Source organism: Amycolatopsis deserti (assembly GCF_014653945.1).
Lineage (GTDB): Bacteria > Actinomycetota > Actinomycetes > Mycobacteriales > Pseudonocardiaceae > Amycolatopsis_E > Amycolatopsis_E deserti.
Map to the genome: position 1 here is coordinate 56,146 of NZ_BNAU01000007.1, position 57,671 is coordinate 113,816.

The following is a 57,671-nucleotide window of genomic DNA, read 5'->3' on the forward strand; positions in this document are numbered from 1 at the left end:
TTCCTCGGGCAGCGGTTCGGCTCGGCCATGCAGGGCGTGTCGTCGGTGGCGTTCATCGTGACGCGCCTGCTCGCCGAGGGCGTGCGGTTGTTCGCCGGCGCGATCCCGATCCAGGTCATCCTCAAGCACTTCGGGCTGCACACGTCGTACTGGCAGATCGTGGTGGTGCTGACCGCGCTGACCGTCATCTACGCACTGGTCGGCGGCATCAAGGCGGTCGTGTGGGTGGACGTGATCCAGCTGTCGGTCTACATCGGCGGCGCGATCATCGCGATGATCGTCCTGGCCGGGAAGCTGCCCGACGGGTGGACCTCGCGCGCCGCGGACGCCGGGATCTTCCGGCTGTTCGACTTCAACTTCGATCCGCTGCACCTGCTGACCAGCCAGTACGCGTTCGTCGCGGCCGTGGTCGGCGGCGCGATCTTCACGATGGCCTCGCACGGCACCGACCAGCTGATCGTGCAGCGCTTCCTGGCCTGCCGCAGCGTCGCCGACGGGCGGAAGGCGCTGATCGGCAGCGGCATCGCGGTGACCATCCAGTTCGCCCTGTTCCTGCTGGTCGGCGCGATGCTGTGGGCGCACAACGGGTTCCGCACACTGCGCGAGCTGGGGGTGAAGGGCGACGACGTCTTCACCAACTTCATCACCAGCGAGCTGCCGGTGGGTGTGGCCGGGCTGCTGATCGCCGCCATCCTGGCCTCCACGATGGGCGCGCTGGCCTCGGCGCTGAACGCGTTGTCCAACTCCACGGTCGCCGACCTCTACCAGCGGTTCACCAAGCGCGCGCCGGAGGATTCGAAGCTGTTGCGGCACGGCCGGATCTGGACGCTGGTGTGGGCGGTGGTGTTCGCGGTGTTCGGGTCGCTGTTCAGCAACCGCAACAACCCGGTGATCGAGCAGGGCCTGTCCATCACCGGGTACACCTACGGCGCGATGCTGGGCGCGTTCTTCCTCGGCATGTGGGTCAAGCGGGCGCGGCAGCTGGACGCGATCATCGCGTTCGTGGTGACGGTCGCGGTGATGGCGGTCGTGGTGCTCGCGGTGAAGATCCCGCCCGCGCCCGGCGCGAAGCCGGTGGTGCTGGCGTTCCCGTGGTATACGCTGCTCGGCGTACTGATCACGCTCGTCGTGGGCGGCGCGCTGTCCCTGCGGCACCGCACTGCGGACACCACGGCCCCGAAGGAACCGGAGCCGGTTTAGATGGACGCCAACGTCCTGCTGACCACCGCGGAGACCTGCACGGAGTTCCTGTCCGGGCAGCTGGAACGCGACTGGTCGGTCCCGGTGCCGGAGATGGACCTGACGGTCGCCGGCGTGGTCGCGCACATCAGCGACTGCCTGCACTGGTACGCCTACGACCTGACCGCGGGCCCGGTCGAGCTGTCGACGATGGAGGCCCACGTGCGGGCCGGTTCGCCGCCGGCCGAGCTGCTGGTCACGCTCGGCACGACGGCGAAGGTGCTGGCCGCGGTGGTGGCGACGAGCGCGCCGGAAGCGCGCGGCTTCCACCCGTGGGGCATCGCCGACCCGGCCGGTTTCGCCGCGATGGCCTGCGACGAGCTGCTGGTGCACACCCACGACGCGGCGCGCGGGCTGGGCGTGGAGTTCACGCCCAGCCCGCGCTTGGCGGCCGCCGCGCTGTACCGGTTGTTCCCGTGGACGCCGATGGACACCGACCCGTGGCCCACCTTGTTGTGGGCCAACGGGCGGACGTCCCTGCCGGGCCACCCGAGGCTGTCGAAGTGGCGGTGGCACTGCGCACCACTGTCCGAATGGGACGGCAGCGCGCCGATCGCCTAGCTCCCGCGGATCCAGGCGTCGGTGCGGCGGATCCACCGGTTCACCCGCCGACCGCGCCAGATCGCGTGCAGCCACACCGCTCCCACCACGGCCACAGCGGCGATCAGGAGGGTCCGGCTCCACGCCGAGGTCAGCGGGAACCGCTGCACCGTGAAAACCACGCACAACAGCGGTGGCGGCAGGAGAAAGGCGAACAGCGCGACGAAGAACCCGATGCGGGAGTCCGTCGACGGGATCGGCGGCATCCGGTCCCCGCCCGTCGCGCGCAGGAACGACTCCCAGCCGAGGACCGCCTCGCCCAGGCGGGTCACCAGGCGTGGCCGCAGCTCCCGGTCGACGTAGGCGGCGATCCGGAACACCGACATGAGGTGGTCGCAGTACCGGGACCACAAGACGCACGAGAAGACACCCAGGACCACGAGCGCCGCGTCGATGCGGCTCGAGGCCGTGATCCCGATGCCGAGCCCGACCAGGTTCAGGCCGAAGATCGCGCTCGCGTTCGTCTGGTGGAACAGGCTTTCGGCGCGAAGGCTGTCGTACTCCGCCTTGTCGATGTCGGTCGCATCGCTCATGGCTTCCCCTCACTGCCGGGCCTGGCAGTGAGGCTACGCGCCTTGTACCGCGATCAAGTCACGATCGATCGACGCTCGCGCCTCAGTCCTGCGCGGGCTGCGTCGGCGCGCCCTGGGAGTAGACCGTGTACCGCGACGCCGACCAGGCCGGCGCGCCGGCGACCGGCTCCAGCCGCACCCGCACCGCGGTCTGGCCCGCCGTCGCCGAGGCCGGGATGTCGAAGCTGTCCTCCAGCCACCGCGAATGCGTGTTGCCCAGCGGCTGGTACCACTCGCCGACGAGCCGGTCGTTCACGAACACCCGCGCGTGCTGGAACGCCTGCGCCTGGTCGGACACGCGGTGCACCCGCAGTCCGCCGTTGGCCTGATCGACCCGCGCCGTGAACGTCACCGGCTGGGTCGTCGACGTCGTGGTCCCGGTGACCGGCGTGCGGTCCCGCTTGCCCTCGAACGTCGACGTCAGCGACTGGCGCGTCTCGCCGGGCGCGGAGTACCCGTGCTGCGACCGGCTCGCGTCGTCACCGACCTCGACCGCGTCGGTCTGGCTCATCGACGGCGTGGCCAGCCCGTACCAGTAGGCGGTCGAGCTGTAGTCGGCCGGCATCGACGACCGGTCACCGTGCTCGATGTCGAACTCGATGCCGTTGCCGAACGGGACGCCGTCGCCGATCATCAGCCGGTAGGCGTTGAGGCACACGTACCGGCAGCCGTCGCCCGCGTCCTCGCGGCTCACCAATCCGGCCTGCGGCATCGCGTACGGCACGCCCTCGACGAAGCCGTCGCGGCCGTCCTGGAAGTACCAGCCGGACTCGTAGAAATCCTCGGACCCGGTGCCGTGGATCGCCGGGCTGGCCGAGCCGTTCGGGTACATCCGCTCGTCGCCCTCGAGGTAGTTCAGCTGGTTCTGCCCCGGCGGGATGCCGCCGCGCATGGTGGACGTGACCCCGTAGAACACGCCGCGTCCGCGCGCCGTCAGGAAGTTCCAGTCCTGACCGGACACCGTCGCGGCGCGGCGCTGGGTGGCGTGGAAGTAGCCGATCGTGCCGTCGCGCAACCCGGCCGCCACGCCGGAGTCCGGCGCGGAGACCACCTCCAGACTGCCCCCGGTGACCGGCACGCCCGAGGTGTTGACCAGCTCGGCCACCGCGCTGCGGGCGTACGGCATCGGCCACCACGCGGTGAACGCGCCGTTCTCGGTGGTGTCGATGGAGTGCAGCAGCGTCCGCGACGCGTACTTGCCGAGGCCGGAGCCGAAGAACTCGCCGACCGGGGCGTCGACCGTGGTCTGGCCGTCGAAGGTCAGCCGCAGCCGCAGGCCCTCCAGCACGGCCTCCGAGGCGGTGGCCTGCCCGGGATCGGCCGGGTAGCGGAAGCGCCGCAGGCCGGCCCACCGCTGACCGTCCACTGTGTACCCGTGCACGGCTTCCTCGTTGGGGTGGTTGTGGCCGACGTCGAGCACGTCGGTGCGGACCCACCGGCCGCCGACCAAGCTGTGCACCTCGTAGCGGAACTCGTTGACGTCCTCGCTGGAGGAGACGAACCTGGTCGCCACCTGCACCTGCGACCGGTTGCGGGTCAGGTCCGCGGGCACCTCGACGACCTGGTCCATCCAGCCGCCGCCGGCGCGGGCCGGGCCGCTGTAGAACTGGCCGGCCGGACGGCCGCCGACCAGCAGGTCCGCGCGCTGCTCGCCGATGCCCGCGTCGATGCGGCGGGTGATCCGCACGCCGTCGTTGTCCGGGGCGACGGCCGCCGTGAACGAACTGCCGCCCGCGCCGTACGCGCGACCGTCGTCGGCCAGCCCCGGCGCCGCGATGACCTGCGGCAACCGGAGGTTGAGCTGCGTGATGCGCCGCGCGCCGGACGGGAGCGGGATCGAGGCGGCGGCCCCGGCCGGGACGTCGACCGCGGCCGCCTGGGCGCGTGCCCCGGGTGCGGCCGGTTTCGGGTCGCGCACCCCGAAGCCGCGCAGGCGCTGGATGACGTCGGTGGCCCGGTCGCCCGGGTTGAAGGTGCGCACGCCCGCCGCGTCGGCGAACTGGCGGTAGGTGACGTGGTAGAAGTGCGGGTTGTTCTCGGTGGTGATCCGCATCGAGGACGTGTACGGCATGGGCACCTTGATCACCGCACCGCCCATGGTGTCGGCCGAGTTGCCGACCAGCGGCCACACGAACGGCGCACCCTTCGAGCCGTCGACGATGTCCTGCAACGACCCCTGCAGCACCACTCGCCCGTCCAGCTCGATCGTGATCCGCCCGATCGCCGCGACCGAGGTCGACTGGTAGGTGAACCAGATCGAGGAGATCTCGCCCGGCCCGCGCGCGTCGGCGAGCAGGCAGTCGCCGTTCGGTTCCTGACGCAGGCACGAGTAAGTGCCGACGAAGCCGTCGTCGTTGTTGCCGGTGCGGTCGAAGCTGGAGAACTGTTTGACCTGCTCGCCGGGCCGCATGCGGGCGAGGCCGTCGATCGATCGGTAGACGTCCCAGCCGACCGGTCCCTTGTCGCTCGCGCCGGGGGCGGGCGCGGCACCGGCGGGCACACCCACGACGAGCGCGAGAACCATCCCGAGCACGACGATCACGGAGCGGTTTTTGGGCGCGACAAAGGAACTTTCGGGCACAGTGGGGACCCCCAGCCTGGACGGACCGCCCCGCGCTGACGCGCGAGTAATCGATTTCTGAACTTAGCGCTAGGTGGCGCCGGTGTGTCTAGCGCCACATGGGTGGTTACTGATCGAACACTGAGGGTTATTACCCGGCGGCGGTGTCTGAAACGGACACTTTCGAGGGAAGTCGCCCAGCGCGGTCCCTGAACCAAAGCGGAGCTGGGTGGCCATCCCGGAGCCTGCCCGTCCGGCGAGGACATCTTTTGATCTTTTTCCCTGGCCTTCGGCCAGGGGGCGCCTCACGGCGCCTAAAGGTCACCTTGGGCGACCTCCCCCGCCCCCGCTCCTTGATTGTGTTTCGGTCGCCGAGCAGGGTTGTCAAGGCGGGAAAGAGTACCTTGACAACCCTGATCGGCGACCAAAGATCGGCTGTGGATCGGGGGCGGGGGAGGTCTGGGGCGTAGTCGGTTTCGTTACGTTGCCGGGCGGCGGTTTGCTGGTGTGCCTTGCCTACGCCTCCTGGCGCAGGCGCTGGCTGATCACCTTCGTGATGCCGTCGCCCTGCATGCTGACTCCGTAGAGCGCGTCGGCGATCTCCATGGTCGGCTTCTGGTGCGTGATGATGATCAGCTGGCTGGACTCGCGCAGCTGCTCCAGCAGGCCGATCAGCCTCCGCATGTTGGTGTCATCGAGCGCCGCCTCGACCTCGTCCATCACGTAGAACGGCGACGGGCGCGCGCGGAAGATCGCCACCAGCATCGCCACCGCGACCAGCGACTTCTCCCCACCGGACAGCAGCGACAGGCGCTTCACCTTCTTGCCCGGCGGGCGCGCCTCGACGTCCACACCGGTCGCGAGCATGTCGTCCGGCTCGGTCAGCACCATCCGGCCCTCGCCGCCGGGGAAGAGCACCGAGAACACCGTCTCGAACTCACGGGCGACATCGTAGTACGCCGAGGTGAAGACCTCGAGGATCTTGTCGTCCACTTCCTTGATGACCGTCAGCAGATCCTTGCGCGTCGCCTTCAGGTCTTCCAGCTGGGTGGACAGGAACTTGTACCGTTCCTCCAGCGCGGCGAACTCCTCCAGCGCCAGCGGGTTGACTTTGCCCAGCGTCGCGAGGTCGCGCTCGGCCCGCTTGGCCCGCCGCTCCTGGGTGCTCCGGTCGTACGGGATGGCCGGCGGGGCGCTGACCTGCTCGCCGTTCGCCTTGGCCTCCTCGTACTCGGCCATCTCCTGCGCGCTCGGCGGCACCGGCACGTCCGGCCCGTACTCGGCGACCAGGTCCTCCAGGCCGATGCCGAAGTCCTCGGCGATCTTCGTCTCCAGCTGCTCCAGCCGCAGCCGCTGTTCGGCGCGCAACACCTCGTCCCGGTGCACCGCGTCGGTCAGCTTCTCCAGCTCGTGGGTCAGCTCGCGGACCCGGTTGCGCACCTGGGCCAGCGCCGCCTCGCGCTGCTGTCGCACCGCCTGCGCCTCGTCGCGCTCGGCGGCCGCCCGCTGCACCGACAGCTCGATCCGCTCCAGTGCCAGCTCACCGGCGTCGACCACGGCAGCCGCGATCGCCGCGCCACGAGCCCGCGCCGCCCGCGCCTTCTCAGCCCGCTCCCGCGCCGCGCGCTCCGCGTGCGCGGCCCGGCGCAGCGAATCGGCGCGGCCGGCGATGCTGCGGGCCCGCTCCTCGGAGGTGCGCAGCGCCAGCCGCGACTCGACCTCCTCCTGGCGCACCGCCGCCAGCCGTTCCGCGGCCTCGTCGCGGGCGCTGGTGTCCGGGTCCTCGTCCACCGGCTGCTCGGCGACCGCCGCCAGCCGCTCCTCCAGCTCCGCCAGGCTGGCCAGCGCCTGCTCGCGGCTGGCCTCGACCTTCGCGCGCTGGTCCCGCAGCCGCGTCACCTCGGCCTCGGCCGACCGCGCGGCCTGCTGCAGCCGGTTCAGCCGCTCCGACGACCGGGCCTTGCGGACCTTCGCCTCGGAAAGCGCTTCCTTCGCCTGGGCCACCTCGTCGCGCCGGGCCTGCTGCTCCGCGCGGGCGCCCTCCAGCTCAGCGGCCGTCTGCTCCAGGCGACGCTCCGCCGCCATCAGCCGGTCCCGCGCCTCGTCGACCGCGGCCTGCACCTCGATGACGCTTTCGCTGCGACCCGAGCCACCGACCGCCCAGTGCGAGCCGAAGACGTCGCCCTCGGCCGTCACCGCGCTGACCTCTGGGTGCGCCGCGACCAGCTGCCGCGCCGCCTCCAGGGTGTCCACCACCGCGATCCGGTCCAGCGCGCGCTCCACCGCGGGCCGCAGCGGCTCCGGCGCGGTGACCACGTCCCGGGCCCAGCGCGCGCCGTCCGGCAGCGACGGCCAGCCCGAGGTGTCCACTGTGTACGGAGCGCCGCCGAGCAGCACCCCGGCTCGGCCGGAGTCGTTGTCCTTCAGGAACTTCAGCGCGGCGATCGCCTCGTCGCCGCCCTGCACCGCCACCGCGTCGGCGACCGGGCCAAGCGCCGCGGCGAGCGCGACCTCGTAGCCGGTCTCCACCGACAGCAACGCGGCGACCGATCCGAGCAGCCCGGGCAGCCGGTCGCCCGCGCCGAGCAGCTCGCCGGCGCCGTCCTTGCGCCGCAGGCCCATCGACAGCGCGTCCACCCGCGCCTTCTCCGACGCGATCTCGCGCTCGGCCTGCCGCTCGGCCTTGACCAGCTCCTCGACGCGCGCCTTCGCGGCCTGGTTGGCCTGGACCGCGCGGTCGTGCCGGTCCTGCAGGTCGGCGTCGTCGGACTCCTCGACGCCGCCCTCGGCCCGCGCCTCCTCCAGCTCCTCCACGGCCAGCTCGGCCCGCGCGGCGGACTCGTCGATGGCCGCGGTGAGGCGGTCGATCTCGTCGGAGGTCGCGCTGTTCTTGCTGCGCAGCGCCTCGACCTGGCCGGTGAGCTTCGCCAGGCCCTCGCGCCGGTCGGCGATCGCCCGCACGGCGGCCATGTGCGCCTTCTCCGCGGCCTGGACCTCGTGCTCCAGCTCTTCGCGGCGCAGCACGGCCTCGGCGAGCGTCTCGCGGGCGATCATGACCGCCTCGTTCAGCTCGGCCTCGCGCTCGGCGACCTGCTCGGCCTCGGCCAGCAGCTCCTCCGGATCCCGGCCGCCGGTCGCGGTGTCGACCTCGGCGGACAGGTGCCGCTGCCGCTCCACGGCCAGCCGCACGGTCCCGCGCAGCCGCTCGCCCAGCGCGGACAGCTTGAACCAGGTGTCCTGCGCGGCGTTGAGGCGCGGCGCGTCCTCCGCGACCATCGCCTCGAGCTGGGCCTCCTCGGCGCCGGCGAGCTCGAGGGCCTGCTCCACCTCGGCGCGGCGGGCGCGGGCGGCGTTCTCGTCCGCCTCCTCGCGCGCGATCGCGGCGCGCTGCGTGACCAGGTCGTCGGCCAGCAGTCGCAGGCGCGCGTCCCGCAGCTCGGCCTGCACGGACTGCGCCTTGCGGGCGATCTCGGCCTGCTTGCCCAGCGGCTTGAGCTGGCGGCGCAGCTCCGCGGTGAGGTCGTTGAGGCGGTCCAGGTTCGCCTGCATCGCGGTGAGCTTGCGCAGCGCCTTTTCCTTGCGCTTGCGGTGCTTGAGCACACCCGCGGCCTCCTCGATGAAGGCGCGGCGCTCCTCCGGCTTCGACTCCAGGATCTGCGCGAGCTGGCCCTGGCCGACGATGACGTGCATCTCGCGGCCGATGCCGGAGTCCGACAGCAGCTCCTGGATGTCCAGCAGACGGCACGAGCTGCCGTTGATCTCGTACTCGCTGGCGCCGTCGCGGAACATCCGGCGGGTGATCGACACCTCGCTGTATTCGATCGGCAGCGCGCCGTCGGCGTTGTCGATGGTCAGGGTGACCTCGGCGCGGCCCAGCGGGGCGCGGCCGGAGGTGCCGGCGAAGATGACGTCCTCCATCTTGCCGCCGCGCAGGTCCTTCGCGCCCTGCGTGCCCATCACCCAGCGCAGCGCGTCGAGCACGTTCGACTTCCCCGACCCGTTCGGGCCGACGACGCAGGTGATGCCCGGTTCGAACCGCAGGGTGGTAGCCGAGGCGAAGGACTTGAAGCCCTTCAGCGTCAAGCTCTTGAGATGCACGTGGCGGGACCCTTCAACGCCTGAGTGATCCAGGAAGTCTATCCGGGGCGGATGCCGGTCCCGGTCATGGCCGTGGGCGTGTTGTCCCCGCCAGCCCCAGGCGCCTCCCCAGTCCCAGGTGTCACTCCTCCACGAAGCCCGTCAGCCCACCCTTCGCCGGCGACCAGTGCTCGACCACTTGATCCACACGACCGGGTGACGATGTTGAGCGGAGGAGATCGAGTAGCTGCTGACAGTGGTCTTCGCTACCCTCCGCCAACACCCGAACACGCCCGTCGTCGAGGTTGCGCGCACTGCCGACCAGGCCCAGTTCCAGCGCCCGGCATCGGGTCCACCAGCGGAAACCCACTCCCTGCACCCGTCCGCTGACCCACGCCGTGAGCCGGACGGCGTCCTTTTCACCCGTCACGTCTCTTATCCTGCCGGAAGCTTTCCGACTGCGGAGGGTGATCATCCCGGTGCTCCTGGACAGATCGGCGTTCACTCTTGGTGCTAATCTCCCCGGCAGGCGCCACCATTCGGGCTCACTCGCCCGGATGTGCTCAAGCCGGTTTCCCCGCCAGTTCAAGGAGCGACAAATGGCCCACATGGGTCGTCGGACCGAGGTGTCCCCGCCGCGCGACTCCGCCACGCGCAGCCAGCGCAGCGGCTACGTGCTGCTCGCGGTCAGCGGTGTCGTGCTCGCCACCGCGTTCGGGGGGCTCGCCTCGATCATCGCGCCGGGCGACTCGCCGAAGGTCGCGGTGCCCGGCGGCACCAACTCGACTTCCGGAGCGCAGCTCATCCCCGGTGACGCGGCTCCCGGGCAGACGCCGGTGACCGTCGACGGCGTCGCGATCCCCGCGGGCAGCCGGACGGCCGTGGTGACGACGAACCCGGACGGGACGCAGGTCGTGACGCTGCTGCCGGCCGAGGGCTCGAACGAGGCGCCGATCGTGCTGCCGCCGGGCACCCCGCTGCCGCCCGGCACGGTCATCCCGCCCGGCACCACGCTGCCCCCGGGCACCACGACCACTCCCCCGCGCAACGACATCCCCGCGACGCGGACCACGCCGAACCCAACGTCGAGCAGCACACCCACCAGCACGCCGGACACGACTTCGCCGACCACGGATCCGACCACGCCGACCAGCAACACCGCGCCGCCGAGCACTCCGACCGACGACAGCTCGACGTCAAGCGGCAGCGACAGCTCGAACCCGACCACCTGACCGGCGCCGGCTCACCAGCCGGACCACGACCGCGACCAGCGACAGCAGCGGCAACGGAAAGCCCAGCACCAGGCCGATCCCGGCGTCGGCGACCGGCGCGCACACCGCGGCCACGAACACCCACACCGGACCGGTCCGCGGCTTCCCGGCGGCGGCCCACGGCGTGCGTTTCCAGGGTTTCGCCACGGAAAGCCAGGCCTGGAAGGCGATCGCGCTCGCCATGAGCACCGTGCCGCCGACGAGTGCGCCGGGTGGGGGCTCTCCAGCGAGCGCGGCCCGTTCCGCGTCGGCCAGTGCCGGGGACAGCACGATGATGGCGACGTTGAACTGCACCACGGTGATGGTGAACTTGCCGAACACCCACCAGTGCCGGAAGAACCCCCACGGCGTCGCCGCCGCGAGCAGGAACCCGGTGAACGCCGACGCGTTCGCCAGCGGGGCGAGCAGGTGCAGGTCGATCGCGTGGGCCATGGACATCGCGCTCGCCCGGCGGCCGGGGTCCCCGCCCGAGCCGATCAGCATGAGCACGAACAACGTGAGCGCCTCGGCCATCCAGCCGACGGACGTGATGATGTGCAGCCAGACGGCCGCGTGCCGCCATCCCTTGAGCATGCCGTCGAGGCTGCCGCGCGGAGCGGGCCGGCACATCGGGCGCCGCCCGGATTCCGCCCCTGGCCGGGAGTCGCCCGATGTTGACACCCGCCGTCACGCGACGGCGACTCACGCTTCGAAGCGGTAGCCCATCCCGGGTTCGGTGATCAGGTGCCGCGGCCGCGACGGCTCGCGCTCCAGTTTGCGGCGCAGCTGGGCCAGGTAGACGCGCAGGTAGTGCGACTCGTTCTCATAACCCGGGCCCCACACCTCGCGCAGCAGCTGCTTCTGCGCCACCAGCCGGCCCCGGTTGCGCACCAGCAGCTCCAGCACGCCCCACTCGGTCTTCGTCAGGTGCACCTCGACGCCATCGCGGTGCACCTTCTTCGCCAGCAGGTCCAGCGTGAACGACTCCGTCTCGATCACCGCCTCACCCTCGGCCGACGGCACCGCCGACCGCCGCAGGGCGGCGCGCAGCCGGGCCAGCAGCTCGTCCATCCCGAACGGCTTCGTCACGTAGTCGTCCGCGCCCAGGTCCAGCGCCTTGACCTTGTCCGGCGACTCACCGCGGGCGGACAACACGATGATCGGCACCGTGGTCCACCCGCGCAGCCCGGTGATCACGTCGGTGCCGTCGATGTCCGGCAACCCCAGGTCCAGCACCACGACGTCCGGTTTCGTCTCGGCCACCGCCCGCAACGCCGCGGCCCCGTCGTGCGCCGTCACGACCTTGTACCCGCGCGCGGTCAGGTTGATCCGCAGCGCGCGCACGATCTGCGGCTCGTCGTCGACCACCAGGACCGTGCCGGTCTGCTCGGTCACGGAGCCACCTCCTTCAGCACCACCGGCACCACGTCGGGAGCCTGGCACGCCTTGAGCGCCACCACCACCGTGAGCCCGCCGCCGGGTGTGTCCTCCGCCCGGATCGCGCCGCCCATGGCCTCGGTGAATCCTTTCGCGACGGACAACCCGAGCCCCACCCCGGGCGTCGCGTCCCGGTCCCCGAGCCTCTGGAACGGCGCGAACGCGGCCTCCGCCATGCCCTTCTTCAACCCGCGCCCGTGGTCGACGATCCGCAGCTCGACCCACTCCGCGTACGCCGACCCCCGCACCGCCACCGGCGCCCCGCCGTGCCGCAACGCGTTGTCCAGCACGTTCGCGATCACCCGCTCCAGCAGCCCCGGATCGGCCATCACCGCGGGCAGCCGCTCGTCCACCTCGACCGCCACCGACTCCGAACCGTCCACATTCGACAGCGCGTGCGCCACCACCTCGTCGTAGCCGACCGGCCGCAGGTGCGTGCGCACCGCCCCGGCCGCCAGCCGCGACGAGTCGAGCAGGTTGTTCACCAGGCGCGCGAGCCGGTCGGTGGACTCCTCCGCCGCCTCCAGCAGCTCCTCGGTGTCCTCCGGCGACAGGTCGATGTCCTGCGCCCGCAGGCTGCCGATCGCGGCCTTGATCGAGGTCAGCGGCGTGCGCAGGTCGTGGCCCAGCGCGGACAGCAACGCCGTGCGCAGCTGGGTCGCCTCGGCCTGGCGCTCGGCTTCGGCCTGCGCCGCGGCCATCCGCTGCTGCCGCAAGGCGAGCAAAGCCTGGCCCGCCGCGGCCTCCAGTGCCCGCCGGTCGGCCGCCGGCAACGCCCGGCCGCGCAGGGTCAGGTGCACGTCCGCGGTGACCGGGATGTCCACATCGGCCTCGTCCGGCTTCCCGCACGGGTTGACGCCGGCGTGCTCGACCACCTGCCACTTGCCGCCGCGCTTTTCCAGCAGCACCACGCAATCCATGCCGAAGTTCTCGCGCACCTTCTCCAGCAAGCGCGGCAACGGCTCGGCGCTCGTCAGGACCGTCCGCGCGTAGGAGGCCAGCAACGCCGCCTCGGTGCGGGCCTGCGCCGCCTGGGTGGCCCGCCGCGCCGCCCGGTCCACGACCAGCGCGACCAGCACCCCGACCAGGACCATCGCCACCAGCGTGATCACGTTGCTCTGCGCGTGCACGGTCAGCGTGTAGAGCGGTTCGGTGAAGAAGAAGTTCAGCAGCCCGGCCGACAGCAGCGCCGCCACCAGCGCCGGACCCAGGCCGCCGACCAGCGCGACCACCACCGTGGCGAGGAAGTAGTCGACCACGTCGGTGGAGAAGTCCAGCTCCCGCCGCAGCAGCACCCCGGTCAGCGTCGCCAGCGCGGGCGCGAGGAACGCCAGCACCCAGCCGATCAGCAGCCGCGACGGCACCAGCGGGCTGCGCCGGCCCAGCCACGACCGCAGCCGCCCGCCCGCCTCGTCGTGGGTGACCATGTGCACGTCGATCTGTCCGGATTCCTGCACCACGGTCGCGCCGATGCCCTCGTCGAACAGCCGCGCGATCCGCGACCGCCGGGAGGTGCCGAGCACGAGCTGGGTCGCGTTGACGCCGCGGGCGAAGTCCAGCAGCGCGGTCGGCACGTCGTCGCCGACGACCGTGTGGAACGTGCCGCCGAGCTGGTCGGTGAGCTTGCGGTACCGGCCGGTCTCGACGTGCCCGAGCGGCGACAGCCCGTCGCCGCGCAGGACGTGCAGCACCAGCAGCTCCGCCCCGGCCCGGGTGGCGATCCGGCTGCCGCGCCGGATCAGCGTCTCGCTCTCCGGCCCGCCGGTGATCGCGACGACCACCCGCTCCCGCGTCTCCCACGTGTCGGTGATCCGCTGCTCGGCGCGGTAGCGCTGCAACGCGACGTCCACCTGGTCGGCCACCCACAGCAGCGCCAGCTCGCGCAGGGCGGTGAGGTTGCCGGTGCGGAAGTAGTTGCCCAGCGCCGCGTCGATCCGCTCGGCCGGGTAGACGTTGCCGTGCGCGAGCCGCCGCCGCAGCGCCTGGGGCGTGATGTCGACCAGCTCCACCTGTTCGGCCCGGCGCACGACGTCGTCGGGCACGGTCTCCTGCTGGGCGACGCCGGTGATGCGCTCGACGACGTCGCTCAGGCTCTCCAGGTGCTGCACGTTCACCGTGGACAGCACGTCGATCCCGGCGTCGAGCAGCTCCTCGATGTCCTGCCAGCGCTTCTCGTTGCGGGAGCCGGGCACGTTGGTGTGCGCCAGCTCGTCCACAATGGCCACCTCGGGGGCGCGGGCGAGCACCGCGTCCACGTCCAGCTCGGTGAAGTCCCGCCCGCGGTAGGTCATCCGCCGCCGCGGCACCGTCTCGATGCCCTCCAGCAGCGCCGCGGTCTTGGCCCGGCCGTGGGTCTCGACCAGGCCGGCGACCACGTCGGTGCCGCGGTCGAGGCGCCGCCGCGCCTCGCCCAGCATGGCGTAGGTCTTGCCCACGCCGGGCGCCGCGCCGAGGTAGATGCGCAGCTCCCCGCGGCGCGGCGGCTCCTTGTCCGGTTCCACCTGTTCAGTGTGCTCCTGCCTGGCCGACCGCGAGGTTGAGCCGCAGCACGTTCACCCCGGGTACGCCGATGCCGTGCCCGGTCGTGTTCGCCTCCACCAGTTGCCGCACCCGCTCCTCGGTCAGCCCGGTGTTGCGCGCCACCCGCGGCACCTGCAGCTCGGCGTAGGCCACGCTGATCGTGGGGTCGAGTCCCGAGCCCGAGGCCGTCACCGCGTCGGCGGGCACCGCGTCCCGCGAGACGCCCTCGCGCTGCGCGACGGCCGCCTTGCGCTCCTCGACCGCCGCGACCAGATCGGAGTCGAACCCGCCCTTGTTCGAACCGCCGGACACCGACGGGTCGCCGGTCGCCGAGGGCCGGGTGTGGAAGTACGGGTCGTGCGCCGGGTCCGCCGCGACCGGGTCGATCCCGATCAGCGACGAGCCCACGACCTGCCCGTTCACCGTCACCAGCGACCCCTCGGCGTTGTCGTGCAGCCCGGGAACACGGGACACCGCCCACACGCCGAGCGTGTAGACCACCCCCAGCAGCACCGTGAACACCAGCAGCACCCGCAGGCCCGCGCCGGTCTGCTTCACCAGAGTTCTGATCATCACTACCCGATCCCAGGGATGAAACGGACCACCAGGTCCACGAGCCAGATGCCGAGGAACGGCGTCACGATGCCGCCGACCCCGTAGATCAACAGATTTCGCCGCAGCAGCGCCGACGCGCTGGAGGGCTGGTACCGCACACCACGCAGCGCCAGCGGGATCAGCGCCACGATGATCAGCGCGTTGAAGATCACCGCGGACAGGATCGCCGACCGCGGGGTCGCCAGGTGCAGGATGTTCAGCGCGGCCAGCTGCGGGAAGATCGCCACGAACATGGCGGGCAGGATCGCGAAGTACTTCGCCAGGTCGTTGGCGATGCTGAAGGTGGTCAACGCGCCGCGGGTGATCAGCAGCTGCTTGCCGATCTCCACGATCTCGATGAGCTTCGTCGGATCGGAGTCGAGGTCGACCATGTTGCCGGCCTCCTTCGCGGCCGACGTCCCGGTGTTCATCGCGACCCCGACGTCCGATGCGGCCAGCGCCGGGGCGTCGTTGGTGCCGTCGCCGGTCATCGCGACCAGCCGTCCGCCCTCCTGCTCCTTCTGGATCAGGGCCATCTTGTCCTCGGGCTTGGCCTCGGCGAGGTAGTCGTCGACCCCGGCGTCCGTGGCGATGGCCTTCGCGGTGCGCGCGTTGTCGCCGGTGATCATCACCGTCTTGATGCCCATCCGGCGCAGCTCGGCGAAGCGCTCCCGCATGCCCGGCTTGACCACGTCGGACAGCCGGATCACACCGCGCACGACCGCCCGTCCCCCGGTCAGCTCGGCGACCACCAGCGGGGTGCCGCCCTGTTCGCTGATCTCGTCCACGACCCGCTCGGTCTCGTCCGGGAAGTGGCCGCCGTGCTCGCGCACCCAGTCGCGGACCGCGGCGGCCGCGCCCTTGCGCACCTGGCGGCCGGGCAGGTCTACGCCGCTCATCCGGGTCTGCGCGGTGAACGGGACGAACTCGCCGCCCCCGGGAACCGCTGTGCCCTCGGTCAGCTCGACGACGCTGCGGCCCTCCGGCGTGCCGTCGGCGAGGCTGGACAGCCGCGCGGCCTCGGCCAGCTGTTCCGGAGCCGTCCCGCCGACCGGGATGAGCTCGGTCGCCCGCCGGTTGCCGAAGGTGATGGTGCCGGTCTTGTCCAGCAGCAGCGTCGACACGTCCCCGGCGGCCTCGACCGCGCGGCCGGACGTGGCGAGCACGTTGCGCTGCACCAGCCGGTCCATCCCGGCGATGCCGATCGCCGACAGCAGCGCCCCGATCGTCGTCGGGATCAGGCACACCAGCAGCGCGGTCAGCACGATCACCGACTGCTCGCTGCCGGAGTAGGCGGCCATCGGCTGCAGCGCGACGACGGCGAGCAGGAAGATGATCGTCAGCGTGGACAGCAGGATCGTCAGGGCGACCTCGTTCGGCGTCTTCTGCCGGGAGGCGCCCTCGACCAGCGAGATCATGCGGTCCACGAAGGACTCGCCGGGCTTGGTGGTGATGCGCACGACGATCCGGTCGCTGAGCACGGTCGTGCCTCCGGTGACGGCCGAGCGGTCGCCACCGGACTCGCGGATCACCGGCGCCGACTCGCCGGTGATGGCCGATTCGTCGACCGTCGCGATGCCCTCGACCACGTCCCCGTCGCCCGGAATGGTCTCCCCCGCCTCGACGACCACCAGATCGCCGACCCGCAGCTCGGCGCCCGGCACGTGCTCCTCGCCGTCCGGGGTGATCCGCCGGGCGACGGTCTCCTTCTTGGTGCGGCGCAACGACTCCGCCTGCGCCTTGCCCCGCCCTTCGGCGACGGCCTCGGCCAGGTTCGCGAACACGACCGTGAACCACAGCCACACCGCGATCAGGATCGTGAACACGCTCGGGTCGGTGATCGCGAAGACCGTGGTGAGGACCGAGCCTGCCCACCCCACGAACATGACCGGGTTGCGGACCTGGTGCCGCGGGTCGAGCTTGCGCAGCGCGTCGGGCAGCGAGGTCAGCAGCTGCCGTCCGTTGAACACGCCCGCGCCGACGCGAGCCGGTGTTTCGACGGGCCGTTCCTGGGTGATGGTCATGCCATGGCCTCCGCGATGGGACCGAGCGCGAGCGCCGGGACGAACGTCAGCGCCGCGACGAGAAGGATGGTTCCGGCGAGCACGGAGCCGAACAGCGGCCCGGTCGTCGGCAGGGTGCCCGCGGTCTCCGGCACCTTCCGCTGCGTGGCCAGCGAACCGGCCAGGCACAGGACCGCGATGATCGGCACGTACCGCCCGATCAGCATCGCCACCGACAGCGACGACTGGAACCAGTCGTTCGTCACCGTGATGCCGGCGAACGCGCTGCCGTTGTTGTTGCCGGTCGAGGTGTAGGCGTAGAGCACCTCGGACAGGCCGTGCGCGCCGCTGTTGCCCAGCGCGCCCGCGGTGCCCGGCATGAGCAGGGCCGCACCGGTGCCCAGCAGCACGACCGTGGGCATCGCCAGCATCGCGATCGCGGCCGCGGTCACCTCGCGCCGGCCGAGCTTCTTGCCCAGGTACTCCGGCGTGCGCCCGACCATCAGGCCGGCCAGGAACATCGCGATGATCGCCATCACCAGGATGCCGTACAGACCGGTGCCGACCCCGCCGGGCGAGACCTCGCTGAACAGCATGTGCAGCAACGTCATCCCGCCGCCGAGACCGCTGTAGCTGTCGTGCATCGAGTTCACCGCGCCGGTCGAGGTGCCGGTGGTGCTGGTGGCGAACAGCGACGACGCGCCGATGCCGAACCGCTGCTCCTTGCCCTCCAGGTTCGCCCCGGCCAGCAGCGCGGCGGGCCCGTTCGGGTGCGCCTCGGCCCACCACGTCACGGCGAGCACGAACGTCCACAGCAGACCCATCACCGACAGCAGGACGTAGCCCTGCCGGGGGTTGCCGACCAGCCTGCCGAACGTCCGCGTCAGCGACACCGGGATGACCAGCAGCAGGAAGATCTCGATCAGGTTGGTCCAGGCGTTCGGGTTCTCGAACGGGTGCGCGGAGTTGGCGTTGAAGATGCCGCCGCCGTTGGTGCCCAGTTCCTTGACGACCTCCTGGCTCGCCGTGGGCGCCAGCGAGATCGTGCTCGGCGTGCCGTCCAGGCCGGTGACCGTGACCCCCGACCGCAGGCTCTGCGTGACGCCGAGCGCGACCAGCACGATCGCGAACAGGACCGCCATCGGCAGCAGGATCCGCACGGTGCCGCGGGTCAGGTCGACCCAGAAGTTGCCGAGCCGGTCGGTCTTCGCCCGGGTGAACCCGCGGACCAGCGCCATCGCGACGGACAACCCGACGGCGGCGGAGAGGAAGTTCTGCACCGTCAGGCCGGCCATCTGGACGAGGTGGCCCATGGTCGTCTCGGGCACGTAGGACTGCCAGTTCGTGTTGGTCACGAAGCTGACCGCCGTGTTGAACGCGACGCCCGGGTCCACCGCGCCGCGGCCGAGGCTCAGCGGCAGCAGCGACTGCAGGCGCTGCAACAGGTACAGGAAGACGATGGACACCAGCGAGAACCCGAGCACGCCCAGCGCGTAGGTGGGCCAGCGCTGCTCGGAGGACGGGTCCACCCGGAACACGCGGTACAGGCCGCGTTCCAGCTTGAGGTGCCGCTCGCTGGTGAACACGCGCGCCATGTAGTCACCCAGCGGCTTGTAGACCAGGGCCAGGGCGGCGACGAGGATCGCGACCGTGAGCAGACCGGAGACGAGGTCGGACATGCGTCAGAACCTCTCCGGCTTGATGAGCGCGATGAACAGGTAGACGATCAGGCCCAGCGCCAGCACCCCGCCGACGACGTTGGCCACCACCCCGGCGCCGCTCACAGCTTCTCCAGTCCGCGCAACGTCAGCGCCAGCACCGCGAACACCGCGATCAGCAGCACGGCGTACAGCAGATCCGCCACTTCACACCTTCCAGCACGGGTCACCCGATCGGTGACCGCTCCGGTGACAGCGTGCGCTCGGGATGTCCCGTCGCCGGGCGGGTCTGACGGCGCCTTGACGCGGCAGCCAGGCGCGTTTACGCGTTTTTGAGAGGCGTGTGCGACTGACCACAGTGCGTGAAACCCATCCGGTCACAGCGGTCAGATCGGGCAGACAGTTACCGGTGAGTTGTGTTACCACGGTGTTACGCATAGTTGTACTTGCTAAGCATCGGGAGGGTAGTACGCATGTGCGGAATCACCGGCTGGGTCTCGTTCGAGACCGACCTCACCCAGCGGCGCGAGGTGCTCGACGCCATGACCGGGACCATGGCCTGCCGTGGCCCGGACGACTCCGGGACCTGGATCGCCCGGCACGCCGCACTCGGCCACCGGCGGCTGGCGATCATCGACCTGCCCGGCGGACGGCAGCCGATGTCGGTGAGCACCCCGTCCGGCGAGGTCGCCATGGTCTACAGCGGCGAGACCTACAACTTCACCGAGCTGCGGCGTGAGCTGGAGGGCAAGGGTCACGCGTTCCGCACCGACAGCGACACCGAGGTCGTGCTGCGCGGCTACCTGGAGTGGGGGGAGTCGGTCGCCGACCGCCTCAACGGCATGTACGCCTTCGCGATCTGGGACGCGCGCGACGAGAAGCTCGTCATGATCCGCGACCGGATGGGCATCAAGCCGTTCTACTACTACCCGAGCCGCGACGGCGTGCTGTTCGGCTCCGAGCCGAAGGCGATCCTGGCGAACCCGCTGGCGAAGCGGATCGTGGACGCCGACGGGCTGCGCGAGCTGTTCTCCTTCACCAAGCAGCCGGGCTGGTCGCTGTGGCACGGGATGTCCGAAGTGGAGCCGGGCACGATCGTCCGCGTCGATCGCGATGGCGTGCACACCCGTACGTACTGGAAGCTGGAGGCGCGCGAGCACACCGACGACCAGGAGACGACCGTCGCCCGCGTGCGCGAGCTGATGACCGACATCGTGCACCGGCAGCTGGTCGCCGACGTGCCGCGCTGCGTGCTGCTGTCGGGCGGCCTGGACTCCAGCGCGATCACCGGGCTGGCGGCCGCGCGGCTGCGCGAGGAGGGCGAGCAGCTGCGCACGTTCTCGGTGGACTTCGTGGGTCAGGAGGAGAACTTCAAGCCCGACGAGATGCGCGACACGCCGGACTCGCCGTTCATCCGGGACGTGGCGAAGCTGGTCGGGTCGGCGCACCAGGACGTCGTGCTGGACCCGGCGGCGCTGACCGACCCGGCGGTGCGGCGGGCGGTGCTGACCGCGCGGGACATCCCGGCCGGCATGGGCGACATGGACACCTCGCTGTACCTGCTGTTCAAGGCGATCCGGGCGGAGTCGACGGTGGCGCTGTCCGGCGAGTCGGCCGACGAGGTGTTCGGCGGGTACCGGTGGTTCCACGACGAGACCGCGCGCAACGCCGACACCTTCCCGTGGCTGGCGTTCAACACCGGCGCGCTCGAACGCGGCGGGCTGCTGCGGGCGGAGGTGCGGTCCACGCTGGATCTCGAGGGCTACACCGCGGACCAGTACCGCAGCGCGCTGGCGCGGGTCGAGCACCTGGACGGGGTTTCCGCGGAGGAGCGCCGGATGCGGGAGGTGTGCCACCTGCACCTGACCCGGATGGTGCGGGCGTTGCTGGACCGCAAGGACCGCGCGTCGATGGCGGTCGGGCTCGAGGTGCGGGTGCCGTTCTGCGACCACCGGCTCGTCGAGTACGTCTACAACACGCCGTGGTCGCTGAAGACGTTCGACGGCCGGGAGAAGAGCCTGCTGCGGCACGCGACCAAGCACGTGCTGCCGCAGTCCGTTGTGGACCGGGTGAAGAGCCCGTACCCGTCCACGCAGGACCCGGGGTACGCGGAGGCGTTGCAGCAGCAGGCGAAGGAGGTGCTCGCCTCGCCCGGCGACCCCGTGTTCGAGCTGGCCTCGCGCGAGTGGGTCACCGAGGCGGTGGGCCAGGACCCGGCCACGATGGACTCGCTGACGCGCCACGGCCTGGACCGGCTGCTGGACCTGCACCACTGGTTCGACATCTACCGGCCGGAGCTGCGAGTCTGAAAATTCGCTGTGAAGTTCAGACATAGGGCACAAGTGGGTATGCGGGAGCGTTGGACAGGTCAGGAGAGGTGAGACAGATGACCCAAGCATTCACGCAGACCGCTTTCACCAACGCCCGGACGAACCCGCAGCTCCCGACCCTGCCCACCGGCTGGCCGATCGGGTCCTACGAGTCCTACGAAGAGGCCCAGCGGGCGGTCGACCACCTCGCCGACAACGACTTCCCCGTGGCGGACGTCACGATCGTCGGAGTCGAGCCGATGCTGGTCGAGCGCGTGGCCGGCAAGCTCAGCTGGGGGCGCGTCCTCGGTGGCGCGGCCATGTCGGGCGCGTGGTTCGGTGTTTTCGTCGGCCTGCTGCTGACGATGTTCACGCCGGGCGCCGGGCTGCTGCCGATCCTGTTCGGTCTCCTCGCCGGTGTCGCGTTCAGCATGGTGTTCGCGGCCATCAGCTACGGCGCCACTCGTGGCCGCCGTGACTTCGTGTCGCAGACGCAGCTGGTGGCGCGCCGCTACGACGTGCTGAGCCAGCCCCGCAACGCCGAGAAGGGCCGCGAACTGCTGGCGAACCTCGCCGCGCGGGCGCACGTATTCAACTGAGTCACCTGAGGAGAAGCCCCGAGCCGGTTGCGGCTCGGGGCTTTTTTCACGAGCGCGACAGGACGTCCGCGCACACCGTGTCCCTCCGCAGCCGCGCCCAGTCGGTCTCGAACCGGCGACGGCGAAGTCTTCGGCGTTCTGGCGCACCTCGAAGAAGGAGATGTCGCCGATTGTGAACGCGGGAACCCTTCCCTGGCGGGCAGCTCGACCTCGTCCATGGGCGGCACGCCAGCGCAGTTCAGGTCCCCGGGTCGTCGTCGAACAGGTACACCAGGAGCAGCACGACAACGGCGATCAACACGGCCGCCGAGCTTCCACCACCGCCACGCGCACCTCCCGAGGTCAGGGGGAGGTAACCGCATGCCGGTGGGGGCCGTCAAAGCCGATGTCCTGATGCGGTCAGTTGCCGCTGGAGGTATCCCGGCCAGGGGCGCACGGCCCTCGCGCGGGCGGCGCACGTCCGTGGTGCGCGCGGGTTGTCGTGGAGGGTGTCGCGCGGCATCGTCGGGATGCCCGCGGCCGTGGCAGCAGCGGCCGAGCACATCCACCACTGTCCGTGCGCGCGCAGGAAACCTGCCTGCTGATGGATTCCGCGAGCCGCACTACTTGCCGATGATGTAGTCCAGGTCAGCGGTGGGCCGACGTCCGCGCCCGGCGCCGCGGCAAGGCGCAGCAACGGATGCGCCCATCCGACGGCGCCGGAGCTGAACAAGCACCAGCCGCTCGCCGTTCCGGGAACTGGTAGGCGAACTACACGGCCATCCCGCCGCCGGGCAAGTGCCCAAGGCCGCCGAGTAGCCGGCGCACGGCTTGTCCGAGCCGCTGTGGCCGAGCAGGTCCGGCGCGATCACCGCGCAGTCCCTGGTCAGCGACGCGAGCACGCCCAGCCAGGTGGACGAGTCGTCACCCCTGTCGTGGACGAACAGCGGCGTCGGGCCGCTGCCCGCCATGCGCTGGGCAGCGCCGGTGCGCCCGGAGGCCGGGGATCGCGCCAGGGCGGCCGGCGGTTACCGCTGCCCTGCGCCCACTGAAAGGGTTTCCGCGAGCCGCGGCACTTGCAGCTGCGACCACGGGCTGAACACGAACGGCGTGCGGCTCATGCTCTCCACGAGGTCGGTCCAGGCCGACCACCGCCACTCGCACACCTCGTCCGGCTCCGGTCGCGGGTCGGCGGCCGCCTCGGCCACCCACACCGGGCAGAACTCGTTCTCCACCACGCCTCCGGCGTCCGTCGCCGTGTAGCGGAAGTCCGGCAGCACCTTCCGCAGGCCGGTGACCTCCAGGCCCAGCTCCTGCTTCGCGCGCCGGCCGATGGCCTCCGCCATGTCCTCGCCCGGACCGGGGTGGCCGCAGAACGAATTGGTCCACACGCCCGGCCACGTCTTCTTCCCGATCGCGCGGCGGGTCAGCAGCACGCGGCCGTCCCGGTCGAAGACGTAGCACGAAAACGCCAGGTGCAGCGGGGTGTGCGCGTCGTGCACCGTGCGCTTGGGCGCGGTGCCGATCGGGTCGAAGCGCTCGTCGAGCAGCACCACGAGTTCTTCCTGGGCCACGTGCCCTGCCTTCCGTGTCAGTGGGAGCGGCGCGGCCGGGGCTGGCAGCGCGGGCAGAAGTAGGACGACCGGTTCATGAACGGCTCGCGGCGGATCGGCGTCCCGCAGCGCCGGCAGGGGCGGTCGCCCTGGCCGTAGACGTTCAGCGAGCGCTCGAAGTAGCCGGACTGGCCGTTGATGTTGACGTACAGCGCGTCGAACGACGTGCCGCCCGCCTGGAGGGCCTCGTTCATCACCTCGGTGGCCGCTTCGAGAACGGCCGCGCCCTGCGCGCGGGTGAGCTTCTCGGTGGGGCGGGCCCAGTGCAGGCGGGCGCGCCACAGCGCCTCGTCGGCGTAGATGTTGCCGACGCCGGAGACCAGGGTCTGGTCGAGCAGGGCGCGTTTGATCTCGGTGCGGCGCGAGCGCAGTGCCTTGACCGCCTGGGCCGGGTCGAACGCCGGGTCCCTCGGATCGCGGGCGATGTGCGCGATCGGGGCGGGCAGCAGCGTGCCGTCGGAGTCGACCAGGTCGGCCAGTGCGAGACCGCCGAACGTGCGCTGGTCGACGAACCGCAGCTCGGGCCCGCCGTCGTCGAAGCGGATGCGGACGCGCAGGTGCTTCTCGTCGGGGGCGCCCTCGGGCTGGACGAGCATCTGGCCGCTCATGCCCAGGTGCGCGAGGATCGCTTCCTTGTCGGACAGCTCCAGCCACAGGTACTTGCCGCGGCGCCGCGCGGCCTCGACGCGCGCCCCCGCCAGGCGGCCGGTGAAGTCGTCCGGCCCCAGCTCGTGACGGCGGATCGCCCGCGGGTGCAGCACCTCGACGCGCGCGATCCCGCGGCCCGCCACGTGGGCCTGCAGCCCGCGGCGCACCACCTCGACTTCGGGAAGCTCCGGCATTCCACCACCCTAACCACGACCACCGACAGTTCCCGACGTCCGACCGGGTCGCCTCATGACGACACAGGGTGACGGGGAATCCTCCACGTGGAACACCGAACCGGCACCGGATATGCCGGGAACGACGAAGCCGGGCCGCCGCACCAAGGGCAGCGACCCGGCTCCGGAACGAGAACTACTCCGAGCCCTCCGGCTTGAGCTCCTCGGAAAGCGCTCGCCAGGCCGTCTCGGCGGCCTTCTGCTCGGCTTCCTTCTTCGTGGTGCCCGAGCCGTTGCCCAGATCGCGGCCGGCGACCAGCACCGTGGCGCTGAACTCCTTGCGGTGGTCCGGACCGGTGTCCTCCACCTTGTACTCCGGCACGCCCAGCCCGGCCGACGCGGTCAGCTCCTGCAGGCTCGTCTTCCAGTCCAGCCCGGCCCCGCGCAGCGGCGCCTCCGCCAGCAGCGCGTCGAACAGCCGGTGCACCAGATCGCGCGCCGCGTCGATGCCGTGCGCCAGGTACGCCGCACCGATCACGGCCTCGAGCCCGTCGGCGAGGATGCTCGCCTTGTCCCGGCCCCCGGTGAGCTCCTCGCCCTTGCCGAGCAGCAGGTGCGCGCCGAGCCCGCCGGGGCCCAGCCCACGCGCCACCCCGGCCAGGGCGTGCATGTTGACCACGCTGGCCCGCAGCTTCGCGAGCTGCCCCTCCGGCAGCTCGGGGTGCGTGCGGTACAGGTGGTCGGTGACGACCAGACCGAGCACGGCGTCACCGAGGAACTCGAGCCGCTCGTTCGGCGGCAACCCACCGTTCTCGTACGCGTACGAGCGGTGGGTGAGCGCCAACGTGAGCAGCTCGGCGTCGAGTTCGACGCCGAGCGCTTCGAGCAACGGTTTCGGGTCGGCGGCCGGCCCTCCCGATCTCGACCTGCCCCCCATCCTGGTCAGCGACCTCAGGCGGGCTCGACGACCTGACGACCGTCGTACTGGCCGCAGGTCGGGCAGGCCACGTGCTGCGGCTTCGGCTGCCGGCAGGCCCGGTTCTGGCAGGGCACCAGCTGCACGGGCGTCGCCTTCCACTGCGCACGACGGTGGCGCGTGTTGGAGCGCGACATCTTCCGCTTCGGGACGGCCACGACTGAATCTCCTCATCCACGGTTCGCTCACGCGGGCGCGAGCGTGCTTACTCAATGCTTACGAGCTGATGCCCGTCAGGCTTGCCGGCCGGGCCCGCCCGAGGACGAGTCGTCGAAACGCTCGACCAGCGCGGCCCACCGAGGGTCTATCGTCTCATGCCCGTGTCCGGGCTCGAGATCGGCCCACTTCCCGCCGCATTCGGGGCACAGCCCGGGGCAGTCCTCGCGGCACAGCGGGACCTGCGGCAGGGCCAGTACGACGGCGTCGCGGACCAGCGGTTCGAGGTCGATCCGGTCGTCGACCAGGCGCATGACCTCGTCTTCGTCGGTCGTCTCGTCCGTGGTCGAGTCCGGGTAGGCGAACAGCTCGGTCAGGTCGACCTCGACCTCGTCGGAGATCGGGTCGAGGCAGCGCGAGCAGGCGCCGGTCGTCGGCGCGACCGCGGAACCGCTGACCAGCACGCCCTCGACCACCGACTCGAGCAGCAGGTCCAGCTCGACCTCGGCGCCCTTGGGCACCACGATCACGTCGGGCACGCCCCACTCGACGCCGGTGGGCGCCGTGCGCTGGACGGTGCGGCTCAGGCCGGCGCGGCGGCCCAGCTCGCGCGTGTCGACGACCCACGGGTTGCGGGCGTCGGAAGAGTCATTGTGCTGAGACATGGGTCCGTTGAGTAGAGGGCGGAAGGCAACCCCACCACTCTACGCCGCGATCAGGGCTGGAAGTCGTACAGGGGCGTGGGGCGCTGGCCGAGGCTCGCCGGGGCTCGCAGGTGGTTGCGGCCGGAGTCGACCGTGCGCAGCGTGGTGGACAGCAGCTCGGAGAACTCGGCGAGCTTGCCGTCGACGTAGGCGTCGCAGTCGGCGCGCTGGCGGTCGGCCTCGGCGTGGGCCTCGTCCACGATCCGGGCGGACTCGGCGTGCGCGGCCTGCACGACCTCGGTCTGGGACACCAGCCGGGACTGCTCGTGGCGGCCGTCCTCGACGGCGCGCTCGTAGGCGTCGCGGCCGGCCTGCATCATGCGCTCGGCCTCGGCGCGGGCCCGCTCGGTCAGGTTGTGGTACTCGGCCTGGCCCGCGGCGATCATGCGCTCCGCCTCGGCGCGGGCGTCGGCCATGACCTGCTCGGCGCGCGCCTGCGCGTCGGCGATCATGCGCTCGGCCTCCGCGGCGGCCTCGGAGGTGACCCGCTCGGCCTCGGCGTTGGCGTCGTTGACCGTGGTCTCGGCCTGGTTGCGGGCCTTGTTGATCAGCTCGTCGCGCTGGTCGAGCACGTCCTGCGCGTCGTCGACCTCGCGGGGCAGCGCGTCACGCACGTCGTCGAGCAGTTCGAGGACGTCCCCGCGGGGGACCACGCAGCTGGATGTCATCGGCACCCCGCGTGCCTCTTCCACGATCGTGACGAGTTCGTCCAGCGCCTCGAACACCCGGTACACAGCGACTCCCTAGGTGGCCTTTCCCCATCCGGCTTGACCACCAGTCTGCCCGGTTCGCGGCGCAAAGGGCGGGAGGCGGGACACCGGGCGTGTCCGCCCGGTGCCGCTGCGCTCGTCAGGAATTCACATCGACCAGGTCGAAGCTCGCGTAGTGGTCGGCGGTGTAGAAGTACTCCCCCGCGGAGCCGGTGACGATCCGCCGCGCGCCGCGGTCGTCGCTGCCCGGCGTTTCCACCGTGTACTCGTGGTAGTAGCCGCTCGCGCAGGCCGGCAGCAGCCCCTCGCGGTTGCCGAACACCGTGCCGTCCTGCTCGTACGGGTACGGGCCGCCCTGCTGGATCAGCTCATAGGTGTCGGTGGCCTCGGCGGGCAGCGAGGACAACGCGACCACGGTGAAGCCGGAGGTGTCGCCGCACTCCGCGGCGAGCGTGGTGGCCTGGGCGGGCGCGACCAGGCCCAGACCCGTGAACAACGTGAGGACGAACGCGAGCAGCACGCCGGCCACCCGGGACTTCGCGATGTTGGTCATTTTCGGACCGTAACTCGATCGCGTTACCCGCGGGAGGCCCACAGGTGAACGCGCCCGAAGTCCCGACGAAAGTCGTCGCCCGATCAGGCGCGTTCGGCGAGCTTCGCGGTCAGCCGTTCGAACACCACGCCCGGCACCAGGTTCTTCACGTCGCCGCCGTAGGTGGCGACCTCCTTGACCAGCGAGCTGGACACGAAGCCGTAGGCCGGGTTGTTGGACATCAGCAGCGTCTCCACGCCGGAGAGTTCGCGGTTCATCTGCGCCATCTGCAGCTCGTAGTCGAAGTCGCTGACCGAGCGCAGGCCCTTGGCGATCGCCGCGATGCCGTTCTGCTTGCAGTACTCCACGAGCAGCCCGTGCCAGGAGTCCACCCGCACGTTCGGCAGGTGCGCGGTGATCTCCCGCAGCATCTCCAGCCGCTCCTCGATGGAGAACATGCCCTTCTTGGACTTGTTGATCATGACCGCGACCACGACCTCGTCGAACAGCTTCGCCGCCCGTTCGATGATGTCGAGGTGGCCGTTGGTCACCGGGTCGTAGGAGCCTGGACACACCGCACGCCGCATGTCGCGGACGCTATCAAGCTCTACCCGTCGTGGCGCGGTGAAGTGACGTACTCCGCCCAGTACAACGCCGTGTCGCCGTAGCGCGAGGTGCGCACCGGTTCGAACCCGGCCGGCCACGCCGGTTCGCCGTCCCGCAGCGCGCGTTCGACGATCACCAGCCCGTTCCCGGCGATCCAGCCCCCGGCGGCCAGCGCGGACAGCACCGCGCCGATCTTGTCCGCGGTCACCGAGTACGGCGGATCGGCCAGGACGAGGTGGAACGGCTCGTCGGCGGGCTGCGCCAGCACCGTCTCCACCGGACCGGAGCGCACCGAACCGCCCAGGCCGAGCGCGCTGACGTTGGCCTTGAGCACCTGCACGGCCCGCCGGTCGGACTCGACGAACACCGCCTCCGCCGCGCCGCGGGAGAGCGCCTCCAGGCCGAGCGCGCCGGACCCGGCGTAGAGGTCCAGGACCCGCGCGTCGGTCAGCTCGCCCGCCGCCTCCAGCGCGTTGAACAACGCCTCCCGCACGCGCTCGGAGGTCGGCCGCGTGCCCTGCGCGGGCACCTTGAGCCGCCGCCCGCTCGCCGCCCCGGCCACGATCCTCGTCACACCCCCATCATCGCGCTGTGTTCTGCGCGGTGTTTTGCCCAGGACCCGGTGAACAGCGCGCGGGGCACGCGTAGAGTCAATCTTCCTGTTGCCGGCGAGTGAGCTGTAGGAGCGCTGCGTGTCGGAACCTCGGGTCAGACGGGCCGAGATCGCCATCGAACAACACCACGTGGACCGCGTCTACACCCGGCTCGCCGAACTCCGGGCGCAGGCGGAGGCGATGCGTGCCAAGGGCTACGAGATCGGCCACGGCGCCCAGCGCGAAGCCGTTTTCGAGCAGGCCTCGATGCTGTTCGAGCGCGACATGATGGTCCACCACGCGACCCAGACGCTGCAGACCCTGGACGCCGAGTACGAGGGCCTGGTCTTCGGCCGCCTCGACCACACCAGCGGGGAGAAGATCTACGTCGGACGGCTGGGCATCCGCGACGCCGAGTTCGACAACCTGGTCACCGACTGGCGCGCCCCCGCGGCCGCCGCGTTCTACCAGGCCACCGCCGAGGAACCGATGGACGTGGTGCGCCGCCGCGTCATCCGCTGCTCCGGCCAGACCGTGCTCGACGTGGACGACGACGTGCTGATCCCGGACGCGGTCGGCGACGACATGCAGGTGGTCGGCGAAGGCGCGCTGATGGCCGCGCTGGGCCGGTCGCGCGGCGACAAGATGCGCGACATCGTCGCCACCATCCAGAAGGAACAGGACGAGGTCATCCGCGCTCCGTGGCGCGGTGTCACGGAAATCACCGGCGGCCCGGGCACCGGCAAGACCGCAGTCGCGCTGCACCGCGCGGCCTATCTGCTCTACCGCTACCGCCGCCAGCTCGGCGGGGCCGGCGTGCTGGTGGTCGGCCCGTCCGGGGTGTTCACCAACTACATCTCGCGCGTGCTGCCGTCGATGGGCGAGACGAACGTCGAGCTGCGCGCGCTGGGCGCGGTGCTCGACGGCATCGAGACCGACCGGCAGGACCCGGCGCCGCTGGCCGCGATCAAGGGGTCGCTGCGGATGCGCAAGGTGCTGCTCAAGGCGCTGCGCGACACCCCGCCGGACGTGCCCGACGAGATGCGGATCGTCTACAAGGGCGAGGTCCTCAAGCTCACCCGCAAGGAGCTGGAGAAGGTCCGCCGCAAGGTGCACGGCCACGGCGGCCCGCCGAACCGCTCACGGGTGCGCGCGGCCGAGGCGCTGCTGGAGGCGCTGGCCGACCGCGCCGAGGAGAACGCCCGGGCCGACGGCCGGACCATCGAGCGCGCCGAGCTGATCCACGACCTGGGCGAGCGGATCGACTTCCACCGCTTCCTGGTGGTGTGGTGGCCGGTGCTGTACCCGGGCGAGATCCTGCGCTGGCTGGGCGATCCCAAGCGCCTGACCAAGGCCGCGCGGGGCGTGCTGACCCCGGACGAGGTCGACCTGCTGGCGGCGTCGTTCGCCGACCGCGAGCGCGAGTGGACGGTCGCCGACGTGGCGCTGCTGGACGAGCTGCGCGTGCTGGTCGGGCCGCCGCCCAAGCGCCGCCGCCGGGTGCAGCAGCTCGAGCTGGACGCGGCGCCGCCGGAGCGCGGGTCGGTGGGCAAGCCGCACCGGCCGGAGCACTACGACGAGTACTCGCACATCGTGGTCGACGAGTCGCAGGACCTCTCGCCGATGCAGTGGCGGATGGTCGGGCGGCGGGGCAAGTACGCCAGCTGGACGGTGGTCGGCGACCCGGTGCAGAGCTCGTGGCCGGACCCGGACGAGGCGGCGCAGGCCCGGACGCAGGTGTTCGGCGCGCGCACCCCGATCCGCCGGTACACGCTGCGCACCAACTACCGGAACTCGGCGGAGATCTTCGACCTGGCCGCGCGGGTGGTCGCCGGGCACGCGGCCGAGGGTGAGCTGCCGCGCGCGGTGCGCACCACCGGGATCGAGCCGGACGTGCGGCTGGTCGAGCCCGCCAGCGTGGAGGGCGCGGTGCAGTCGGCGGCGAAGGAGCTGCTGGACGCGGTCGAGGGCACGGTCGGCGTGGTGTGCGCCATGGACCGGGTCGCCGAGGTCGGCACGTGGGTGCAGGCGGACGAGCGGCTCAAGGTCGTCGGCAGCCTGGACGCCAAGGGCCTGGAGTACGACGCCGTCGTGCTGGTCGAGCCGACCGAGCTGATCACCGAGTCGCTCACCGGCCGCCGCGTGCTCTACGTCGCGCTGACCCGCGCGACGCAGCAACTGACCGTGGTGGCCTCCGACGACGACTGGCTGCCTGCGGAATAAATCACGAAAAGAGCGACGCCCGAGTCAGCCTCCGTCAATTCCCGGGCAATTACCATGCACGGCGGGACCGATCGTCTCTTCGTGGTGTCACGGGACTTGGATGGAGCACCTCATGGCAGGTTGGGTGCGTGCTGCGCGCCGTACGGCGGCCTCGATCGGCCTCGCCGTGGCGCTGCTCACGACGGGCGTCGCCTGCACCGGCGACGACAACGCGAGCACCGGTGGTGATGTTTCGGCTGGTCACGGTGTGATCGCTGAGGCGCCGGTGGCCGGTGAGGCGGACCTGGCGGCCAGCCCGACCGCCCAGGCGATCCGGGCCCGCGGCACGCTGATCGTCGGCGGCGACGAGAACCTGCCCCTGCTGTCGCAGCGGAATCCGATCACCGGGAGCACCGACGGATTCGACGCGACACTCGGAAAAATGCTCGCGAAATACATCATCGGTCAGCCGAACGTCAACATCGTGACGACCACACCGGAAACGCGCGAAGCGATGTTGAAAACGGGCACCGTGGACGCGGTGATCCGGATCTACACGATCACGGCGGACCGGGCGCAGCGGGTCGCGTTCGCCGGGCCGTACCTGCTGTCCGGGCAGGCGATCGCGACCCTCAAGGGCACCACGGGCATCGACGACCCCGGTGACCTCAACGGCAAGAACGTCCTCGCGGTGGCGGGGACGACCAGCGTGGCGGCGATCCAGCAGCGCGCTCCCGGCGCGCGGATCACCACGTTCGGCACGGCGGAGGAGTGCGTGCAGGCGCTGGAGCAGGGCAAGGGCGACGCGTACGTGCACGACCTGACCGTGCTGGCGGGCGAGGCTCAGCTGGACTCGAAGCTGCAGATCAGCGGGCAGCCGTTCACCAGCGAGCCGTACGGCATCGGCCTCAAGCTCGACGACGACACGTTCAAGCGGTTCGTCAACGACTGGCTGCGCAAGATCGAGGCGGCGGGGCTGTGGCAGCGCGCCTGGCAGGAGACGCTGGGCACGGTGGTGACCGGCGGGGCACCGACCCCACCGGCGATCGGCTCGGTCCCGGGTTCGTAATAGTCGGCCACCGTCACGGCGTTGGGGACGCGCGCGGTCCTGCTCGTGAGGCGGAGCAGAGCGCGCCCGGACAGGGCGGGGACCTGGCGAGCGCCCTCGGCCAGCCCTCGCCGGCCGAGGCGCGATCTGGGGACCAGGGTCCGCGCGGCGCTCAACGCGGACGCACGGCTGCCGCGCACGTGCTCCGCCCTCGCGCGCTCATACGCGGGGAAAGCGCGCACGTGATCCCAGGCCCGCGGGAAGACCCGTGGCCGGGCGCGCGTTGGACGTTGCCGTGAAGCCGCTATCCGACGTCGCGCTGTCTGTGCTGGATCTGTCCCCCATCCCGAGCGGCGCGGACGCGCGCACCGCGCTCCGCAACACCGTCGAGCTGGCCCGGGGGACCGAGCGGCTCGGCTACCGGCGGTTCTGGGTCGCCGAGCACCACAACATGCCGGGCATCGCGAGTTCGGCCACGACGGTCCTGATGAGCCACGTCGCGGCGGCGACCGAGACCATCCGGGTCGGGTCCGGCGGCATCATGCTGCCCAACCACGCGCCGCTCGTGGTGGCCGAGCAGTTCGGGATGCTGGAGGCCTTCCACCCCGGCCGCATCGACCTCGGCATCGGCCGGGCTCCGGGCACCGACCAGCGCACGGCGATCGCGTTGCGCGGCTCGGCGCAGGCGCTCGGCGCGGACGACTTCCCACAGCAGCTGTCCGAGCTGATGGCCTACTTCGACGGCGAAGGCGCGGTGCGCGCGGTGCCCAGGTACAAGCCGCCGGTGTGGCTGCTCGGGTCGAGCGGGTTCAGCGCGCGCCTGGCCGGGTCACTCGGGCTGCCGTTCGCGTTCGCCCACCACTTCAGCGCCCGCAACACGATCCCGGCGGTGGAGCTGTACCGCGAGTCGTTCCGGCCGTCGGAGGCGCTGTCCGAGCCGTACGTGATGCTCGGCGCGGCGGTGATCTGCGCGGAGACCGACGAGCGGGCGCGGTGGCTGGCCGGCCCGAGCGGCCTGCAGTTCCTCCAGTTGCGGCGCGGCAACCCGATCCCGCTGCCGACGCCCGAGGAAGCCGCCGGGTACCCGTACTCGGAGATCGACTGGCACTTCGTGGACGAACGCCTGGGCACGACGATCCACGGCTCACCCTCGACGGTCCGCAAGGGCCTGGAGACGCTGGTCGGCGACACCGGCGCCGACGAGATCATGATCACCACGATGGTGCACGGCGAGGCCGACCGCCTGCGCTCCTACGAGCTGGTGGCCGGCCTCGTCCGCGACTAGGACAGCCAGGCGCTGCGCACCGGCGGCATCCCGCTGCCGCCGCGGGAGGTCGGCTTGACCGCGAGGATCTGGTTCACCCCGATGGCCCCGCTTTCGAAGCTCAGCGCCGACGCGGCCATGTACAGCCGCCACACCCGCGCCCGTCCGGCGCCGCTCAGGCGGACCGCTTCGGCCCAGTTCGCCTCCAGGTTCGCCACCCACGCGCGCAGCGTGCGCCCGTAGTGCTCGCGCAGCGCCTCCACGTCACGCACCTCGAAGCCGGCCTCCTCGATCGCCGCGGCCATCACGCTCACCGGCTCCAGCTCGCCGTCCGGGAAGACGTACCGGTCGATGAACGACGTCTTCTGGTTGCGCGGCGGCACCGACGGGTGCCGCGAGATGGCGTGGTTGAGCAGCCGGCCCTCCGGCCGCAGCAGCTCGAACAGCGAATTCGCGTACACGGGCAGCATCGACGCGCCCACGTGCTCGGCCATCCCGATGCTGGAGATCGCGTCGAACGGCCCGTCGGACACCTCGCGGTAGTCCTGCACCCGGATCTCCACCAGGTCCGACAGCCCCTCCTCGGCGACCCGCTTGCGCGCGAAGTCCGCCTGCGCCTGCGACAGCGTGACGCCGACCGCGTGCGCGCCGTACTCCTTGGCAGCGTGGATGACGAACGTGCCCCAACCGCAGCCGACGTCGAGCACCCGCATCCCCTGGCGCAGCCCGAGCTTGCGCGCCACCAGGTCGACCTTCGCGGTCTGCGCCTCCTCGAGCGTGGTCTCCGGCTTGGGCCACACCGCGCACGAGTACGTCATCGACGGCCCGAGGACCAGCGCGTAGAAGTCGTTGCCCACGTCGTAGTGGTGCGAGATCGCGGCCGCGTCGCGGCGCCGGGAGTGCCTGCGGCCGGCGAGCTTGATCTCCTCCGGCGGCGGCTTCGGCGGGAAGCCCACGGCACCCAGCTTCAGCGCCGCCTTGGCGAGATCGCGCCGCACCGCCCAGGTGAGGTCCACGTCGAAGTCGACGTCGTAGACCAGATCGTGCAGCCTCTCCAGGGCTTCCACGAACGGCCCTTCGACGTCGAGTTCGCCCGCGACGTGCGCCCGCGCCACGCCCAGCTCGTTCGGCGCCCACAGCAGGCGCCGCAGCGCGCGGCGGTGTTTGAGGTGCAGCACCGGCGCGTCCGGCGGCCCGGTTTCACTGCCGTCCCAGCAACGAATCCGGATCGGGACGTTCTGGCCGAGCGCCGTGTGCAGGAGTTCCCCTACGGCGCCGGCGACTCCACCTGCGCTACCCACGAACTTCATTCAAGCACGCGGACGGCGAAATCGCTTGTATCAGCGAAGTAATTCACCAATGGTGTGCAGCACAGGTTCTAAAATCACCAGATCATCCCGTTTGCCGGAAACGCATTCGGTGATCGCCGCGCCCACGACCTCGAACTCCGCGAGCGCACGCAGCCCGTCGACGAGCTGTGACACGCTCAGCCCATCGGGTTCCGGGTAGTCCATTCCGGCGAACGCGGAGGGGTCCAGGACATCGAGATCGACGTGGACGTACAGCCGTTCGATACCGGCATCCCGGACTTCGGCGACAATCCGCGACGGGTCCCCCGAAACCAGCCGGACCCGGCCCGCCTCGATTTCGTCCCGTTCCGCCGGATCCAGCGCCCGCGTGCCGACGAGCACCGCACGGCCCGGCTCGACCGCGGGCGCGGCCGCGAACGCCGGATCGCCGCCGCCGAGCAGCGACCGGAGCACCATGCCGTGGTAGGCGCCGGACGGTGAGCTGGCCGGGGTGTTGAGGTCGGCGTGCGCGTCGAACCACACCACGCCGAAGCGTTCGCCGTGCCGAGCCCGGGCCGCGGCGACGGGCACCAGGTCGGCGGCGCAGTCGCCGCCGATGGTGAGCACCGGGCCGTCGGCGAGGGCCTCGGTGTGCCGCTTCCTGTTGTCCAGCAACGCTTCCCGGTTCGCGACCCCGTCCACGACGGGCGTTTCGCCCGCCTCCAGACGCACCTCGCGCACCGGCGCCCCGAGAACCTCCGCCGCGAGCGCGGAAAGGGCCCGGCACCCCGCGGGCAGATCGCCCGCCCGGGGTGTCCGGGCCCCTTGCCACTGCGGCACCGCTTGGATCAGCACGCACCGACCCTAACGACGGCACAGGTGCCGCCGCACACGGTTTTCCCTATTCCAGCACGATCAGCAAGTCGCCGCCCTCGACCTGCTGCACCGAGTTGATCGCCAGGCGCGCCACCTTGCCCGATTCGGACGCGGTGATCGCCGCCTCCATCTTCATCGCCTCGATGGTCGCGACCGTGGCGCCCGCGGCGACCTCGTCGCCCTCGGCCACCGACAGCGTGACCACACCGGCGAACGGCGCGGCGACGTGCTTCGGGTTGGCCTTGTCGGCCTTCTCCGCCGCCGGCAGGTCCGAGGCCACCGACCGGTCGCGGACCTGGATCGGGCGCAGCTGGCCGTTCAGCGTCGCCATCACCGTCCGCATGCCGCGCTCGTCGGCCTCACCGACGGCTTCCAGCTCGAACAGCAGCCGCACGCCCGGCTCCAGGTCGACCGCGTACTCCTCGCCCGGGCGCAGACCGTAGAAGAAGTCCTTGCTGGACAGCACGCTGGTGTCGCCGTAGGCGCGGCGGTGCTCCTCGAACTCCTTGGTCGGCCCGGGGAACAGCAGCCGGTTGAGCGTCGCGCGGCGGTCCTTCGCCAGGCCCTCGCGGTCCTCGGCGGACAGCTCGGTCTCCCGCTTGGTCTCCGCGCGGCCCTCCAGCGCCTTGGTGCGGAACGGCTCCGGCCAGCCGCCGGGCGGGTCGCCCAGCTCGCCGCGCAGGAAGCCGATCACCGAGTCCGGGATGTCGTAGCGGTTCGGCTCGGCCTCGAACTTCTCCGGCTCGACCCCGGCGCCGACCAGGTGCAGCGCGAGGTCGCCGACCACCTTCGACGACGGCGTGACCTTGACCAGGTGGCCCAGGATCTTATCGGCCGCCGCGTACATCGCCTCGATCTCCTCGAAGCGGTCGCCCAGGCCGAGCGCCTTGGCCTGGGTGCGCAGGTTGGACAGCTGGCCGCCGGGGATCTCGTGGTCGTACACGCGGCCGGTCGGCGAGGCCAGGCCCGCCTCGAACGGCGCGTAGATCTTGCGCACGATCTCCCAGTACGGCTCCAGGTCACCGACCGCACGAAGGCTCAGCCCGGACGGCCGCGCTGAGTGGTCGGTGGCCGCGACGATCGCCGACAGCGACGGCTGCGAGGTGGTGCCGGCCATCGACGCGACCGCGCCGTCGACAGCGTCCGCACCCGCGTTGATCGCCGCCAGGTAGGTGCCCAGCTGACCACCCGCGGTGTCGTGGGTGTGGATGTGCACCGGGAGGTCGAACTCCTTGCGCAGCGCGGAAACCAGCTTCTCCGCGGCGGGCGCGCGCAGCAGGCCGGCCATGTCCTTGATCGCCAGCACGTGCGCCCCGGCGCCGACGATCTGCTCGGCCAGCTTGAGGTAGTAGTCCAGCGTGTAGAGCTTCTCGCCGGGGTCGGACAGGTCCGAGGTGTAGCAGAGCGCGACCTCGGCGACGGCCTTCCCGGTCTCCCGCACGGCCTCGATGGCCGGGCGCATCTGCTCGACGTCGTTGAGGGCGTCGAAGATGCGGAAGATGTCGATGCCGGTGTTGGTGGCCTCCTCGACGAAGGCGTTGGTCACCTCGGTCGGGTAGGGCGTGTAGCCGACCGTGTTCCGGCCGCGCAGCAGCATCTGCAGGCAGATGTTCGGCACCGCCTCACGCAGCTTCGCCAGCCGCTCCCACGGGTCCTCGGCGAGGAACCGCAGCGCCACGTCGTAGGTCGCGCCGCCCCAGCACTCCAGGGACAGCAGCTGCGGCAGCGTGTGCGCCACGACCGGCGCGACGGCCAGCAGGTCCTTGGTGCGGACGCGGGTCGCCAGCAGCGACTGGTGCGCGTCGCGGAAGGTCGTGTCCGTGACACCCAGCGTGGGCGACTCGCGCAGCCACCGCGCGAAGCCCTCCGGGCCCAGCTCGGTCAGCTTCTGCTTCGACCCCGCCTGCGGCTCGCCCGACGGCAGCGACGGCAGCTTGGTGATCGGGTCGATCAGGCGCGGCCGCTCGCCGTGCGGCTTGTTGACCGTGACGTCGGCGAGGTAGGTCAGCAGGCGCGTGCCGCGGTCGGCGGAGTGCCGCGCGGTCAGCAGGTGCGGCCGCTCCTCGATGAACGAGGTGGTGACGCGCCCGGCGGCGAAGTCCGGGTCGTCGAGCACGGCCTGCAGGAACGGGATGTTCGTGGAGACACCGCGGATGCGGAACTCGGCGAGCGCGCGGCGGGCGCGGCCCACCGCGGTCTTGAAGTCGCGGCCGCGGCAGGTGAGCTTCACCAGCATCGAGTCGAAGTGCGCGCTGATCTCGGTGCCGGCGAACGCGGTGCCGCCGTCGAGGCGGATGCCCGACCCGCCGGGCGAGCGGTAGGCGCTGATCATGCCGGTGTCCGGGCGGAAGCCGTTGGCCGGGTCCTCGGTGGTGATGCGGCACTGCATCGCGGCGCCGCGCAGGTAGACCTTCTCCTGCGACAGGCCGAGGTCGGCGAGGGTCTCGCCGGAGGCGATGCGCAGTTGCGACTGCACCAGGTCGACGTCGGTGACCTCCTCGGTCACCGTGTGCTCGACCTGGATGCGCGGGTTCATCTCGATGAAGACGTGGTTGCCGTCGCGGTCGAGCAGGAACTCGACGGTGCCGGCGTTGCGGTAGCCGATCTTGCGGGCGAACGCCACGGCGTCGTTGCAGATGCGGTCCCGCAGCTCGGGGTCGAGGTTCGGGGCGGGCGCCAGCTCGATGACCTTCTGGTGCCGCCGCTGGACCGAGCAGTCGCGCTCGAAGAGGTGGATGACGTTGCCCTCGCCGTCGGCGAGGATCTGGACCTCGATGTGCCGCGGATCGACGACGGCCTTCTCCAGGAAGACCGTCGGGTCACCGAAGGCCGACTCGGCCTCGCGCATCGCGGCCTCGATCGACTCGCGCAGGTGCGCGGGATCGTTGACGCGGCGCATACCGCGACCGCCACCACCGGCGACGGCCTTGACGAAGACCGGGAACCCGATCTCCTCGGCCGCAGCGGTCAGCTCGTCGAGGTTCGTGGACGGCTGCGACGAGCCGAGCACCGGCACCCCGGCCTCCCGGGCGGCGGCGACGGCGCGCGCCTTGTTACCGGTCAGTTCCAGGATTTCCGCGCTCGGGCCGACGAAGGTGATGCCGGCTTCCTCGCACGCGCGCGCGAGATCGGGGTTCTCGGACAGGAATCCGTAACCGGGGTACACCGCGTCGGCCCCGGCTTTCCGCGCGGCGCCGACGATTTCCTCGACGTCGAGATAGGCGCGGACCGGGTGTCCCGGCTCGCCGATCTCGTAGGCCTCGTCGGCCTTCAGACGGTGCAGCGAGTTGCGGTCCTCGTGGGGGAACACCGCCACTGTGCCCGCGCCCAGCTCGTAGCCCGCGCGGAACGCGCGGATGGCGATCTCCCCGCGGTTGGCGACCAGCACCTTGCGAAACATGCCCGGTCCTTCCCTGTTCACGGATCGGTAGTGCTGTGACGTTACCTTGCCGATCCCGCTCATCGGGAGTTCAGTCCCGGGTGATGGACATCATCCGGGACGTGCGCATGCCGCACAACGGTACGGGGTATTTCAGCTGTTCGGGGTGCGGCTTCTGTTGGCGGGGCCGGCCCCGATCTCACCGAAGCCGGCCGCCACCCCCACAAACCAATTCAGCTCTCCGCGCCCGCCTTCTCGAACAGCGTGTACAGCAGCCGGTTCGGCGTGCCTTGCGGCAGGCCGGTCAGCACGTCCGGCGTCGAGTTGTTGATCAGTGCGTCCATCACCTGCTGGGGCGTCTTGTCGGGGTACTGGGCCCGGTACAGCGCCGCCGTGCCGGCGACGAACGCCGCGGCCATCGAGGTGCCCGAGAACGGCGTGGCGGCTGTCGCGCCCGGCGCCGTCGACGGCACGTCCACGCCCGGCGCCAGCAGGTCCACCCCCAGCCCGAAGTTCGACTTCGTCGCGAACGCGTCCGCCTTGTCGACCGCCCCCACGGTCAGCAGCTCCGGGATCCGCGCCGGCGACGAGAACGACGAGTCCACTCCCGACCACCCGGCCGCCGCGACCACCGGCATCACCCCGATCAACCGCCGCACCGCGTTGTCCAGCCCGTCGGACGCCGGCCCGCCGAAACCGATCACCGCGACCGCGGGCTGCCTCGCGTTCTGGGTGACCCAGTCGATGCCCGAGATGATGTTGTTGAGCCGCCCGTTGCCCTTGTCGTCGAGCACCTTGACCGGCACGATCCGCGCGGCCTTCGCGACGCCGAACTCCGTGCCGGCCACGATCCCGGCCATCCGCGTGCCGTCGCCGTTGCCGTCGGCCGCGTTGTCGGTGCCGCCGACGAAATCCCGGCCCGGGTCGACCCGCCCGGCCAGGTCCGGCAGCGCCGCGTCGACCCCGGTGTCGATCACGTACACCGTGACGCCCTCGCCGGTGCTGTCGTAGTGGTAGGTCTGGTCGCCGGCCTTGTCGCGCTGGTCGATCCGGTCCAGGGCCCAGCTCGGCGGGTTCTGCTGCGCACCGGGCGCGGCCGAAGCCGGCGCCACGGTGGCGAGGACGAGCAGTGCCGAACCGATGACCGCGCGTAATCCACTCTTGAGCACGCCTCAGCGTCGCGCCGCCGGAGATCACGCACAACTCGGGCCATCGCCCGATCGTGCGTCAGGACTTCTCGAGGTACTCCGCGCGCTCGGAATCGACCAGGTCGGACACCATGTGCGCCAAGCCGGGATGCCGCTCCAGCGCCGGGTCGCCGCTCACGATCTCCTGCGCCCGCTCCCGCGCGGCCGCGATCACGTCCTCGTCCCGCAGCAGCGAAAGCAGCTTGAGGCTGGAGCGCTTGCCGGACTGGGTGGCGCCCAGGATGTCGCCCTCGCGCCGCAGCTCCAGGTCCAACCGGGACAGTTCGAAGCCGTCCGTTGTGGACTCCACCGCGGCCAGCCGCTCGCGCGTCGCGGTGCCGTCCAGCGTCTCGGTGACCAGCAGGCACAACCCGGGCACGCTCCCCCGGCCCACCCGGCCGCGCAGCTGGTGCAGCTGGCTGACCCCGAACCGGTCGGCGTCCATGATCACCATCATCGTCGCGTTCGGGACGTTCACGCCGACCTCGATCACCGTGGTCGCGACCAGCACGTCCAGCTTGCCCGCGGCGAACGCCCGCATCACGGCGTCCTTGTCGTCGGGCGGCATCCGGCCGTGCAGGATGCCCAGCCGCAGCTCCGACAGCGGCCCGTTCTCCAGCTCGGCGGCGACGTCGAGCACCGCCAGCGGCGGCCGCCGGTCGGTGTTGTTCGACGCCGGCTCGTCCCCGATCCGCGGGCACACCACGTACGCCTGGTGCCCCTTGCGGACCTCCTCGACCAGCCGCTGCCACGCCCGGTCCAGCCACGCCGGCTTCTCCGCGACCGGCACCACGCTCGTCTTGATCGGCGACCGCCCGACCGGCATGTGCCGCAGCGCCGAGGTCTCCAGGTCGCCGTAGACCGTCATCGCGACCGTGCGCGGGATCGGCGTGGCGGTCATGACCAGCACGTGCGGGCTGCCGCCGTTCGCCGCGCGCGAGCGCAGCGCGTCCCGCTGCTCGACACCGAACCGGTGCTGCTCGTCCACCACCACGAGGCCCAGATCGGCGAAGGACACCGTGTCCTGGATCAGCGCGTGGGTGCCGACGACGATCCCGGCCGCGCCGCTGGCGGTGTCCAGCAACGCCTGCTTGCGCTCCTTGGTCGACATCGACCCGGTCAGCAGCGTCACCTTCGTCGCGTTCTCCGCCGCACCCAGCTCACCGGCCTGTCCCAGGTCGCCGAGCATCTCGCGCAGGGACCGGGCGTGCTGCGCGGCGAGCACCTCGGTGGGCGCGAGCATCGCGGCCTGGCGGCCGGAGTCGACCACCTGCAGCATCGCCCGCAGCGCCACGACCGTCTTGCCGCTGCCGACCTCGCCCTGCAGCAGCCGGTTCATCGGGTGCTCGCCGGACAGGTCGGCGGCGATGTCCTCGCCCACCGCGCGCTGCCCCTCGGTCAGCTCGAACGGCAGCCGCTGGTCGAACGCGTCGAGCAGGCCACCCTGGATCCGGGCGCAGGCCGGCGCCGGGCGGGTCACCGCGGAGTACCGGCGCTGCGCGAAGATCAGCTGCACCGCCATGGCCTCGTCCCACTTCAGCCGGTCCCGCGCGGCCTCCAGCGCGTCGTGGTCCTTGGGGCGGTGGATGTTGTGCAGCGCGTCGAACAGGTCCATGAGCTGGCGGCTGTCGAGCAACTCGCGCGGCATCGGGTCTTCTTCGCGCTCCAGCGTGTCCAGCACCTGACGCACGCACCGCGCGATGGACCACGACGGCATCCCCGCGGCGGCGGGGTACACCGGGATGATCGCGCCGACGAAGTCGTCCATCGCGCTGTCGTCGTCGCCGTCGAGCATCTGGTACTCGGGGTTGGCGAGCTGGAGCGTGTTGCGGAACGCGGTGACCTTGCCGGCGAACAACCCGGTGCGGCCCAGCCGCAGCTGCCGCTCGTGCTGGTGCGGGCGGCCGAAGAACGCGCAGGACAGCCTGCGGTGGCCGTCGGTGATGACCAGCTCCAGGATGTGCCCGGGCTTGTTGCGCATCCGGCGCATGTTGACCTTCTCCACGCGCGCCATCACGGTCGCGTGCTCGCCGATCTCCAGCCCGGCGATGTCGGTCAGCTCGCCGCGCTCGGCGTAGCGGCGCGGGTAGTGCCGCAGCAGGTCGGCGACGGTGTGGATGTCCAGCGACTCGGCGAGCGCCTTCGCGGTCTTGGCGCCCAGCAGCGGGGGCAGCTTGTCACGCAGTCCGGTCACGCGTTCACTCCACACCGATCAGCAGCACGGCGTCGGCCTGGCCGCCGGGGTAATCCACGAACTCCACCTCCGGTCGCTGCGCCCGCAACCGCTCCCGCAGCTCGTCGGTCAGGCCGGCCGGCGCCTCGGTCCCGGTCAGCACGGTGACCAGCTCGCCGCCGACGGCCAGCATCCGGCTCAGCACGCCCATCGCGGCCTCGGCCAGCGGCGCGCCGGCCGGTTCGACGAGCACGACCTCGCCGTCGACGAAACCGATCAGGTCACCGGCGTGGGCCCGTCCCACCCAGGTTATCGACTCCTCGGCGGCGACCACGAGCTCGCCACGCCGGGTCGCCGCGGCGGCCTCGGCCATGGCGACGACGTCGTCGTTCGCGCGGCGCCCCGCGTCGTGCACGGCCAGCGCGGACAGCACCTGGACCGGGGACGCGCACGGGATGACCACCACGTCCCGGTCGCCGATCATCGGGTGGCCCGCGGCGTCGTCGGCGGCCCTGGTCAGGCTCTCCCCGCCGGCGAGGACGGTGATGTGACCGGCCGCGCGCTCGGTGATCAGGCCGAGCATCTCCTCGACGCTCGGCGTCGAGTGGTCCGGCACCGCGAGCACCGCGAAACCCTCTTCGCGCAGCAGCGTGGCCAGCTCCTCGCCGTGCACGACAGCGACCACCGCGCGGTCCGGGCCGGACGGCGGTTCGATCGGGGTCGGGGTGATGAGCGGTTCGACGCGGATGCCGCTGGGCCGGCCGGCGCGGAGACCGGCCTCGATGGCGGCGCCGATGTCCGCGCAGTGCACGTGGACGGCGTGTCCGCCGCTGCCGTCCCCGGCCACGGTGACGCTGTCCCCCAGCTCGGACAGCGCCCGGCGCAGGACCGGGACGTCCGCGTCGGCGACCTCGTCCAGCAGGTACATGACCTCCCACGCGTAGGGAGCCTGCTCGGTGTCCGGTTCGCTGGAGGTGTGCGCCTCGCAGGAGTGCGCGATCTGGGTCTCGGTGCCGGTGACCACGCCCGCCAGTGCGTCGAAGACCGCGACGAGCCCGCGCGCGCCCGCATCGACGACACCGGCGGAAGCGAGGACCGGCAGCTGGTGCGGGGTCTGCTCGAGGGCTTCGGAGGCGGCCTTCGCGGCGATCGCCACCACGTCGGCGAGGTCGCCGGGGTCCGTGACCGCCTGGGCCACGGCCTGCAGGACGCTGAGCATCGTGCCCTGGACCGGGCGGGCGACGGCGTCGGTGGCGGTGCGGTGCGCGTTCGCCAGTGCCTTGGCCAGGGTGGGTCCGTCCAGCTCGTCCGCGGCGGCGGCGGTTTCGGCGAGACCGCGGAGGACCTGGGAGAGGATCACGCCGGAGTTGCCGCGCGCGGCGAGAACGGCGCCCCGGGCGAGTACGGACAGTGCCGCCGCCGCACTGTCCGTGGTGGGTTCGGCGGCCAGCCGGGCGTGCGCGCCGGACATGGTGTGCAGCAGGTTGGAACCGGTGTCGGAGTCGGCGACCGGGTAGACGTTGATGCCGTTGATGGCCGGGCACAGCACTTCCAGGCTGTGCACGCAGGCCGCCGCCCACGCTGTGATGGCATGCTCGTCCAGAGCCCGCACCGCCGACCTCCTCCCTGGTCAGGCCAGGGTAGCGACCCGGTCGCGGGACGGCGAAGGACCGTCGTTTAGTATGGTCCGAGTGTCCGGCCCGCGCCGGGCGTGTTTTGTCTTCCCTGATCGTCAAAGGAGTTCGACGTGGCTGCCGTGTGCGACGTCTGTGGCAAGGGACCGGGCTTCGGCAAGTCCGTCTCGCACTCCCACCGGCGTACCAACCGCCGCTGGAACCCGAACATCCAGACCGTGCACGCCAAGATCGGCGTGTCCCAGCGCAAGCGGCTGAACGTCTGCACCTCGTGCCTGAAGGCCGGCAAGGTCGTTCGCGGCTGATTGCTGCAGACTTTCGAGACGGCGGGTGTCCTCGGGCATCCGCCGTTTTCGCGTGCGCGGCGCACCGCTAAAGTACGCCGCCGTGGCAGCGAAACCCTTGCACGAGATCGTCGAAGCAGGCTGGGCGAAGGCGTTGGACCCGGTCGCCGACCGGATCTCCGCGATGGGTGAGTTCCTGCGCGCGGAGATCGCCGCGGGACGCCGGTACCTCCCCGCGGGCGAGCACGTGCTGCGGGCGTTCCAGCAGCCCTTCGACGACGTGAAGGTGTTGATCGTCGGCCAGGACCCGTACCCGACGCCGGGGCACCCGATCGGGCTGAGCTTCGCGGTGGCGCCGGACGTGCGGCCGCTGCCGAAGAGCCTGATCAACATCTACCAGGAGTACTGCGACGACCTCGGCTACCCCACGCCGTCCAACGGCGACCTCACGCCGTGGACCGAGCAGGGGGTGCTGCTGCTCAACAGGTCGCTGACCGTGCGGCCCGGTTCGCCCAACTCGCACAAGGGCAAGGGCTGGGAAGAGGTCACCGAGCAGGCGATCCGCGCGCTGGCCGCCCGCGGCAAGCCGATGGTCGCGATCCTGTGGGGCAGCAACGCACGCAGCCTGAAGCCGCTGCTCGGTGGGGTGCCGTGCATCGAGTCGGTGCACCCGAGCCCGCTGTCCGCGCGCAACGGCTTCTTCGGTTCGAAGCCGTTCAGCCGCGCGAACGAGCTGCTGCAGCGGCAGGGCGCCGAGCCGGTGGACTGGAAGCTGCCCTAACCCAGCCGCAGCGCTGCCCTTGCGTGGCAGCCGCGGGCCGAAACAGCCACAGCCGCGGCTCCCGCGCCGCCCGGAAACGACGACCGCACGGACGGCGGCCCCAACGGCGCCAGCCTGGGCGAAGCGCTCGGAGCTCCCCGCCCAGCCGTCGCAGGGCGAGCCGCCGCCCTGTTCGCAGCCGCGGCTCCTGCTGCCGGGCCGCGCCGCCCTAGCCCATCCGGCGCAGCGCGGTGCGGAACCATTGCGCCCGCTCGACGTAGCCGTCCACCACGCGCTGGATCTGGTCCGGCCCGAAAGACTTGTTCTCCCGCACCTTCGCCGGCACCCCGAGCGCGATGTGCCCGGACGGCACGCGCGAGGAGTACGACAGCACCGCCCCGGCGCCGACCATCGCACCGTCCTCGATCACGCTGCCGTTCAGCACCACCGAACCCGACGCGATCAGGCACCCGGTGCCGATCCGCGCGCCCTCGACGTGCACCGCGTGCCCGATCGCCGACGACGGGCCGAGGATCGTCGGGTCCTGGGCGGTGCAGTGCAGCACGCACCCGTCCTGCACGTTGGACCGCTCGCCGATCTCGATGTAGCCGTGGTCGCCGCGCAGCACGGTCTGCGGCCACACCGACGCGTTCGGCCCGATCCGCACGTCGCCGATCACCGTGGCGTCCGGGTGCACGAACGCCGTCGGGTGGATCGACGGGGTCAGCTCACCGAGCGCGTAGATCGCCACCGAGGTCCTCCAAATCCTTGCCCAGGTACACCGACAGCGGATCCCCCTGGTAGTGGCCGAACGCCGGAACGTCGGTGTAGCCCGACGACCGGTACAGCGCGATCGCCTCCGGCTGCTTCAGCCCGGTCTCCAGCACGAGCCGTCTGCGCCCGGCGGCGCGTGCCGTGCGTTCCAGCTCCGCCAGCACCGCACGCGCGAAACCCTTGCCCCGCGCGGCCTCCACGACGTACATCCGCTTCAGCTCGACCTCGTCGTCACCCCGGACGCGCCAGCCACCGCAGGCGACCGGCTCCCCGTCCAGGTAGCCGACGACGAACAACCCCAGCGGCGGCGCGAACTCGGCCGGATCGACCGGGGTGGCGTCCGTTTCGCCGTAGCGCACGACGTACTCCTGCTGCACGGCGTCGATCAGCTTCGCCGCGTCCGGATCGTCGTACGCGACCACGCGAAGGTCCATGGCGAACTACGTTAGAGGGATCACCGCCAGTGCTCCCAGCCACTTTCGCCGTGGTACTGCTCACCGTCGACCGTGACGCCCGAATCGGCCAGCGTGACCGAGCCGATCCGCCGCCAGCCCTCGGGCAGGTCGGCGAACGACGGGAAGGTCGCCACCAGCGCGTGGTCCTCGCCGCCGGTCAGCACCCAGGTCAGCGGGTCCGCGCCCAGCGCGGTGCCCACGTCGACCAGCTTCCGGTCGATCTCCAGGTGCTCGGTCAGCACGTCGATGCCCACACCGGAGGCCTCCGCGATGTGGCCGAGGTCGGCGAGCAGGCCGTCCGAGACGTCGATCATCGCCGTCGCCCCGGCGATCGCGGCCGCGGGACCGGCCGCGTAGTCCGGCTCGGGCGCGCGCTGGGCGTTGACCACCGCGACGGGTGAGCGGAAACCGCGGCCGAGCGTGGCGAGCCCGGCCGCGGCCCAGCCCAGGCGCCCGGAGACCGCGACGATGTCGCCCGGCCGCGCGCCCGAGCGCGTCACCGGCGCGCGTCCTTGCAGGTCACCGAGCGCGGTGATGCTCACCACCAGCTGGTCGGCGCGCACCATGTCGCCGCCGACGACCCCGGCACCGGCGCGCTGGGCTTCCGCCCACAGGCCGTCGCTGAGTTCCCGGACGACCTTCGCGGGGGTGTCCGGCGGGCAGGCGAGCCCGACGAGGACGGCTGTCGGCACCGCGCCCATCGCGGCGACGTCGGCGAAGTTCTCCGCCACCGCCTTGCGTCCGACCTGGTCCGGAGTGGACCAGTCCAGCCGGAAATGCACGCCCTGGACGAGGACGTCGGTGGTGGCGACCACCCGCCCGTCGGGCGCGGCGACGACGGCGGCGTCGTCGCCGGGGCCGAGGAGGGTTCCGGCGGGTTGTCTTCGGTTCTCGGTCACGGCGCGGATGAGGCCGAACTCACCCATTCCGGCGACCGTGCCGGAGTCGGATGCCTGGTGGGTTGACATGCGTCACCTCGGTCGCTCGATAGTCGGATGACCTAGATTCGTGGTCCGTGCGGTAGGTTCTGTCCACGTTCCTACCTTGAGTTCGACGCCGGAGACGAAGGGGCGCGCCGTGGTCCACGCATACATCCTCATCCAGACCGAAGTCGGCAAGGCCGCCGCGGTCGCGGCGGAGATCGCCGGGATCCCCGGTGTCACCAGTTCCGAGGATGTGACCGGCCCCTACGACGTGATCGTGCGGGCCGAGGCCGACAACGTCGACCAGCTCGGGCAGCTCGTGGTCGCGAAGGTTCAGGGTGTCGAGGGCATCACGCGCACGCTGACCTGCCCCGTGGTGCACCTGTAAGCGATGCCGGACACCGAGACCGGGGCGCCGCCGCGGGCACTGCTGGTGGCCGCGGCCGTGCTGGTGGTCGTGCTGGCGGCCGGGGTCGCGGTCATCGGGCTGGTGATGCGCGGCTCCGGCGACGAGGCGGGTCCGCTGGCGCTGGTGCCGGTGGACGCGCCGCAGGCCGGTTCGGCCGAGTGCGCGCGGCTGATCCCGGCTATGCCTGCGCAGCTGGACTCGAAGGGCACCGCGCTGCCCCGCCGGACGATCGCGGAGCCCGCCCCCGAGGCGACGATCGCGTGGGGCTCGCCGGACTCGATCGTGCTGCGCTGCGGGCTGGGCAAGCCGCCGGAACTGACGCCGACGAGCCAGTTGCGGGTGGTCAGCGGGGTGCAGTGGCTGCCGGTGGAGGGCCCGGGCTCGTCGACGTGGTACGTGGTGGACCGGGCGGTGTACGTGGCGCTGACGGTGCCGGACTCCGCGGGGACCGGGCCGCTGCAACAGATCTCGGACACCGTGGCGGCGACGCTGCCGCCGGTACCGCTACGGTTTTGAGCCTCTCACGGTCGCACACGTTGCCGAGAACGTGCGACCGGTGGGGGTCAGCGCAGCCCGGTGCCCCGGGCGAGCGCCGTGTCGATCAGGGTCGTCAGCAGGGTCCGGTAGTCCACGCCCGTGACCTGCCACATCTTCGGGTACGCCGAAGTCGCCGTGAAGCCGGGCATCGTGTTGACCTCGTTGACCGTTAGGTCGCCGTTGGCGCCCACGAAGAAGTCCACGCGCGCCAGGCCCTGGCAGTCGAGCGCCTGGAACGCCTTCACCGCCTGCGCACGCAGCTTCTCGGTCACCGAATCGTCCAGCTTGGCCGGGATGTCCAGCTCCGCGTCCTCGCCGATGTACTTCGTCTCGAAGTCGTACCAGGCGGACTCGTCGTCGGAAAGCACGCGCACCTCGGCCGGCAGTGACGCCTCCACCCGGCCGTCCGGGAACTCCAGCACGCCGCACTCGACCTCGCGCCCCGGCACCGCCGCCTCGACCAGCACCTTCGGGTCGGTTTCGCGCGCCAGTGCGATCGCCGCGTCCAGGTCGGCCCAGTCGGTCACCTTGCTGATCCCGATCGACGACCCGGCTCGCGACGGCTTGACGAACACCGGCAGCCCCAGCCGTTCCCGGTCCGCCTCGTCCAGTGTGGACTGTCCGCGGCGCAGCTCGACGTAGCGGCCGACCGGCAGCCCCTCCGCGGCGAGCAGCTTCTTCGCGTAGGCCTTGTCCATCGCCACCGCGCTGGCCAGCACGCCCGGCCCGACGTACGGGATCCCGGCCAGTTCCAGCAGCCCCTGCAGCGTGCCGTCCTCACCGAAGGCGCCGTGCAGCACGGGGAAGACGACGTCGACACCGCCGAGCGCCTCGGCGCCGGGCTCGGTCACGACCAGCTCGCGCAGCGTCGGGTCACCGGCGAGGACCAGCGACTGGCCGCCGTCGACCGAGGGCAGCTGCCGGCCGGAGATCGTGAGGCTCTTCGGGTCGGCGGTGCCCAGCACCCAGCCGCCCTCGCGGGTGATCCCGATCGGCACGACCTCGAAGCGGTCGCGGTCCAGATGCGCCAGCACGCTGCCTGCCGACAGGCACGAGATCGTGTGCTCGGTGCTCCGGCCGCCGAACACCACGGCCACCCGCGTCTTCCTCATGAGCCGTCACCCTACCGGGCTCTTGCCCCGATCCGATCAGCGCAGTAAGCCCACCAGCGTGTCCAACGCGCCACCCAGCGCCTCCCGCGAACAACCGGCGTAGCCGATCGCCACGCCGTACGCCGTGGGCGTTCCCGCGAAGTGCCGGGCCAAACCATCAAGGCGGATCCCGCGCACCCGTCCCGCCGCCAGGCACTCCCGTTCGGCCTCGGCGGAGGCGAACGGCACCACCAGGTGCGCGCCCGCGTCGTCGCCCAGCACCGGGACCCCGGCCTCCCGCAGGGCGGACACCAGCATCACCCGCCGCTCGGACAACTCCCGCCGCAGTTTCCGAAGGTGACGGCCCAGGTCACCGTGCCGCGCCAGCTCGATCAGCACGCGTTGGCCGGCCGGCGACGGACGCGTCCCGGTGCGGTCGCGGTGCCCCAGCACCGACGACGTCACCGCGCCCGGCGCGACCATCCAGCCCGCGCCGAGCGTGGGGGTGAGGATCTTGCTGGTCGTGCCCAGGTGCACCACGACGTCCGGCGCGAGCGCGGCCAGCAGCGGCAGCGGGGCGACGTCGAACCGCAGCTCACCGTCGTAGTCGTCCTCGATGATGAGCATGTTCTCGGCGCGGGCCCGCTCGACCAGCTCGACCCGGCGGGCCGCGTTGAGCCGCGACCCCATCGGGTACTGGTGCGCCGGCGAGCAGTAGACGCCGCGCACGCCGGGCGGGATCGCGTCGGTGCGCAGGCCCTCGCCGTCCACCGGAACCCCGACGACCTTCAGGCCCGCGCTCAGGAACGCCTCCACCGCGCGCTGGTAGCCGGGCTCCTCGACGGCGACCGTGTCCCCGGCCCGGAACACGGCCCCGGCCAGCTCGAACACCGCGGCGGTGGTGCCGCCGGTCGCCAGCACGGAGTCGGTGCCGACCGCCAGCCCGCGGTGGCGCAGCAGGTGCTCGGCGATCGCCGCCCGGTACTCCGGCAGACCGGCCCGGTGCGCGCGGGTCAGCGGCGCGGTGTCGGCGGCGGCGCGCCAGGCCCGGCGCCACGCGGCGCGGTCGATCCCCGCCGCCCACGGTGTGCCCGGGGTGAGGTCGAGCAGCTCGTCCGGTTCGGCGACCTCGCCCGGGACGACCCGGTGGACGGGCCGGTCGCTCGGTGGTGAAGTGGTGACGTAGGTGCCCGAGCCGTGCCGCCCGGTGATCCACCCTTCGGCGTGCAGCTGCTCGTAGGCGGCCGAGGTCACCGTGCGGCTCACGCCCAGCCGCGCGGCCAGCGCCCGGGTGGACGGCAGCCGGTCGCCGCCGCGCAGGTGCCCGGTCGCGGCCGCCTCGCGCAGGGCGTCGGCGAGCTGCACGGCGAGCGGGGTCTCGGCCTCGCGGTCGAGGGTGACGGGCAGCGCGGTCGCGGGCTGGGACACTCGAAGTGGCCTTCCGTTTTGCTTTGAAAGTGGATCTACTGGAAGTCCACTATACGCCGCATGCTGAAGGCATGACCACACTCTCGCCGACCCCGCGCAGCACCCTGACCCGCAAGAAGAACCGCGCGGCCACCGATCGCGAACGCCTGTACGAGGTGCTCGACGAGGGCCTGATCTGCCACCTCGGTCTCGTGCTGAACGGCTCCCCCGTCGTGCTGCCCACCGGGTACGGCCGCGACGGCGACACCCTGTACTTCCACGGCTCGACCGGCTCGGGGAACCTGCGTGCGGCGGCGCAGGGCATCGATGTGTGCGTGACGGTGACGCTGGTCGACGGTCTGGTGTACGCCCGCTCGCTCAACAACCACTCGATGAACTACCGCAGCGCGGTGGTGCACGGAACCGCGCGGCTGGTGACGGGAGAGGAGAAGATGCACGGGCTGCACGTGGTGACCGAGCACCTGACCCCGGGCTCGTGGGACCACGCGCGGGCGGTGAACGCGAAGGAACTGGCGTCGGTTTCGGTGCTGGCGCTGGACCTGGCGGAGGCGTCCGTGAAGATCCGCGCGGGCGAGCCGGTCGACGAGCCGGAGGACATGGACAGCGACGAGATCTGGGCCGGGGTGGTGCCGGTCCAGACCACCTTCGGCGAGCCGGTCCCGGCCTCCTACGTGGACGCGCCGGTTCCGCCGCACGTGCGTGCTCGCCGGTAGCGTCGGGGTGCGCTGACCACGCTCGCCGGCGACGAGTTCTTCACCTCGACCCGGAGTACAAACGGGAGTGTCTGTGGCGCGGGCCGGTGCTGCGGCCTCTCGACACCCTCGCTTGTGGACAGCTCGTCAGTCGCGGACGGGGCCGGTCACCGGGTCCAGGTGGTACGAGCGCATGACCCGGCCGCCGCTGCGGTAGACGTGCACGCTGATCGCCGGGTCCGGGCCGTCGTTGCGCACCTGGTGCACGTACCCGGGCCCGAAGACCCGCGACTGCCCCGCCGACAACGGGTGCACCTCGGTCACCCCGCGCCGCGCGACGGTTTCGGTGAGACGACCGCTGACGACGGTGAACGCGCCCGTCGAATGCCCGTGGTCGTGCAGGTCGGTGTGCTGACCGGGCAGCCAGCCCATCAGCCAGATCTCCTCGTCCTCCCGCACCTCGACGAGCGCGGAGAACCGCTCGTCCGGGTCGTAGCGCAACAGGTGCCGCCAGCGGTCGCGGTCGGCGGCGAACTCGAGCGCGACCCGCACCGGGTGGCGCAGGACGGGCTTCTCGGTCAGGGCGATGGTGTTGTCCGGAACAGCGAACATGAAAACAGGTGTCCTCGTGCGAAAAAAGGGTGGTTGTCGGCAGGCTGGGCTGGGTCAGCGACAACAACAAGGACACAGCGCGGCGCCGCGGCGGAGCACCCGCCGGGTCAGAAGGCCACGCGTCGTCATGGCGCCCACCCAACCAGCGGGCCGGGCGGGCGTCAACTCCGTTCCACCTACTAGGACCACTCGTGCTTCTGACGGCGCCCGAGCAGTTCGGCGCCCACCTGCCGGGGGTCGGCGCCCTCGTGGCACACGCGGTGCATCGCGTCCGTGATCGGCATGTCCACGCCGTGCTTGCGGGCCAGCTCCCGGATCGACGTGCACGACATCACACCCTCGGCGACCTGACCACCGGCCGCCGCCTGCGCCTGCTCCAGCGTCTCGCCCCGCCCCAGCCGCTCGCCGAACGTGCGGTTGCGCGACAGCGGGGACGAACACGTCGCCACGAGGTCGCCGACCCCCGCGAGCCCGGCGAAGGTCAGCGGATCGGCGCCCAGCTTCGTGCCCAGCCGCGCCATCTCCGCCAGCCCGCGCGTGATCAGCGTGGCCGTGGTGTTGGCGCCCAGACCCATGCCGACCGCCATGCCGCAGCTGAGCGCGATGACGTTCTTCGCCGCGCCACCGACCTCGCAGCCCACCACGTCGGTGTTGGTGTAGGGCCGGAAGTAGGAGTTGAAGCTGGCCTGCTGGATCGCGACGGCCCGGTCGTGGTCGGCGCACGCGAGCACCGCCGCGGCCGGCTGGCCCTGCGCGATCTCGCGCGCCAGGTTCGGCCCGGACACCACCACGATCTCGTTCCCGGACACGCCGCTGATCTCGGCGATCACCTCGCTCATCCGCTTGAGCGTGCCGAGTTCGACGCCCTTGGCGAGGCTGACCAGGATCGCGCCGCGCGGCAGGAGTTCCCGCCAGCCGGACAAGTTCGCGCGCAGGCTCTGGCTCGGCACGGCCAGCACGACCGCCTCCGCGCCGGCCAGCGCCTCGGCCGGATCGTGCGTGGCCGTCAGGTTCGCGGGCAGCTCGATGTCCGGGAGGTAGCCGCTGTTGCCGTGCTTCTCGCGGATCTCCGCGGCCACCTCGGCCCGCCGGGCCCACATCGTCACGTCCCGTCCGGCGTCGGCGAGCACCTTGGCGAACGCGGTGCCCCACGAACCCGCGCCGAGCACGGTGATGCGCTGCACCATCGTCAGTCCGCCGCCTCGGGCTTGCGGGCGGGCGGCTGTTCGCCGCGGACCTCGGCCAGCAGCTCGGTGACGCGCTCCATGAGCAGTTCCGTCACCTCCCGCAGCAGCGGCCCGGTCTGCGGCTTGCCGCGGTAGGCGGACAGATCGACCGGTTCGCCCACCTTGTGCGTCACGGTCGTGCGCGGGATCAGCCGCACCTTCTTGTGGTAGAAGTCCAGGATCTGCTGGGTGCCCCAGCGCGCCACCGGGATCACCGGGACGTCGTTGTCCAGCGCCAGCCGCGCCACCCCGGTGTGGGACCGCTTCGGCCAGCCCTGCGGGTCCTTGGTGATGGTGCCCTCGGGGTAGATGACGACGACCTTGCCCTCCTGCAGCGCCTGGTGCGCGGCGCGGAGGCTGTCGCCGGCCTGCGCCGATCCGCGGTAGACCGGGATGCTGCCCGCGCCGACCAGGATCTTGCCGAAGATCGGCGTCCGGGCGAGGCTGTCCTTGGCCAGGAACCGCGGAACGCGCTTCTGGCGGTGGATGAACACCGCGTCGACGGCGGGGTCCATGTGCGAGACGTGGTTCATGACCACCAGCGCCGGGCCCTCCCGCGGGATCCGCTCCGCACCGGTGTAGACCCGCCTGCCGATCCAGCTCACCGGGTAGAACAGCACCGCGGCGGCTCCGACCCAGAACCCGCCCTTCTCACGACCGGCCAAGACTCCTCCTGCTGTGGTGTGTGCTGCTGCGAGCTGATCCTAGGTGCACGATTGCGGAAAGATGGGGGTGTGCCCGTACCCGTCGAAATCTCCGGCCTGATCGTCCCGCTGAAGCCGCCGCGCGCGGGCAAGTCCCGCCTGCGCGGGGCCGTGGACGAGCGCGACCACCCGGCGCTCGTGCTGGCCCTGGCCTGGGACACCCTGGCCGCGGCGACCGCGGCGGGCGTGCGGCGCGTGCTGGTGGTCGCCGCCGATCCGGCCGCGGTGGTTGGCCTGCGCCGCCCCGGCGTGGAGATCGTCGGCGAGCGCGGCGAGCCCGACCTCAACGCCGCGCTGCGGCAGGGCGAGGCGCTGCTGCGCGAGCGGGACCGGCACGGCGTGCTCGGGGCGATTCAAGCCGATCTGCCCGCTTTGCGTCCCGCGGAGCTGGCGGCCGCGCTCACCGAGGCGGCCGGACGGCGGGCGTTCACCGCGGACGCCGACGGCACCGGCACGACCCTGCTGCTGTCCGCGCCGGGCGGGCCGCTGGATCCGCGGTTCGGTCCCGGTTCGGCCGCGGCGCACGCCGAGTCCGGCGCGGTGCCGCTGGAGCTGGACGTGCCGTCGCTGCGGCGGGACGTGGACACCCCGGCGGACCTCGCGGAGGCCTGCCTGCTGGGGGTCGGCGAACGGACCCGGGCGCTGCTCTGCGCACAGGAGGTGGCGTGAACTTCACCCGGCCGCTGGGCGAACTGCTCCGGGTGGTCGTGCGGAGCACGGGTGAACTGCTGAATCTCTCACTCGGAGTATCGGCAGGCAGGCCCGAAGTAAGGAACAATGCCAGAGTGAGCAGCGACGAGACCAACCCCCCGGCAACGACCCCTCCGGCGTCCGGCGAGACCGCCGCGCCCACGAGATTCCGCGCCATCCCGTCCGCGCCCCCGGCGGTGACACCGTCGTCGGACCTGCCGCCGGCGTCCCTGCCCGACGACCGGTACTTCAACCGCGAGCTGTCGTGGCAGGACTTCAACGCCCGGGTGCTCGCGCTGGCCGAGGACGCCTCCCAGCCGCTGCTGGAGCGGGCCAAGTTCCTCGCGATCTTCGCGTCCAATCTGGACGAGTTCTACATGGTCCGGGTGGCCGGGCTGAAGCGCCGCGACGAGACCGGGCTGCCGGTGCGCAGCGCCGACGGCCTCACCCCGCGCGAGCAGCTGGCCTACATCGCCAAGCGCAACCAGGACCTGGTCGAGCGGCACACCGCCGCGTTCGAGGAGCACGTCCGCCCGGAGCTGGCCAAGCACGACATCCAGATCGTGTGCTGGGCGGATCTGGAGCCGGACGACCAGGCTCGCCTGTCGGACTACTTCACTGAGCAGATCTTCCCGGTGCTGACGCCGCTGGCGGTCGACCCGGCGCACCCGTTCCCCTACATCTCCGGGCTGTCGCTGAACCTCGCCGTCACGGTGCGGGACCCGGATCTGGGCACCGAGCGGTTCGCCCGGGTCAAGGTGCCGAACAACGTGCCGCGCCTGATCCGCGTCGAGCAGCAGCGGGAGAGCCGCGTCGCGACGTTCCTGCCGCTGGAGGAACTGATCGCCGCGCACCTCGGTGAGCTGTTCACCGGCATGGAGGTCACCGAGCACCACGTTTTCCGGGTGACCCGCAACGCCGACGTGGACGTGGACGAGGACCGCGACGAGGACCTGCTGCAGGCGCTGGAGCGGGAGCTGGCGCAGCGCCGGTTCGGCCCGCCGGTGCGGCTCGAGGTCGCCAGCGACATGAGCGAGCACGTGCTCGACCTGCTGCTGCGCGAACTGGAGGTCGATCCGCACGACGTGGTCGAGGTGCCCGGCCTGCTGGACCTGACCTGCCTGACCCAGCTTTCCAGTTTGGACCGCAAGGAACTGAAGGACCGCCCTTTCGTCCCGGCCACGCACCCGGCGTTCGGTGAGCACGAGACGCCCAAGAGCGTCTTCGCCACCCTGCGCGAGGGCGACGTGCTCGTGCACCACCCGTACGACTCGTTCTCCACGAGCGTGCAGCGGTTCATCGAGCAGGCCGCCCGGGACGACAAGGTGCTGGCCATCAAGCAGACCCTGTACCGCACGTCCGGTGACTCCCCCATCGTCAACGCGCTCATCGACGCCGCCGAGGCCGGCAAGCAGGTCGTGGCGCTGGTGGAGATCAAGGCCCGCTTCGACGAGGAGGCCAACATCACCTGGGCCCGCACGCTGGAGCGGGCCGGGGTGCACGTGGTCTACGGTCTGGTCGGGCTGAAGACCCACTGCAAGGTCGCGATGGTGGTGCGCCAGGAGGGTTCGACGATCCGCCGCTACTGCCACATCGGCACCGGCAACTACAACCCGAAGACGGCGCGGCTGTACGAGGACGTCGGCCTGCTGACCGCGGACCCGGACATCGGCGCGGACATCACCGACCTGTTCAACGTGCTGACCGGCTACTCGCGGCAGGACACCTACCGCAACATCCTCACCTCACCGGCCGGGATCCGGCGCGGAATCCTGCGGCTCGTCGACGAGGAGATCGAGCACAAGCACGCCGGCGCGGAGGCGGGTATTCGCCTCAAGTGCAACTCGCTGGTCGACGAGCAAATCATCGACGCGCTCTACCGGGCCTCGCAGGAAGGCGTTCCGGTGGAGATCGTGGTGCGGGGTATTTGCGCCCTGAAACCCGGGGTGCCCGGACTGTCCGAGAACATTTCCGTCCGGTCCATTCTCGGGCGGTTCCTGGAGCATTCCCGCATCTTCCATTTCCTCGCCGGGCGCACCTACTGGATCGGCAGCGCGGACATGATGCACCGCAACCTCGACCGCCGGATCGAGGCGATGGTGCAGGTCAAGGACACGCGGCTGACCAGGCAGCTGGACGACATCCTCGATTCGGCGCTGGACCCGGCGACGCGCTGCTGGGTGCTGACCGAGAACGGCGAGTGGCAGCCCTCGCCCGCGGACACCTCGCAGGTCCGCGACCACCAGAACGAGTTGTTGAAGAAGCACGGGGCCAACGGGTGAGTTCTGTTCGTGTCCGCGCCGCGGGTGCGGTGCTGTGGCGCACCGGTCCGGGCGGCGTCGAGGTCGCGGTGGCGCACCGGCCCCGCTACGACGACTGGTCGCTGCCGAAGGGGAAGCTCGACGACGGGGAGACCCTCCCGGCGGCGGCGGTGCGGGAGATCGCGGAGGAGACCGGGTTCCGGGCCCGTCTGGGGCGGCACCTGAAGACCGTGCGGTACCCGGTGGCGGCCGGGCCCAAGACCGTCGACTACTACAGCGCGGCGGCCGTCTCGGGGGCGTTCGAGCCCAACGAGGAGGTCGACGAGCTGCGCTGGCTGGCGCCGGCGGAGGCGGCCGGGCTGCTGACGTACGACAGCGACCGGTCGGTGCTCGAGGAATTCGAGGCACTGCCCGCCGGGTTGACGACGGTTCTCCTCGTGCGGCACGCGAAGGCCGGAAAACGGGACGAGTGGCGCGGCGACGACGACCTGCGCCCACTGTCCCCGAGTGGCCTTCGGCAGGCGGCGGCGCTGCGGGTGTTGTTGCCACTGTGGGGACCGGACCGGGTGCTGGCGGCGCCCCGCTTGCGGTGCGAGCAGACGGTGCGCGGCCTGGCGGACGACCTCGGGGTCCCGGTGGAGCACGAGGACCTGATGGCCGAGGAGGGTTACTGGGACGACCGGGCGGCGGGGCTGGCCCGGTTCCTGGCGCTGGTGTCTGCGGGTGGGACGCCCGTGGTGTGCAGCCAGGGCGGGGTGATCCCGGACCTCGTGGAGCGCTTGGCGGTCCGCGATGGAGTCCGGCTGCCGGTCGACGAGGGCGAGAACGTGCCGAGCAAGAAGGGCTCGGTGTGGGTGCTGTCGTTCCGGGCGGCGCCCGGGAACGGCGGGCCACAGCTCGTGGCGGCCGACTACCTGCCGACGGCGCTCCCCAAGCCCGTCACGAGCCGGGTGTAGCAGTCCGGCTGAGACGGTGGTTCTTCAGGGACTACGGTCGCGACAACGTTTCTCCCGCCAGTGCACAACCGCCGGCCGGCACCGGCGGTGGGCGATCACAGCCCGGGCCGCACCCGCCTCACCAACCGCCGGCCGGCGACGCAAGAAGACCGACTACGCGCCAGCCCTCCCCCGCCCCCGATCCCCAGCCTGCTTTTGGTCGCCGATCAGCGGGGTCAAGGTACTCCTTCCCGCCTTGACGCCGCTGCTCGGCGACCGATACACAATCAAGGAGCGGGGGCGGGGGAGGTCGCCCAAGGTGACCGTCAGGCGCCGTGAGGCGCTCTTTTGAACCCGCCCGTAGGGCGGGCTCTTCGCCTGCCGAAGGCGCCGGTTTAAAGATCAAGAGATGTCCTCGCCGGACGGGCAGGCTCCGGGATGACGGGGAATGCAGGCACGTCACCTTGGCAGGGTGGGAGCTGGGTGGTCATCCCGTCGCCTTCCGGTTTGTGCATATCACCTTGAGCCAGGGCCGCAAGGTTGGCATGGTCGGCCGTCGGCGGGTGCCTGGGTTGCGGCCCTGGCTCAAGGTGATCGTTCCGGTGTCAGGCGACGGGATGACCACCCAGCTCCGCTTTGGTTCAAAGACCGCGTGCGCGCGCCGGGGGCTGAACGCGGCAGGGCCCCCGCGGAAGAAACTGCGCGGGGGCCCTGCCGAGAAGCAATCGCT

Annotated in this window: 50 protein-coding genes (1 of these 50 running past the window's edge); 16 read left to right on the top strand and 34 right to left on the bottom strand. The window is 71.5% G+C overall.

Features of this window, described 5'->3' with window-relative positions:
- Both IE290_RS26960 and IE290_RS26965 read left to right on the top strand, forming a co-directional pair.
- Positions 1 to 1,200, top strand: partial view of a sodium:solute symporter gene (locus IE290_RS26960; protein WP_191247511.1) — the 3' portion only. 330 nt of this gene lie to the left of the window's left edge; 1,200 of the gene's 1,530 nt are visible here — the last part of the coding sequence; the start codon falls outside the window, past its left edge; its stop codon occupies positions 1,198 to 1,200.
- Positions 1,201 to 1,800 carry a maleylpyruvate isomerase N-terminal domain-containing protein gene (locus tag IE290_RS26965; RefSeq protein WP_191247512.1) on the top strand — a complete coding sequence of 200 codons (600 nt, stop codon included), beginning with the start codon at positions 1,201 to 1,203 and terminating at the stop codon, positions 1,798 to 1,800.
- Here IE290_RS26965 and IE290_RS26970 read toward each other — a convergent pair.
- The 4 genes from IE290_RS26970 to IE290_RS26985 all read right to left on the bottom strand — a co-directional run bounded on the left by IE290_RS26970 (position 1,797) and on the right by IE290_RS26985 (position 9,523).
- Complete coding sequence (locus IE290_RS26970; RefSeq protein ID WP_191247513.1) at positions 1,797 to 2,372, bottom strand: hypothetical protein; 576 nt, start codon at positions 2,370 to 2,372, stop codon at positions 1,797 to 1,799. The two genes, IE290_RS26965 and IE290_RS26970, sit on opposite strands and share 4 nt — an antisense overlap.
- Positions 2,373 to 2,454: 82 nt before the next feature.
- Positions 2,455 to 4,953, bottom strand: a complete 2,499-nt coding sequence (locus IE290_RS26975) for a glycoside hydrolase family 172 protein (RefSeq protein WP_191247514.1) — start codon at positions 4,951 to 4,953, stop codon at positions 2,455 to 2,457.
- A gap of 534 nt (positions 4,954 to 5,487) precedes the next feature.
- On the bottom strand, positions 5,488 to 9,069 hold the full coding sequence (gene smc, locus IE290_RS26980) for a chromosome segregation protein SMC (protein ID WP_191247515.1): 3,582 nt from the start codon (positions 9,067 to 9,069) through the stop codon (positions 5,488 to 5,490).
- A 121-nt stretch (positions 9,070 to 9,190) separates the two neighbouring features.
- Entirely contained in the window at positions 9,191 to 9,523 is a 333-nt protein-coding gene (locus IE290_RS26985) for an acylphosphatase (protein WP_191247516.1), read from the bottom strand.
- A 124-nt stretch (positions 9,524 to 9,647) separates the two neighbouring features.
- Between IE290_RS26985 and IE290_RS26990 the strand changes: the two genes are divergently transcribed.
- The gene (locus IE290_RS26990; protein ID WP_191247517.1) at positions 9,648 to 10,280 is read left to right on the top strand and encodes a hypothetical protein; all 633 of its coding nucleotides are present in this window, start codon (positions 9,648 to 9,650) and stop codon (positions 10,278 to 10,280) included.
- On the opposite strand, the gene IE290_RS26995 is transcribed toward IE290_RS26990, so the two are convergent.
- From IE290_RS26995 to kdpF, 7 genes are all read right to left on the bottom strand, one after another.
- Positions 10,245 to 10,892, bottom strand: coding sequence for a hypothetical protein (locus IE290_RS26995; RefSeq protein WP_191247518.1), 648 nt, complete (start codon positions 10,890 to 10,892; stop codon positions 10,245 to 10,247). The genes IE290_RS26990 and IE290_RS26995 overlap by 36 nt on opposite strands.
- Positions 10,893 to 11,000: 108 nt before the next feature.
- On the bottom strand, positions 11,001 to 11,693 hold the full coding sequence (locus IE290_RS27000) for a response regulator (RefSeq protein WP_191247519.1): 693 nt from the start codon (positions 11,691 to 11,693) through the stop codon (positions 11,001 to 11,003).
- The gene (locus IE290_RS27005) at positions 11,690 to 14,236 is read right to left on the bottom strand and encodes a DUF4118 domain-containing protein (RefSeq protein ID WP_191247520.1); all 2,547 of its coding nucleotides are present in this window, start codon (positions 14,234 to 14,236) and stop codon (positions 11,690 to 11,692) included. Before IE290_RS27005 ends, IE290_RS27000 begins: the two co-directional genes overlap by 4 nt.
- A 4-nt stretch (positions 14,237 to 14,240) precedes the next feature.
- A complete protein-coding gene (locus tag IE290_RS27010) occupies positions 14,241 to 14,828 on the bottom strand; it encodes a potassium-transporting ATPase subunit C (RefSeq protein ID WP_191247521.1) in 588 nt (195 codons plus the stop codon).
- Positions 14,829 to 14,830: 2 nt separating this feature from the next.
- Positions 14,831 to 16,873 (bottom strand): potassium-transporting ATPase subunit KdpB, encoded by a 2,043-nt coding sequence (kdpB, locus tag IE290_RS27015; RefSeq protein ID WP_191247522.1) that lies wholly within the window; start codon positions 16,871 to 16,873, stop codon positions 14,831 to 14,833.
- On the bottom strand, positions 16,870 to 18,531 hold the full coding sequence (kdpA, locus tag IE290_RS27020) for a potassium-transporting ATPase subunit KdpA (protein ID WP_191247523.1): 1,662 nt from the start codon (positions 18,529 to 18,531) through the stop codon (positions 16,870 to 16,872). The genes kdpB and kdpA overlap by 4 nt, the downstream gene beginning before the upstream one ends.
- A 3-nt stretch (positions 18,532 to 18,534) precedes the next feature.
- Positions 18,535 to 18,636, bottom strand: a complete 102-nt coding sequence (gene kdpF / locus IE290_RS27025) for a K(+)-transporting ATPase subunit F (RefSeq protein WP_191247524.1) — start codon at positions 18,634 to 18,636, stop codon at positions 18,535 to 18,537.
- A gap of 347 nt (positions 18,637 to 18,983) precedes the next feature.
- Between kdpF and asnB the strand changes: the two genes are divergently transcribed.
- Together asnB and IE290_RS27035 are read left to right on the top strand one after the other, a co-directional pair.
- Positions 18,984 to 20,819, top strand: a complete 1,836-nt coding sequence (gene asnB, locus IE290_RS27030) for an asparagine synthase (glutamine-hydrolyzing) (protein WP_191247525.1) — start codon at positions 18,984 to 18,986, stop codon at positions 20,817 to 20,819.
- 77 nt (positions 20,820 to 20,896) lie between these two features.
- Entirely contained in the window at positions 20,897 to 21,418 is a 522-nt protein-coding gene (locus IE290_RS27035; protein WP_191247526.1) for a YflT domain-containing protein, read from the top strand.
- A 1,007-nt stretch (positions 21,419 to 22,425) separates the two neighbouring features.
- Here IE290_RS27035 and idi read toward each other — a convergent pair.
- The 9 genes from idi to rsmD all read right to left on the bottom strand — a co-directional run bounded on the left by idi (position 22,426) and on the right by rsmD (position 28,089).
- Positions 22,426 to 22,971: an isopentenyl-diphosphate Delta-isomerase gene (idi, locus tag IE290_RS27040; RefSeq protein ID WP_191247527.1), complete on the bottom strand. Its 546-nt coding sequence runs from the start codon at positions 22,969 to 22,971 to the stop codon at positions 22,426 to 22,428.
- 17 nt (positions 22,972 to 22,988) lie between these two features.
- Entirely contained in the window at positions 22,989 to 23,852 is an 864-nt protein-coding gene (gene mutM, locus IE290_RS27045; protein ID WP_191247528.1) for a bifunctional DNA-formamidopyrimidine glycosylase/DNA-(apurinic or apyrimidinic site) lyase, read from the bottom strand.
- 175 nt (positions 23,853 to 24,027) lie between these two features.
- Positions 24,028 to 24,768, bottom strand: a complete 741-nt coding sequence (rnc, locus tag IE290_RS27050; RefSeq protein WP_094007348.1) for a ribonuclease III — start codon at positions 24,766 to 24,768, stop codon at positions 24,028 to 24,030.
- A 14-nt stretch (positions 24,769 to 24,782) separates the two neighbouring features.
- On the bottom strand, positions 24,783 to 24,965 hold the full coding sequence (rpmF, locus tag IE290_RS27055; protein WP_017987516.1) for a 50S ribosomal protein L32: 183 nt from the start codon (positions 24,963 to 24,965) through the stop codon (positions 24,783 to 24,785).
- A 75-nt stretch (positions 24,966 to 25,040) separates the two neighbouring features.
- Positions 25,041 to 25,628: a YceD family protein gene (locus IE290_RS27060; RefSeq protein WP_191247529.1), complete on the bottom strand. Its 588-nt coding sequence runs from the start codon at positions 25,626 to 25,628 to the stop codon at positions 25,041 to 25,043.
- A 50-nt stretch (positions 25,629 to 25,678) separates the two neighbouring features.
- Positions 25,679 to 26,401, bottom strand: a complete 723-nt coding sequence (locus IE290_RS27065; RefSeq protein WP_191247530.1) for an SPFH domain-containing protein — start codon at positions 26,399 to 26,401, stop codon at positions 25,679 to 25,681.
- A 115-nt stretch (positions 26,402 to 26,516) separates the two neighbouring features.
- Complete coding sequence (locus IE290_RS27070) at positions 26,517 to 26,930, bottom strand: guanyl-specific ribonuclease (protein ID WP_191247531.1); 414 nt, start codon at positions 26,928 to 26,930, stop codon at positions 26,517 to 26,519.
- An 83-nt stretch (positions 26,931 to 27,013) separates the two neighbouring features.
- Positions 27,014 to 27,496 (bottom strand): pantetheine-phosphate adenylyltransferase, encoded by a 483-nt coding sequence (gene coaD, locus IE290_RS27075; RefSeq protein ID WP_094007353.1) that lies wholly within the window; start codon positions 27,494 to 27,496, stop codon positions 27,014 to 27,016.
- A gap of 20 nt (positions 27,497 to 27,516) precedes the next feature.
- Positions 27,517 to 28,089, bottom strand: a complete 573-nt coding sequence (gene rsmD, locus IE290_RS27080) for a 16S rRNA (guanine(966)-N(2))-methyltransferase RsmD (protein WP_191247532.1) — start codon at positions 28,087 to 28,089, stop codon at positions 27,517 to 27,519.
- A 118-nt stretch (positions 28,090 to 28,207) separates the two neighbouring features.
- Here rsmD and IE290_RS27085 point away from each other — a divergent pair, with 118 nt between their 5' ends.
- The 3 genes from IE290_RS27085 to IE290_RS27095 all read left to right on the top strand — a co-directional run bounded on the left by IE290_RS27085 (position 28,208) and on the right by IE290_RS27095 (position 32,643).
- Positions 28,208 to 30,331 carry a HelD family protein gene (locus IE290_RS27085; RefSeq protein WP_191247533.1) on the top strand — a complete coding sequence of 708 codons (2,124 nt, stop codon included), beginning with the start codon at positions 28,208 to 28,210 and terminating at the stop codon, positions 30,329 to 30,331.
- A 112-nt stretch (positions 30,332 to 30,443) separates the two neighbouring features.
- Positions 30,444 to 31,379, top strand: a complete 936-nt coding sequence (locus IE290_RS27090; protein ID WP_191247534.1) for a glutamate ABC transporter substrate-binding protein — start codon at positions 30,444 to 30,446, stop codon at positions 31,377 to 31,379.
- Between the two features lie 274 nt (positions 31,380 to 31,653).
- Positions 31,654 to 32,643, top strand: coding sequence for an LLM class flavin-dependent oxidoreductase (locus IE290_RS27095; RefSeq protein ID WP_191247535.1), 990 nt, complete (start codon positions 31,654 to 31,656; stop codon positions 32,641 to 32,643).
- Here IE290_RS27095 and IE290_RS27100 read toward each other — a convergent pair.
- The 6 genes from IE290_RS27100 to fakA form a co-directional block, all read right to left on the bottom strand.
- Positions 32,640 to 33,932: a class I SAM-dependent methyltransferase gene (locus tag IE290_RS27100; protein ID WP_308431383.1), complete on the bottom strand. Its 1,293-nt coding sequence runs from the start codon at positions 33,930 to 33,932 to the stop codon at positions 32,640 to 32,642. The genes IE290_RS27095 and IE290_RS27100 overlap by 4 nt on opposite strands.
- 30 nt (positions 33,933 to 33,962) lie before the next feature.
- Positions 33,963 to 34,766: an arginase family protein gene (locus IE290_RS27105; RefSeq protein WP_191247537.1), complete on the bottom strand. Its 804-nt coding sequence runs from the start codon at positions 34,764 to 34,766 to the stop codon at positions 33,963 to 33,965.
- A 46-nt stretch (positions 34,767 to 34,812) separates the two neighbouring features.
- Positions 34,813 to 38,187, bottom strand: coding sequence for a pyruvate carboxylase (locus IE290_RS27110; RefSeq protein WP_191247538.1), 3,375 nt, complete (start codon positions 38,185 to 38,187; stop codon positions 34,813 to 34,815).
- Positions 38,188 to 38,399: 212 nt separating this feature from the next.
- Positions 38,400 to 39,335, bottom strand: a complete 936-nt coding sequence (locus tag IE290_RS27115) for a S8 family peptidase (RefSeq protein WP_191247539.1) — start codon at positions 39,333 to 39,335, stop codon at positions 38,400 to 38,402.
- A 58-nt stretch (positions 39,336 to 39,393) separates the two neighbouring features.
- Complete coding sequence (gene recG / locus IE290_RS27120; protein WP_191247540.1) at positions 39,394 to 41,547, bottom strand: ATP-dependent DNA helicase RecG; 2,154 nt, start codon at positions 41,545 to 41,547, stop codon at positions 39,394 to 39,396.
- A 4-nt stretch (positions 41,548 to 41,551) separates the two neighbouring features.
- On the bottom strand, positions 41,552 to 43,138 hold the full coding sequence (fakA, locus tag IE290_RS27125; protein WP_191247541.1) for a DAK2 domain-containing protein: 1,587 nt from the start codon (positions 43,136 to 43,138) through the stop codon (positions 41,552 to 41,554).
- Between the two features lie 135 nt (positions 43,139 to 43,273).
- Here fakA and rpmB point away from each other — a divergent pair, with 135 nt between their 5' ends.
- Both rpmB and IE290_RS27135 read left to right on the top strand, forming a co-directional pair.
- Positions 43,274 to 43,465 carry a 50S ribosomal protein L28 gene (gene rpmB, locus IE290_RS27130; protein ID WP_017987500.1) on the top strand — a complete coding sequence of 64 codons (192 nt, stop codon included), beginning with the start codon at positions 43,274 to 43,276 and terminating at the stop codon, positions 43,463 to 43,465.
- An 82-nt stretch (positions 43,466 to 43,547) separates the two neighbouring features.
- Positions 43,548 to 44,225, top strand: a complete 678-nt coding sequence (locus tag IE290_RS27135) for a uracil-DNA glycosylase (RefSeq protein ID WP_191247542.1) — start codon at positions 43,548 to 43,550, stop codon at positions 44,223 to 44,225.
- A 208-nt stretch (positions 44,226 to 44,433) separates the two neighbouring features.
- On the opposite strand, the gene IE290_RS27140 is transcribed toward IE290_RS27135, so the two are convergent.
- The 3 genes from IE290_RS27140 to IE290_RS27150 are packed head-to-tail and all read right to left on the bottom strand — an operon-like array spanning position 44,434 to position 46,401.
- On the bottom strand, positions 44,434 to 44,955 hold the full coding sequence (locus tag IE290_RS27140) for a gamma carbonic anhydrase family protein (RefSeq protein WP_191247543.1): 522 nt from the start codon (positions 44,953 to 44,955) through the stop codon (positions 44,434 to 44,436).
- The gene (locus IE290_RS27145) at positions 44,933 to 45,412 is read right to left on the bottom strand and encodes a GNAT family N-acetyltransferase (protein ID WP_191247544.1); all 480 of its coding nucleotides are present in this window, start codon (positions 45,410 to 45,412) and stop codon (positions 44,933 to 44,935) included. The genes IE290_RS27140 and IE290_RS27145 overlap by 23 nt, the downstream gene beginning before the upstream one ends.
- Before the next feature lie 20 nt (positions 45,413 to 45,432).
- Entirely contained in the window at positions 45,433 to 46,401 is a 969-nt protein-coding gene (locus IE290_RS27150; RefSeq protein WP_191247545.1) for a thiamine-phosphate kinase, read from the bottom strand.
- A 109-nt stretch (positions 46,402 to 46,510) separates the two neighbouring features.
- On the opposite strand from IE290_RS27150, the gene IE290_RS27155 reads away from it, so the two are divergent.
- Together IE290_RS27155 and IE290_RS27160 are read left to right on the top strand one after the other, a co-directional pair.
- Positions 46,511 to 46,744, top strand: coding sequence for an Lrp/AsnC ligand binding domain-containing protein (locus IE290_RS27155; RefSeq protein ID WP_017987495.1), 234 nt, complete (start codon positions 46,511 to 46,513; stop codon positions 46,742 to 46,744).
- A gap of 3 nt (positions 46,745 to 46,747) precedes the next feature.
- Positions 46,748 to 47,281 (top strand): DUF3515 domain-containing protein, encoded by a 534-nt coding sequence (locus IE290_RS27160; protein ID WP_191247546.1) that lies wholly within the window; start codon positions 46,748 to 46,750, stop codon positions 47,279 to 47,281.
- A gap of 47 nt (positions 47,282 to 47,328) precedes the next feature.
- Here the strand turns inward: IE290_RS27160 and IE290_RS27165 are convergent, their stop codons facing one another.
- Together IE290_RS27165 and pdxR are read right to left on the bottom strand one after the other, a co-directional pair.
- Positions 47,329 to 48,414: a D-alanine--D-alanine ligase family protein gene (locus IE290_RS27165; protein WP_191247547.1), complete on the bottom strand. Its 1,086-nt coding sequence runs from the start codon at positions 48,412 to 48,414 to the stop codon at positions 47,329 to 47,331.
- Positions 48,415 to 48,450: 36 nt separating this feature from the next.
- Positions 48,451 to 49,821, bottom strand: coding sequence for a MocR-like pyridoxine biosynthesis transcription factor PdxR (gene pdxR, locus IE290_RS27170; protein ID WP_191247548.1), 1,371 nt, complete (start codon positions 49,819 to 49,821; stop codon positions 48,451 to 48,453).
- Positions 49,822 to 49,892: 71 nt separating this feature from the next.
- Here pdxR and IE290_RS27175 point away from each other — a divergent pair, with 71 nt between their 5' ends.
- Positions 49,893 to 50,534, top strand: a complete 642-nt coding sequence (locus IE290_RS27175; RefSeq protein ID WP_191247549.1) for a pyridoxamine 5'-phosphate oxidase family protein — start codon at positions 49,893 to 49,895, stop codon at positions 50,532 to 50,534.
- 126 nt (positions 50,535 to 50,660) lie between these two features.
- Here IE290_RS27175 and IE290_RS27180 read toward each other — a convergent pair whose 3' ends face one another.
- From IE290_RS27180 to IE290_RS27190, 3 genes are all read right to left on the bottom strand, one after another.
- Positions 50,661 to 51,125 carry a cysteine dioxygenase gene (locus tag IE290_RS27180; RefSeq protein ID WP_191247550.1) on the bottom strand — a complete coding sequence of 155 codons (465 nt, stop codon included), beginning with the start codon at positions 51,123 to 51,125 and terminating at the stop codon, positions 50,661 to 50,663.
- Positions 51,126 to 51,304: 179 nt separating this feature from the next.
- Positions 51,305 to 52,312, bottom strand: coding sequence for an NAD(P)H-dependent glycerol-3-phosphate dehydrogenase (locus IE290_RS27185; protein WP_191247551.1), 1,008 nt, complete (start codon positions 52,310 to 52,312; stop codon positions 51,305 to 51,307).
- Positions 52,313 to 52,314: 2 nt separating this feature from the next.
- Positions 52,315 to 53,016, bottom strand: coding sequence for a lysophospholipid acyltransferase family protein (locus IE290_RS27190; protein WP_191247552.1), 702 nt, complete (start codon positions 53,014 to 53,016; stop codon positions 52,315 to 52,317).
- A 69-nt stretch (positions 53,017 to 53,085) separates the two neighbouring features.
- On the opposite strand from IE290_RS27190, the gene cofC reads away from it, so the two are divergent.
- From cofC to IE290_RS27205, 3 genes are all read left to right on the top strand, one after another.
- Complete coding sequence (gene cofC / locus IE290_RS27195; protein WP_191247553.1) at positions 53,086 to 53,724, top strand: 2-phospho-L-lactate guanylyltransferase; 639 nt, start codon at positions 53,086 to 53,088, stop codon at positions 53,722 to 53,724.
- A 116-nt stretch (positions 53,725 to 53,840) separates the two neighbouring features.
- Positions 53,841 to 56,027 carry an RNA degradosome polyphosphate kinase gene (locus IE290_RS27200; RefSeq protein WP_191247554.1) on the top strand — a complete coding sequence of 729 codons (2,187 nt, stop codon included), beginning with the start codon at positions 53,841 to 53,843 and terminating at the stop codon, positions 56,025 to 56,027.
- Positions 56,024 to 56,962, top strand: a complete 939-nt coding sequence (locus IE290_RS27205) for an NUDIX hydrolase (RefSeq protein WP_191247555.1) — start codon at positions 56,024 to 56,026, stop codon at positions 56,960 to 56,962. The genes IE290_RS27200 and IE290_RS27205 overlap by 4 nt, the downstream gene beginning before the upstream one ends.
- Positions 56,963 to 57,671: the final 709 nt, after the last annotated feature.

What these genes read in the sequence shown, in the direction of transcription:
- IE290_RS26965 (WP_191247512.1), top strand. Translation starts at nt 1,201, where the DNA reads ATGGACGCCAACGTCCTGCTGACCACCGCGGAGACCTGCACGGAGTTC.
- IE290_RS26970 (WP_191247513.1), bottom strand. Translation starts at nt 2,372, where the DNA reads ATGAGCGATGCGACCGACATCGACAAGGCGGAGTACGACAGCCTTCGC.
- IE290_RS26985 (WP_191247516.1), bottom strand. Translation starts at nt 9,523, where the DNA reads ATGATCACCCTCCGCAGTCGGAAAGCTTCCGGCAGGATAAGAGACGTG.
- IE290_RS26990 (WP_191247517.1), top strand. Translation starts at nt 9,648, where the DNA reads ATGGCCCACATGGGTCGTCGGACCGAGGTGTCCCCGCCGCGCGACTCC.
- IE290_RS26995 (WP_191247518.1), bottom strand. Translation starts at nt 10,892, where the DNA reads ATGCTCAAGGGATGGCGGCACGCGGCCGTCTGGCTGCACATCATCACG.
- IE290_RS27010 (WP_191247521.1), bottom strand. Translation starts at nt 14,828, where the DNA reads ATGATCAGAACTCTGGTGAAGCAGACCGGCGCGGGCCTGCGGGTGCTG.
- kdpB (WP_191247522.1), bottom strand. Translation starts at nt 16,873, where the DNA reads ATGACCATCACCCAGGAACGGCCCGTCGAAACACCGGCTCGCGTCGGC.
- kdpA (WP_191247523.1), bottom strand. Translation starts at nt 18,531, where the DNA reads ATGTCCGACCTCGTCTCCGGTCTGCTCACGGTCGCGATCCTCGTCGCC.
- asnB (WP_191247525.1), top strand. Translation starts at nt 18,984, where the DNA reads ATGTGCGGAATCACCGGCTGGGTCTCGTTCGAGACCGACCTCACCCAG.
- IE290_RS27035 (WP_191247526.1), top strand. Translation starts at nt 20,897, where the DNA reads ATGACCCAAGCATTCACGCAGACCGCTTTCACCAACGCCCGGACGAAC.
- mutM (WP_191247528.1), bottom strand. Translation starts at nt 23,852, where the DNA reads ATGCCGGAGCTTCCCGAAGTCGAGGTGGTGCGCCGCGGGCTGCAGGCC.
- rnc (WP_094007348.1), bottom strand. Translation starts at nt 24,768, where the DNA reads ATGGGGGGCAGGTCGAGATCGGGAGGGCCGGCCGCCGACCCGAAACCG.
- IE290_RS27060 (WP_191247529.1), bottom strand. Translation starts at nt 25,628, where the DNA reads ATGTCTCAGCACAATGACTCTTCCGACGCCCGCAACCCGTGGGTCGTC.
- IE290_RS27070 (WP_191247531.1), bottom strand. Translation starts at nt 26,930, where the DNA reads ATGACCAACATCGCGAAGTCCCGGGTGGCCGGCGTGCTGCTCGCGTTC.
- coaD (WP_094007353.1), bottom strand. Translation starts at nt 27,496, where the DNA reads ATGCGGCGTGCGGTGTGTCCAGGCTCCTACGACCCGGTGACCAACGGC.
- IE290_RS27090 (WP_191247534.1), top strand. Translation starts at nt 30,444, where the DNA reads ATGGCAGGTTGGGTGCGTGCTGCGCGCCGTACGGCGGCCTCGATCGGC.
- IE290_RS27100 (WP_308431383.1), bottom strand. Translation starts at nt 33,932, where the DNA reads ATGAAGTTCGTGGGTAGCGCAGGTGGAGTCGCCGGCGCCGTAGGGGAA.
- IE290_RS27110 (WP_191247538.1), bottom strand. Translation starts at nt 38,187, where the DNA reads ATGTTTCGCAAGGTGCTGGTCGCCAACCGCGGGGAGATCGCCATCCGC.
- IE290_RS27145 (WP_191247544.1), bottom strand. Translation starts at nt 45,412, where the DNA reads ATGGACCTTCGCGTGGTCGCGTACGACGATCCGGACGCGGCGAAGCTG.
- IE290_RS27150 (WP_191247545.1), bottom strand. Translation starts at nt 46,401, where the DNA reads ATGTCAACCCACCAGGCATCCGACTCCGGCACGGTCGCCGGAATGGGT.
- IE290_RS27160 (WP_191247546.1), top strand. Translation starts at nt 46,748, where the DNA reads ATGCCGGACACCGAGACCGGGGCGCCGCCGCGGGCACTGCTGGTGGCC.
- IE290_RS27165 (WP_191247547.1), bottom strand. Translation starts at nt 48,414, where the DNA reads ATGAGGAAGACGCGGGTGGCCGTGGTGTTCGGCGGCCGGAGCACCGAG.
- IE290_RS27175 (WP_191247549.1), top strand. Translation starts at nt 49,893, where the DNA reads ATGACCACACTCTCGCCGACCCCGCGCAGCACCCTGACCCGCAAGAAG.
- IE290_RS27180 (WP_191247550.1), bottom strand. Translation starts at nt 51,125, where the DNA reads ATGTTCGCTGTTCCGGACAACACCATCGCCCTGACCGAGAAGCCCGTC.
- IE290_RS27185 (WP_191247551.1), bottom strand. Translation starts at nt 52,312, where the DNA reads ATGGTGCAGCGCATCACCGTGCTCGGCGCGGGTTCGTGGGGCACCGCG.